At 34.8% G+C, this 57,671-nt stretch carries 61 protein-coding genes, 3 pseudogenes and 1 riboswitch (2 of these 65 only partly in view); of the genes and pseudogenes, 14 read left to right on the top strand and 50 right to left on the bottom strand.

What is annotated here, in order from left to right; all coding sequences use genetic code 11:
- The 4 genes from ABH959_RS21960 to ABH959_RS21945 form a co-directional block, all read right to left on the bottom strand.
- On the bottom strand, window positions 1-156 hold the 5' portion of the coding sequence (locus tag ABH959_RS21960) for a hypothetical protein (protein ID WP_404493150.1). Its footprint begins 618 nt before the window's first position; only the first 156 of its 774 coding nucleotides appear in the window; its start codon is at window positions 154-156; the stop codon falls past the left edge of the window.
- 24 nt (window positions 157-180) lie between these two features.
- Window positions 181-627 carry a flavodoxin gene (locus ABH959_RS21955; RefSeq protein ID WP_201066551.1) on the bottom strand — a complete coding sequence of 149 codons (447 nt, stop codon included), beginning with the start codon at window positions 625-627 and terminating at the stop codon, window positions 181-183.
- Complete coding sequence (locus tag ABH959_RS21950) at window positions 620-784, bottom strand: hypothetical protein (protein WP_181777915.1); 165 nt, start codon at window positions 782-784, stop codon at window positions 620-622. The genes ABH959_RS21955 and ABH959_RS21950 overlap by 8 nt, the downstream gene beginning before the upstream one ends.
- A 223-nt stretch (window positions 785-1,007) precedes the next feature.
- Window positions 1,008-2,186: an amidohydrolase gene (locus ABH959_RS21945; RefSeq protein WP_404493148.1), complete on the bottom strand. Its 1,179-nt coding sequence runs from the start codon at window positions 2,184-2,186 to the stop codon at window positions 1,008-1,010.
- Between the two features lie 359 nt (window positions 2,187-2,545).
- Here ABH959_RS21945 and ABH959_RS21940 point away from each other — a divergent pair, with 359 nt between their 5' ends.
- The 5 genes from ABH959_RS21940 to dltD all read left to right on the top strand — a co-directional run bounded on the left by ABH959_RS21940 (window position 2,546) and on the right by dltD (window position 6,868).
- Window positions 2,546-2,692: a teichoic acid D-Ala incorporation-associated protein DltX gene (locus ABH959_RS21940; protein ID WP_002011626.1), complete on the top strand. Its 147-nt coding sequence runs from the start codon at window positions 2,546-2,548 to the stop codon at window positions 2,690-2,692.
- Between the two features lie 12 nt (window positions 2,693-2,704).
- Entirely contained in the window at window positions 2,705-4,225 is a 1,521-nt protein-coding gene (gene dltA, locus ABH959_RS21935) for a D-alanine--poly(phosphoribitol) ligase subunit DltA (RefSeq protein ID WP_404493147.1), read from the top strand.
- Complete coding sequence (dltB, locus tag ABH959_RS21930; protein ID WP_242310028.1) at window positions 4,222-5,388, top strand: D-alanyl-lipoteichoic acid biosynthesis protein DltB; 1,167 nt, start codon at window positions 4,222-4,224, stop codon at window positions 5,386-5,388. Before dltA ends, dltB begins: the two co-directional genes overlap by 4 nt.
- A 68-nt stretch (window positions 5,389-5,456) precedes the next feature.
- Window positions 5,457-5,696 carry a D-alanine--poly(phosphoribitol) ligase subunit DltC gene (gene dltC / locus ABH959_RS21925; protein ID WP_002011622.1) on the top strand — a complete coding sequence of 80 codons (240 nt, stop codon included), beginning with the start codon at window positions 5,457-5,459 and terminating at the stop codon, window positions 5,694-5,696.
- Complete coding sequence (gene dltD, locus ABH959_RS21920; RefSeq protein WP_002086769.1) at window positions 5,693-6,868, top strand: D-alanyl-lipoteichoic acid biosynthesis protein DltD; 1,176 nt, start codon at window positions 5,693-5,695, stop codon at window positions 6,866-6,868. The genes dltC and dltD overlap by 4 nt, the downstream gene beginning before the upstream one ends.
- A gap of 17 nt (window positions 6,869-6,885) precedes the next feature.
- On the opposite strand, the gene ABH959_RS21915 is transcribed toward dltD, so the two are convergent.
- Window positions 6,886-8,022, bottom strand: a complete 1,137-nt coding sequence (locus ABH959_RS21915) for an NAD(P)H-dependent flavin oxidoreductase (protein ID WP_002140949.1) — start codon at window positions 8,020-8,022, stop codon at window positions 6,886-6,888.
- 73 nt (window positions 8,023-8,095) lie between these two features.
- Here ABH959_RS21915 and ABH959_RS21910 point away from each other — a divergent pair, with 73 nt between their 5' ends.
- Entirely contained in the window at window positions 8,096-9,016 is a 921-nt protein-coding gene (locus ABH959_RS21910; protein WP_002011617.1) for a S66 peptidase family protein, read from the top strand.
- A 27-nt stretch (window positions 9,017-9,043) separates the two neighbouring features.
- On the opposite strand, the gene ABH959_RS21905 is transcribed toward ABH959_RS21910, so the two are convergent.
- The 3 genes and pseudogenes from ABH959_RS21905 to ABH959_RS21895 form a co-directional block, all read right to left on the bottom strand.
- Entirely contained in the window at window positions 9,044-9,442 is a 399-nt protein-coding gene (locus tag ABH959_RS21905) for an SseB family protein (RefSeq protein WP_002135134.1), read from the bottom strand.
- Window positions 9,443-9,505: 63 nt separating this feature from the next.
- Window positions 9,506-10,073 (bottom strand): annotated as a pseudogene (locus tag ABH959_RS21900) (cysteine hydrolase family protein).
- A gap of 13 nt (window positions 10,074-10,086) precedes the next feature.
- Window positions 10,087-10,500 carry a carboxymuconolactone decarboxylase family protein gene (locus tag ABH959_RS21895; RefSeq protein ID WP_170935223.1) on the bottom strand — a complete coding sequence of 138 codons (414 nt, stop codon included), beginning with the start codon at window positions 10,498-10,500 and terminating at the stop codon, window positions 10,087-10,089.
- Window positions 10,501-10,623: 123 nt separating this feature from the next.
- On the opposite strand from ABH959_RS21895, the gene ABH959_RS21890 reads away from it, so the two are divergent.
- Window positions 10,624-11,076 (top strand): Lrp/AsnC family transcriptional regulator, encoded by a 453-nt coding sequence (locus tag ABH959_RS21890; protein ID WP_002011610.1) that lies wholly within the window; start codon window positions 10,624-10,626, stop codon window positions 11,074-11,076.
- 100 nt (window positions 11,077-11,176) lie between these two features.
- Window positions 11,177-11,359, top strand: coding sequence for a DUF3913 family protein (locus ABH959_RS21885; protein WP_000707108.1), 183 nt, complete (start codon window positions 11,177-11,179; stop codon window positions 11,357-11,359).
- A 29-nt stretch (window positions 11,360-11,388) separates the two neighbouring features.
- Here ABH959_RS21885 and ABH959_RS21880 read toward each other — a convergent pair whose 3' ends face one another.
- The 19 genes and pseudogenes from ABH959_RS21880 to ABH959_RS21790 form a co-directional block, all read right to left on the bottom strand.
- Window positions 11,389-12,402 carry a CPBP family glutamic-type intramembrane protease gene (locus tag ABH959_RS21880; protein WP_404457299.1) on the bottom strand — a complete coding sequence of 338 codons (1,014 nt, stop codon included), beginning with the start codon at window positions 12,400-12,402 and terminating at the stop codon, window positions 11,389-11,391.
- A 313-nt stretch (window positions 12,403-12,715) separates the two neighbouring features.
- A complete protein-coding gene (locus tag ABH959_RS21875) occupies window positions 12,716-13,492 on the bottom strand; it encodes an ABC transporter permease (protein WP_088038202.1) in 777 nt (258 codons plus the stop codon).
- Window positions 13,492-14,394 (bottom strand): ABC transporter ATP-binding protein, encoded by a 903-nt coding sequence (locus ABH959_RS21870; RefSeq protein WP_002030591.1) that lies wholly within the window; start codon window positions 14,392-14,394, stop codon window positions 13,492-13,494. Before ABH959_RS21870 ends, ABH959_RS21875 begins: the two co-directional genes overlap by 1 nt.
- A gap of 14 nt (window positions 14,395-14,408) precedes the next feature.
- The gene (locus ABH959_RS21865; RefSeq protein ID WP_088038200.1) at window positions 14,409-15,191 is read right to left on the bottom strand and encodes an ABC transporter permease; all 783 of its coding nucleotides are present in this window, start codon (window positions 15,189-15,191) and stop codon (window positions 14,409-14,411) included.
- A complete protein-coding gene (locus ABH959_RS21860; RefSeq protein ID WP_088038198.1) occupies window positions 15,188-15,886 on the bottom strand; it encodes an ABC transporter ATP-binding protein in 699 nt (232 codons plus the stop codon). Before ABH959_RS21860 ends, ABH959_RS21865 begins: the two co-directional genes overlap by 4 nt.
- A complete protein-coding gene (locus ABH959_RS21855) occupies window positions 15,883-16,263 on the bottom strand; it encodes a GntR family transcriptional regulator (protein ID WP_201055843.1) in 381 nt (126 codons plus the stop codon). Before ABH959_RS21855 ends, ABH959_RS21860 begins: the two co-directional genes overlap by 4 nt.
- A 193-nt stretch (window positions 16,264-16,456) precedes the next feature.
- Complete coding sequence (locus ABH959_RS21850) at window positions 16,457-17,830, bottom strand: putrescine aminotransferase (protein ID WP_061675927.1); 1,374 nt, start codon at window positions 17,828-17,830, stop codon at window positions 16,457-16,459.
- Complete coding sequence (locus tag ABH959_RS21845) at window positions 17,831-19,324, bottom strand: aldehyde dehydrogenase family protein (protein ID WP_201055840.1); 1,494 nt, start codon at window positions 19,322-19,324, stop codon at window positions 17,831-17,833. It lies immediately after the preceding gene.
- A gap of 390 nt (window positions 19,325-19,714) precedes the next feature.
- Window positions 19,715-21,844, bottom strand: a complete 2,130-nt coding sequence (locus ABH959_RS21840; RefSeq protein ID WP_113936985.1) for a sigma 54-interacting transcriptional regulator — start codon at window positions 21,842-21,844, stop codon at window positions 19,715-19,717.
- A 144-nt stretch (window positions 21,845-21,988) separates the two neighbouring features.
- The gene (locus tag ABH959_RS21835; protein WP_002011502.1) at window positions 21,989-22,237 is read right to left on the bottom strand and encodes a biotin/lipoyl attachment domain-containing protein; all 249 of its coding nucleotides are present in this window, start codon (window positions 22,235-22,237) and stop codon (window positions 21,989-21,991) included.
- 27 nt (window positions 22,238-22,264) lie between these two features.
- Complete coding sequence (locus tag ABH959_RS21830; RefSeq protein WP_000762559.1) at window positions 22,265-22,555, bottom strand: SAV0927 family protein; 291 nt, start codon at window positions 22,553-22,555, stop codon at window positions 22,265-22,267.
- Between the two features lie 18 nt (window positions 22,556-22,573).
- Window positions 22,574-23,854 carry a Glu/Leu/Phe/Val family dehydrogenase gene (locus ABH959_RS21825; protein WP_113936984.1) on the bottom strand — a complete coding sequence of 427 codons (1,281 nt, stop codon included), beginning with the start codon at window positions 23,852-23,854 and terminating at the stop codon, window positions 22,574-22,576.
- Between the two features lie 183 nt (window positions 23,855-24,037).
- The gene (locus ABH959_RS21820; RefSeq protein WP_016093021.1) at window positions 24,038-25,387 is read right to left on the bottom strand and encodes an APC family permease; all 1,350 of its coding nucleotides are present in this window, start codon (window positions 25,385-25,387) and stop codon (window positions 24,038-24,040) included.
- Window positions 25,388-25,809: 422 nt separating this feature from the next.
- A complete protein-coding gene (nrdF, locus tag ABH959_RS21815) occupies window positions 25,810-26,778 on the bottom strand; it encodes a class 1b ribonucleoside-diphosphate reductase subunit beta (RefSeq protein ID WP_002011508.1) in 969 nt (322 codons plus the stop codon).
- Between the two features lie 95 nt (window positions 26,779-26,873).
- A pseudogene (locus tag ABH959_RS21810) lies at window positions 26,874-28,259 on the bottom strand (ribonucleoside-diphosphate reductase subunit alpha); the annotation flags it as partial.
- A gap of 401 nt (window positions 28,260-28,660) precedes the next feature.
- Window positions 28,661-29,359, bottom strand: a pseudogene (locus ABH959_RS21805) (ribonucleotide reductase N-terminal alpha domain-containing protein); the annotation flags it as partial.
- Window positions 29,346-29,705, bottom strand: a complete 360-nt coding sequence (gene nrdI / locus ABH959_RS21800) for a class Ib ribonucleoside-diphosphate reductase assembly flavoprotein NrdI (RefSeq protein WP_105584136.1) — start codon at window positions 29,703-29,705, stop codon at window positions 29,346-29,348. The pseudogene ABH959_RS21805 and the gene nrdI, both read right to left, overlap by 14 nt.
- Window positions 29,706-30,183: 478 nt before the next feature.
- Entirely contained in the window at window positions 30,184-30,501 is a 318-nt protein-coding gene (locus tag ABH959_RS21795) for a hypothetical protein (protein ID WP_060750618.1), read from the bottom strand.
- 25 nt (window positions 30,502-30,526) lie between these two features.
- The gene (locus ABH959_RS21790; RefSeq protein WP_113936983.1) at window positions 30,527-30,721 is read right to left on the bottom strand and encodes an abortive phage infection protein; all 195 of its coding nucleotides are present in this window, start codon (window positions 30,719-30,721) and stop codon (window positions 30,527-30,529) included.
- A gap of 261 nt (window positions 30,722-30,982) precedes the next feature.
- On the opposite strand from ABH959_RS21790, the gene ABH959_RS21785 reads away from it, so the two are divergent.
- Window positions 30,983-31,561, top strand: a complete 579-nt coding sequence (locus ABH959_RS21785) for a GNAT family N-acetyltransferase (RefSeq protein WP_113936982.1) — start codon at window positions 30,983-30,985, stop codon at window positions 31,559-31,561.
- Between the two features lie 60 nt (window positions 31,562-31,621).
- On the opposite strand, the gene ABH959_RS21780 is transcribed toward ABH959_RS21785, so the two are convergent.
- Complete coding sequence (locus ABH959_RS21780; protein ID WP_113936981.1) at window positions 31,622-32,224, bottom strand: histidine phosphatase family protein; 603 nt, start codon at window positions 32,222-32,224, stop codon at window positions 31,622-31,624.
- An 81-nt stretch (window positions 32,225-32,305) separates the two neighbouring features.
- Window positions 32,306-32,464 carry a hypothetical protein gene (locus ABH959_RS21775; RefSeq protein WP_033706566.1) on the bottom strand — a complete coding sequence of 53 codons (159 nt, stop codon included), beginning with the start codon at window positions 32,462-32,464 and terminating at the stop codon, window positions 32,306-32,308.
- A 253-nt stretch (window positions 32,465-32,717) separates the two neighbouring features.
- Here ABH959_RS21775 and ABH959_RS21770 point away from each other — a divergent pair, with 253 nt between their 5' ends.
- Window positions 32,718-32,903: a YkvS family protein gene (locus ABH959_RS21770; protein ID WP_002064385.1), complete on the top strand. Its 186-nt coding sequence runs from the start codon at window positions 32,718-32,720 to the stop codon at window positions 32,901-32,903.
- Between the two features lie 50 nt (window positions 32,904-32,953).
- Here the strand turns inward: ABH959_RS21770 and queF are convergent, their stop codons facing one another.
- From queF to queC, 4 genes are read right to left on the bottom strand one after another with little or no spacing between them, the layout of a single operon-like run.
- On the bottom strand, window positions 32,954-33,451 hold the full coding sequence (gene queF / locus ABH959_RS21765; RefSeq protein ID WP_002086808.1) for a preQ(1) synthase: 498 nt from the start codon (window positions 33,449-33,451) through the stop codon (window positions 32,954-32,956).
- An 18-nt stretch (window positions 33,452-33,469) separates the two neighbouring features.
- Complete coding sequence (queE, locus tag ABH959_RS21760; RefSeq protein WP_002086811.1) at window positions 33,470-34,186, bottom strand: 7-carboxy-7-deazaguanine synthase QueE; 717 nt, start codon at window positions 34,184-34,186, stop codon at window positions 33,470-33,472.
- Entirely contained in the window at window positions 34,179-34,670 is a 492-nt protein-coding gene (gene queD / locus ABH959_RS21755; RefSeq protein ID WP_002011526.1) for a 6-carboxytetrahydropterin synthase QueD, read from the bottom strand. Before queD ends, queE begins: the two co-directional genes overlap by 8 nt.
- The gene (queC, locus tag ABH959_RS21750; RefSeq protein ID WP_002086813.1) at window positions 34,670-35,332 is read right to left on the bottom strand and encodes a 7-cyano-7-deazaguanine synthase QueC; all 663 of its coding nucleotides are present in this window, start codon (window positions 35,330-35,332) and stop codon (window positions 34,670-34,672) included. Before queC ends, queD begins: the two co-directional genes overlap by 1 nt.
- Before the next feature lie 93 nt (window positions 35,333-35,425).
- A riboswitch (PreQ1 riboswitch) is annotated at window positions 35,426-35,469 on the bottom strand.
- Window positions 35,470-35,677: 208 nt separating this feature from the next.
- Here queC and ABH959_RS21745 point away from each other — a divergent pair.
- On the top strand, window positions 35,678-36,886 hold the full coding sequence (locus ABH959_RS21745; RefSeq protein WP_113936980.1) for an ATP-binding protein: 1,209 nt from the start codon (window positions 35,678-35,680) through the stop codon (window positions 36,884-36,886).
- Window positions 36,887-36,895: 9 nt separating this feature from the next.
- On the opposite strand, the gene ABH959_RS21740 is transcribed toward ABH959_RS21745, so the two are convergent.
- The 4 genes from ABH959_RS21740 to ABH959_RS21725 all read right to left on the bottom strand — a co-directional run bounded on the left by ABH959_RS21740 (window position 36,896) and on the right by ABH959_RS21725 (window position 40,088).
- Window positions 36,896-37,012 (bottom strand): DUF6254 family protein, encoded by a 117-nt coding sequence (locus tag ABH959_RS21740; RefSeq protein WP_000038354.1) that lies wholly within the window; start codon window positions 37,010-37,012, stop codon window positions 36,896-36,898.
- Window positions 37,013-37,117: 105 nt separating this feature from the next.
- Window positions 37,118-37,651 (bottom strand): DinB family protein, encoded by a 534-nt coding sequence (locus ABH959_RS21735; protein WP_002030551.1) that lies wholly within the window; start codon window positions 37,649-37,651, stop codon window positions 37,118-37,120.
- Between the two features lie 139 nt (window positions 37,652-37,790).
- Window positions 37,791-39,485 carry a M3 family oligoendopeptidase gene (locus ABH959_RS21730; RefSeq protein WP_113936979.1) on the bottom strand — a complete coding sequence of 565 codons (1,695 nt, stop codon included), beginning with the start codon at window positions 39,483-39,485 and terminating at the stop codon, window positions 37,791-37,793.
- Window positions 39,486-39,641: 156 nt separating this feature from the next.
- Entirely contained in the window at window positions 39,642-40,088 is a 447-nt protein-coding gene (locus ABH959_RS21725; protein WP_002011538.1) for a MarR family winged helix-turn-helix transcriptional regulator, read from the bottom strand.
- A 194-nt stretch (window positions 40,089-40,282) separates the two neighbouring features.
- Between ABH959_RS21725 and ABH959_RS21720 the strand changes: the two genes are divergently transcribed.
- Window positions 40,283-41,779, top strand: a complete 1,497-nt coding sequence (locus ABH959_RS21720) for a DUF3149 domain-containing protein (protein ID WP_113936978.1) — start codon at window positions 40,283-40,285, stop codon at window positions 41,777-41,779.
- A gap of 29 nt (window positions 41,780-41,808) precedes the next feature.
- On the opposite strand, the gene ABH959_RS21715 is transcribed toward ABH959_RS21720, so the two are convergent.
- Complete coding sequence (locus ABH959_RS21715; RefSeq protein WP_002011543.1) at window positions 41,809-42,090, bottom strand: aspartyl-phosphate phosphatase Spo0E family protein; 282 nt, start codon at window positions 42,088-42,090, stop codon at window positions 41,809-41,811.
- A gap of 490 nt (window positions 42,091-42,580) precedes the next feature.
- Between ABH959_RS21715 and ABH959_RS21710 the strand changes: the two genes are divergently transcribed.
- Complete coding sequence (locus tag ABH959_RS21710) at window positions 42,581-43,351, top strand: divergent polysaccharide deacetylase family protein (protein WP_002086817.1); 771 nt, start codon at window positions 42,581-42,583, stop codon at window positions 43,349-43,351.
- 67 nt (window positions 43,352-43,418) lie between these two features.
- On the opposite strand, the gene cbpA is transcribed toward ABH959_RS21710, so the two are convergent.
- The 11 genes from cbpA to ABH959_RS21655 all read right to left on the bottom strand — a co-directional run bounded on the left by cbpA (window position 43,419) and on the right by ABH959_RS21655 (window position 55,944).
- A complete protein-coding gene (cbpA, locus tag ABH959_RS21705) occupies window positions 43,419-44,042 on the bottom strand; it encodes a cyclic di-AMP binding protein CbpA (RefSeq protein WP_002140932.1) in 624 nt (207 codons plus the stop codon).
- A gap of 125 nt (window positions 44,043-44,167) precedes the next feature.
- Entirely contained in the window at window positions 44,168-44,797 is a 630-nt protein-coding gene (locus ABH959_RS21700; RefSeq protein WP_002011549.1) for a class II aldolase/adducin family protein, read from the bottom strand.
- 249 nt (window positions 44,798-45,046) lie between these two features.
- A complete protein-coding gene (locus ABH959_RS21695) occupies window positions 45,047-47,332 on the bottom strand; it encodes an NEAT domain-containing leucine-rich repeat protein (RefSeq protein WP_404457285.1) in 2,286 nt (761 codons plus the stop codon).
- 438 nt (window positions 47,333-47,770) lie between these two features.
- A complete protein-coding gene (locus ABH959_RS21690) occupies window positions 47,771-48,553 on the bottom strand; it encodes a DeoR/GlpR family DNA-binding transcription regulator (protein WP_113936976.1) in 783 nt (260 codons plus the stop codon).
- 40 nt (window positions 48,554-48,593) lie between these two features.
- Window positions 48,594-49,778 (bottom strand): saccharopine dehydrogenase family protein, encoded by a 1,185-nt coding sequence (locus ABH959_RS21685; RefSeq protein WP_113936975.1) that lies wholly within the window; start codon window positions 49,776-49,778, stop codon window positions 48,594-48,596.
- Window positions 49,775-50,872 carry a 2-aminoethylphosphonate--pyruvate transaminase gene (phnW, locus tag ABH959_RS21680; RefSeq protein WP_113733582.1) on the bottom strand — a complete coding sequence of 366 codons (1,098 nt, stop codon included), beginning with the start codon at window positions 50,870-50,872 and terminating at the stop codon, window positions 49,775-49,777. Before phnW ends, ABH959_RS21685 begins: the two co-directional genes overlap by 4 nt.
- Window positions 50,873-50,888: 16 nt before the next feature.
- Window positions 50,889-51,683 (bottom strand): phosphonoacetaldehyde hydrolase, encoded by a 795-nt coding sequence (gene phnX / locus ABH959_RS21675; protein ID WP_113936974.1) that lies wholly within the window; start codon window positions 51,681-51,683, stop codon window positions 50,889-50,891.
- Between the two features lie 21 nt (window positions 51,684-51,704).
- On the bottom strand, window positions 51,705-53,462 hold the full coding sequence (locus ABH959_RS21670; protein WP_404457283.1) for a putative 2-aminoethylphosphonate ABC transporter permease subunit: 1,758 nt from the start codon (window positions 53,460-53,462) through the stop codon (window positions 51,705-51,707).
- The gene (locus ABH959_RS21665; protein WP_002086828.1) at window positions 53,463-54,464 is read right to left on the bottom strand and encodes a putative 2-aminoethylphosphonate ABC transporter ATP-binding protein; all 1,002 of its coding nucleotides are present in this window, start codon (window positions 54,462-54,464) and stop codon (window positions 53,463-53,465) included. It abuts the gene before it with no gap.
- Window positions 54,465-54,483: 19 nt separating this feature from the next.
- Window positions 54,484-55,560 (bottom strand): putative 2-aminoethylphosphonate ABC transporter substrate-binding protein, encoded by a 1,077-nt coding sequence (locus ABH959_RS21660; RefSeq protein WP_113936972.1) that lies wholly within the window; start codon window positions 55,558-55,560, stop codon window positions 54,484-54,486.
- A 228-nt stretch (window positions 55,561-55,788) separates the two neighbouring features.
- Window positions 55,789-55,944 carry a hypothetical protein gene (locus tag ABH959_RS21655; RefSeq protein WP_002011566.1) on the bottom strand — a complete coding sequence of 52 codons (156 nt, stop codon included), beginning with the start codon at window positions 55,942-55,944 and terminating at the stop codon, window positions 55,789-55,791.
- Between the two features lie 97 nt (window positions 55,945-56,041).
- Between ABH959_RS21655 and ABH959_RS21650 the strand changes: the two genes are divergently transcribed.
- Window positions 56,042-56,425 (top strand): DUF3905 domain-containing protein, encoded by a 384-nt coding sequence (locus ABH959_RS21650; protein WP_002011568.1) that lies wholly within the window; start codon window positions 56,042-56,044, stop codon window positions 56,423-56,425.
- Window positions 56,426-56,464: 39 nt separating this feature from the next.
- Here ABH959_RS21650 and ABH959_RS21645 read toward each other — a convergent pair whose 3' ends face one another.
- Window positions 56,465-57,671, bottom strand: the 3' portion of a protein-coding gene (locus tag ABH959_RS21645; protein WP_002011570.1) for a TrkH family potassium uptake protein. The gene runs 143 nt beyond the window's last position; 1,207 of the gene's 1,350 nt are visible here — the last part of the coding sequence; the start codon falls outside the window, past its right edge — the gene reads right to left on this strand; it ends in the stop codon at window positions 56,465-56,467.

Genomic DNA, 57,671 nt, shown 5'->3' with positions numbered 1-57,671 from the left:
AATAATTTGATTCACAATCATTTGCGCTATTTGTTGCCATTCAAATGAAGAAGGTTCTCTTCTTTTTATATGACGGAAATAAAATTTGTGTGGACAACGCATAAAATCATACAAATGGTAATCTGTCATCGTTTTGATTGAGATTTTTTCATGCAATTGCTCTTCATCTCCCTTCTGCCATTAAGAAAGGTGTTTCACGAATTCAGCTCCAAACTGTAAACATTTTTCTACATCTTCATCTTCTGGCGTTAATTCTACTTTCAATCCTTCTAACACAACTGCTGCGCCGCGCTCCTGCAGCTTTTCTATTAAAATATCAACCGCTAACCCGTATTTCGGATAAGCCGAATCACAAGAACCGAATGCAGCTGCTTTTTTACCAGTTAAGTTAATAGAATCCATTGCATCATAAAAATCTAAAAAATCATCAGGAAGATCACCATCTCCCCAAGTATAAGCACCTAAAATAATACCGTCGTATTGCTCTAATATAGAAGCTTCTGGTGTATCCATAATATCAATTACTTCAATCTCATTTTCTGTTTCACGAATCGCACCCGCAATATGGTCAGCCATTTCCTCTGTATTTCCACTCATACTTGCAAAAATCATTACTAACTTACTCAACTGAACCTCTCCTTTTACCTTGTATCTCTTTTTCTGTTTGAAGTGTACTCTTCTCACCTACATATTCAGAACGAATTATATTTCGTTGCCATTCAATATGCTTATCAACATCTTTATTTTTTAATTCCCTTCGTAAAAGGTGAAATGTTTTTCTCATTAAGGTTCCTCATCTATTTTATTGATAATAATTATCAATTTCAATTATACCATTAGATTAATTGAAATTGATTATCAAAGTCAATAACTATTTTTTTAAAAATAGTTAAAATGCACAAGCTTGTCCGTTAGCTATTCATATACTATAAATGAGCATAGTTCTTTCTCAGCCCTCTCTGACGGAAGAAATAAAAGCAACTGCAATAGAGTGCAGTTGCCTTTTTTTATGCTTTATCAATTTCTAGTAGTCTTATAGTTGTCTCTAAAAATAGTTCCACTCCATTAATTAAAGCCGATTCATCCACATCAAATTTCGGATGATGATGTGGATAACAAGTATCAATATTTTTATTCCCTGTTCCTAATTTAATGAAACAACCAGGTGCTTTTCTTAAATACGCTGAAAAATCTTCCCCTCCCATAGAAGGTTCAAGATGCACAATACGCTGATTTCCGAACAATTTTATCGCACTTTTTTCTACTATTTTCGTAATGTACTCATTATTAACAACTGGATCATATCCGTAACGATACGTATATGTATAATCTCCCCCATGTGCTTCTGTAATTCCTTTTACAATTTGCTCAATTTTCTCTTTTGCTTCCCCTCTTAATGTTTGATTAAAAGATCGAACAGTTCCCATTAAAGCTGCTGCACTAGGAATGATATTATCGGCCATCCCCCCATGAAATTGTGTAACTGACACTACTCTATGCATAAAAGCACTTGTATTTCTTGATACGATATGTTGTAAATTTGTAATAATTTGTGCTCCGATAGCAATAGGATCTATCGTTTCTTCTGGTCGTGCCGCGTGACCACCCTTTCCTAAAATTTCAATTGTAAATACGTCTGGTGCTGCCATCATAGGGCCATATACAATTCCTATCTTTCCACTTTCTAATCCAGACATAACGTGCAAACCTACTACATAATCGACGCCGTCCATAACACCGGCCTCCACCATTTCTTGTCCACCACCGGGATACACTTCCTCTGCGTGCTGAAAGAACAGACGGATTTCGCCTGCAAAATCTTCCTTCATATTTGCTATCGTCTCTGCTGTACTTAATAAAATAGCTGCGTGAGCATCATGCCCGCATGCATGCATTATTCCTTTATGCACAGACGTATAAGGTTTCCTTGTCTCCTCTTGGATTGGTAAAGCATCTATATCAGCTCGAATCGCAACTACTTTCCCTTGTTGCCTTCCTCTTTTAATTGCTAGCACACTGTACTCCGTTGGTCTCGTTACTTCAAAAGAAGAAAATGAGCATAATGTTTCATATATAAATTGCGAAGTTTCTTTTTCATGAAACGATAATTCCGGATACTTATGGAAATGCCGTCTCCATTTAATGATATTTTCCTCTGAAATAAAACTCCTCCACTCTCTTTTCATAATAATTACCTCCTTTTAAAAGGCTCTATACCTTGAAAATGTACTAAGTACCCAGTGATTATTAACCCACTCCAATTCAGGAATAACAAAACAAATATTATATTTTCCCGCCTTCTCACAATCCACTTTTATACATTCATACAATCCACTTCCTATTTACATGTCAAACCCATTACAAATTCATGCTGAATGTAATATAATTGCTAAGTTAGGGATTTTCTTTTTTAGTATTTAGTGCTAATATCAGAAAAGAGCCTTTTGACTTATTTTTACCTAAAATGTGGGATTTTGTTTTTTTCACAATCATGTAGGACATGATACCTACAAAGAGCTATTATTTCATTAAGCGAGGGAAAGACATGGAAAGATTAAAAGAGATATGGTCTCAACCACTCACACAATGGGTTGCAAAGACGGTTTATTACCTTGCAATTTTATTTGCATTACTTTGGTTGTATGGATTCCATGATACAAACACAAGTACATTTATTTACAATGAATTCTAGGGTGGGAACGTTATGAAGTTATTAGAACAAATTGAAAAGTGGGCTGTAGAAACGCCTGATCAAACCGCTTTTGTTTGGCGAGATGCGAAAATTACGTACAAACAATTAAAGGAAGATTCTGATGCGTTAGCACATTGGATTTCTTCTGAGTATCCAGATGATCGTTCACCAATTATGGTTTATGGCCATATGCAACCTGAAATGATTATTAACTTTTTAGGTTGTGTAAAAGCTGGACATGCTTACATTCCTGTAGATTTATCTATTCCAGCTGATCGTGTACAACGTATTGCTGAAAGTTCTGGTGCGAAATTACTGTTATCAGGGGCAGAAGTAACGGTAACGGTAACGGACTTACCAGTTCGCATTACAAGTGAAGATAACTTAAAAGATATTTTCTTTACTCATAAAGGGAATACTCCAAATCCTGAACATGCGGTAAAAGGTGATGAGAACTTCTACATTATTTACACATCAGGAAGTACAGGTAATCCGAAAGGGGTTCAGATTACTTATAACTGTCTTGTTAGCTTTACAAAATGGGCTGTAGAAGATTTCAACTTACAAACAGGGCAAGTATTCTTAAACCAAGCACCTTTCTCATTCGATTTATCTGTAATGGATATTTACCCATCATTAGTAACAGGTGGTACACTTTGGGCAATCGATAAAGATATGATTGCACGTCCAAAAGACTTGTTTGCTTCTTTAGAGCAATCGGATATACAAGTATGGACTTCGACACCATCTTTCGCAGAAATGTGTTTAATGGAAGCCTCTTTCTCTGAAAGTATGCTACCAAACATGAAAACATTCTTATTCTGCGGTGAAGTGTTACCAAATGAAGTAGCTAGAAAATTAATTGAGCGTTTCCCGAAAGCAGCAATTATGAATACGTACGGTCCAACAGAAGCTACTGTTGCTGTAACAGGCATTCACGTTACAGAAGAAGTGCTTGATCAATACAAATCACTTCCAGTTGGCTACTGTAAATCAGACTGTCGCCTTCTTATTATGAAAGAAGATGGTACAATTGCACCTGACGGTGAAAAAGGTGAAATCGTAATTGTCGGTCCAAGCGTAAGCGTTGGCTATTTAGGAAGCCCTGAATTAACAGAAAAAGTATTTACCATGATTGATGGTGAGCGCGCCTATAAAACAGGTGATGCTGGCTATGTAGAAAATGGTCTTCTATTCTATAATGGTCGTCTTGATTTCCAAATTAAGCTTCATGGTTATCGAATGGAATTAGAAGAAATCGAACATCATCTTCGCGCGTGTTCTTACGTAGAAGGTGCAGTTGTTGTTCCAATTAAAAAAGGTGAAAAATATGATTACTTATTAGCGGTTGTTGTTCCTGGAGAGCATTCGTTTGAAAAAGAATTCAAATTAACATCTGCAATCAAAAAAGAACTCAATGAGCGATTACCAAATTACATGATTCCACGTAAATTCATGTATCAATCTTCTATTCCAATGACACCAAATGGAAAGGTAGATCGCAAAAAATTATTGAGTGAGGTTACAGCATGACCGCATATGGATCATTTTATTTTTTCGCTATAGTAGGCATTTTATTAATACCTACTATCATAGCTGGATTAAAAGGTAAAATGTTGCGTAAATATAATGCCGTTTTAACATTAGTAATGCTCGTTATTATCTTCTCTGATAAACCGAAGCAAGCAATCATGTTAGCCGCATTTATTATTTGGCAATATGCCCTTATTAAAGGCTATTTAATTTTAAGAAAACAAAATAATAGTACATTCACGTTTTGTATAGCTGTTATTTTATCGATTTTACCGCTTGTTTTAGCAAAAATTGCACCGTTTGTACCTGAGCTAAAGTTTGTTGTATTTTTAGGAATGTCCTATGTAACATTTAGAGCAGTACAAATGGTATTTGAAGTTCGTGATAATTTAATTAAAGAACTTTCCTTCTTTAATTTTTGGGAATTCATTTTATTCTTCCCGGCTATCTCAACGGGACCTATCGATCGTTACCGCAGATTCCAAAAAGATATTCAAAAGCCACCTAGTGCAGAAGAATATCAAAATTTACTATATACAGGGCTAAACCGTATTTTCCAAGGTTTCTTGTATAAATTTATTATTGCTTACTTAATAAAGCAATATTTTATGGATCCGGCATTCGCTCAGCAAGATACAATCCTATCAAATATGATTTACATGTATAGCTATAGCTTATATTTATTCTTTGACTTCGCCGGTTATAGCTCATTTGTAATTGGTGTAAGTTATATGATGGGAATTAAAATTCCAGAAAACTTTAATAAACCATTCATTAGTCGTAACATTAAAGACTTTTGGAATCGCTGGCACATGACCTTATCATTCTGGTTCCGTGACTTTATTTACATGCGTTTCGTCTTTTTTGCAACGAAGAAAAAGTTAATTAAAAACCGTTACACAATTTCGTATATCGGTGCATTTTTAAACTTTTTCATCATGGGAATATGGCATATTACTGGTGAGCATGTGTATCAATACATTATTTATGGTCTTTATCACGCTGCCTTGTTTATTTTATTCGATATTTTCGAACGAAAAAACAAGAAGCATAAGTTTTGGCCAAACAATAAATTTACACACGTCCTTGCGATTGTAATTACGTTCCACGTTGTATGTTTCGGTTTCCTGATCTTCTCTGGACACCTTAACAGATACTTTTAATGCACCCTTCTTATACTATTAAGAAGTTGCACATATAATATATTTCGGATATAAAGGAGATTTTAAAAATGGCAGAATTCAAAGAGCAAGTATTAGATATTTTAGAAGAAGTATGTGAAAACGATATTGTGAAAGAAAACTTAGATGTTCAATTATTTGAAGAAGGTATTCTTGATTCTTTCGCTGTAGTATCTTTATTAGTAGAATTCCAAGAGCGTTTAGAGATTGAAGTTTCTATTTCTGATTTTGACCGCGATGAGTGGGCTACACCAAATATGGTTATTAAAAAGTTGGAAGAAATCCGATGAACAAAGTAAAATTTGGTCCGATGCTTTTAGCATTGGCCCTTTTTGCTGTATTCTTACTTATTCCAACGCGCTTCCTACTTCCACTTTTAAGTGATGAGAAAGTAGAACAAGCTGCGACTTCTTTAAAAGAAGAAAAGATTCAAAGTATGATTTTACAGCAAAAGATGTTAGCAGACCCGAAATATCTTCCGATGTACGGTTCATCGGAATTCGCACGTATGGATGCTTTCCATCCATCGAATTATTTCAAAGTAAAGCCTGAAGGATTCACACCATTCCTACTTGGGCGCGGTGGAACACAAGACCTTGTACATGTATTAAACTTCGCATCTACAATGGATCAATTGAAAGATAAGAAAATGATATTCGTTCTTTCTCCGCAATGGTTTGTACCACAAGGTATTGATGAGACACACTTTGCACCTAACTTTTCAAAACAACAAGGTTACCACTTCATTTTCAACGATGATTTAAAACCTGAAATGAAAAAACAAATTGCAAAACGCTTATTAAACTTTGAGATTGTTAAAAAAGAAACTTTATTAAAAATTTCGCTTGAAGGTATCGCCTACGATGATACAAAGTATAAAGTAAAAGCACTTGCTGCTAAACCTTTCGCTTATATTTATCGTAACATTCTAGATCGTAAAGATTTATTTACAGTTATGTTTAATATTAAGCCGCATAAAGAACAGCTTGATCCATCATTGAAACAAATGAACTGGGAAGAAGCTCGTAAGCATGCTGATCAAACAGGTGCAGTAGAATCAAGCTCTAACGAATATGGCATCGAAGATGATTACTTCAATAGCAAAATTAAGAAGAAATTAAAACAACGTGAAGGTTACTTAAAAAATGATGCTTATGACCAATCACCAGAATATGAAGATTTACAAATTGTACTTGATTTATTAAAACAATCTGGCGCAAAACCGCTCTTCATTTCTGTTCCTGTAAAAGGTCCTTGGTATGATTACGCTGGCTTCCCGAAAGAAAAACGCGAATTATACTACAATAAAGTTCATGAGCAAATTAAGCAAGCTGGCTATCCAATTGCTGATTTCTCAAATCATGAATATGATAAGTACTTCTTAAAAGATCATATGCACTTAGGTTGGAAAGGCTGGGTTTACATCGACGAAGCTATCCAACAATTTTATAAAGCAAACTAACGAAAAGACCGCTTGAATTATTCAAGTGGTCTTTTTTTATATACATCTTGTAATTGTTCAATTACGTTCTCTGCTTCTTTCATGACACGTTTCACTACGTGCTGAGCTGATTCCGTTCGTGCTAATGATGATGCTTGTCCCGCCCAAAGCGACATATACTCTTCCTTATTTTGCTTCGCTGCTTCTTGACGTATTTTTGAAGTTAATACGTTTTGCACTGGATACATCGGTAAATTCTCTTCTCTTCCTTCATGTTTCTCTATAAATTCATTACGAATACCCCGTGCATATTTCCCGGAAAACGCACGGGTTACCGTTGTACTCGTATCTGTACTATGTAAAATCGCCTCTTTATACACGTCATGCGTAATACTTTCTTCACTCGTTAAAAAGGCTGATCCCATTTGAACAGCCTCTGCCCCTAACGCAAATGCCGCAACAAGCCCTTGCCCATTCATTACACCACCTGCTGCAACAATCGGGATATGAGGTACTTCCGCTACTAATTGCGGGATTAATGCAAATGTACCAATCATCGCATCTTGTTCTTTCCCAATAAACGTTCCTCTATGCCCTCCTGCCTCGCTACCTTGCCCGACAATAATATCTACCCCTAACTTAGCAAGTGCTTTCGCTTCCGCTACATGGGTAGCTGTTCCGATAACTTTTATCCCTTCCTTTTTCAAATCATCTATTTCTTCTTTTTCTAACGTTTGAAATGCAAAACTAACGACTGGTACCTTTTCCTCTAATAATACTTGTAATTGTTCTTTATAGCTTTTTGGAAGTTTTAAAGTCTTTTCTTCCTCTATACCTAATTCTCTATTCACTCCACTAAGTAATACTTTCGCCTCGTTTACCTTCTCTTCTTCTATCTGTATCTCTTTCGTTAAAAGTAAATTAACACCGAAAGGCTTATTTGTTAGTTCCCTTATTTTATAAATCGCTTCACGGATTTGTTCTGGACTCATATACCCTGCTCCAAGCGTACCTAATCCTCCGCTATTACTCACAGCTGCAACAAGTTCTGACGTTGTAATCGCTCCTGCCATACCTGCTTGAATAATCGGATACTTAATTTGTAATATATCTATTACTCGACTTGTAAACATCATTTTCCCTCCTACTTTCCCTATACCTTCTTTATATGACATGCTTTCCCCTTCTTTTACAAGGATTGAACTTTCGCTCAAGCGAATATATTGAAAGAGAAGGAGGCTGAGAACAATGATTTATCCAAATGCGTTGCAAAAAGGTGATACAGTAATGGTTATTGCACCGTCTGGCCCACCAACACTTGAGAATATATTAAAAGGTGTGAACGTATTACAAGAGATGGGATTATCCGTAATAATTGGAAAGAGTGTTTATGAAAAATATGGATATTTAGCTGGAAGTGATCAAGTTCGTCTTGATGATATACATGAAGCATTTACAAATACTGAGGTCAAAGCAGTCTTTTGTGCACGAGGTGGTTACGGCAGTGCTCGTCTCCTCCCTTACATTCAATATGAAATCATTCAACGGAATCCAAAGATTTTTTGGGGATATAGCGATATTACGGCTTTACATACTGCCTTTTCACGTTATGCGGAGCTGGTTACTTTTCATGGTCCAATGATTGAAGAATTAGGAAAAGGTATAGATTCTCTCTCCTTATCTTCTTTCAATCAACTATTCCATCCGTATTCATCTATCTTATATGCATCAGAATGTATCGTACCTACCTCTCCATGTACAGTTACAGGCACATTAGTTGGAGGGAATTTAACTGTGTTAACAAGTATAATTGGCTCGCCCTATGAAATAAATACATCAAATAAACTTTTATTGCTTGAAGATATTGGTGAAGAACCGTACCGCATTGACCGGATGTTAAATCAACTACTTTTATCTGGACAGTTTAATGAATGCAGCGGCGTTATTTTTACAAGTTGTCACGACTGCAACCCTTCTAAGCCATCTCAATCATTGCAAACAATATTATATGAATATTTCACGCCATATAATATACCTGTGTTATTCGGTTTACCGATTGGACATATAAGTCCAAATATCGGTATTCCCCTCGGAGCTACAGCAACAATAAATACAACTAACAAAACTGTTTCTATTTCTTCTGGTATAGCCACTCCATGTTCAAATTAAAAAGGAAAAGCTGCTAAGCTTTTCCTTTTACTTATAATAATTAAAAATCCGTCCAGATGAGATATCTGAAATCTCTTCTGGAATAAATGTTTTACTTATATCAGTACCAACATTTAATACAGCTGTTGCATCCTTCTCAATGCCACCAAATAATTCTTTTCCACGTATCGTAATAAGGGGCGTACCTTCTGGCAACACATCTTTTACAAATTTCAATTGTGTAAAGAACGGAACGATCCATCTACCCTCTCCTTGGAAATGACGCAAACGAAGTGTTCCTTCCGTTGCCCCGTCTTCTGCTTCAAGTGAACCAGCAACATAAAACTCCGTTGATAAGAGCAATTCATAAAATTCCTTTTGCTTTTGTTTATCCTCTCCTGCTAAAACGAGTACTTTTTCTATTTTCTTTACTGAAATTTGCTCCATATGATGCCACCCCTATTTTCAAAATGATTATACTTAGATTATACGAAATATTCTTATTTTTTTCTACATAATTCCACAATTATTTTCTTGAAATAATTTTAAAACACCTTCAATCGTAACGATTTTGGCAAATTCATCATGTAAGTTTACAAGTGTCATATTGTGAATGTCCTCTGCACTATACTCTGTCCCGTCCAGACCTTTACGATTGAATGTAGCCGTCGCATCGCTCACTAAATACGTTGTAACCTGCCATCCGTGTTGTAGTCTCCACACAATGATTTGTTGTTAATCCTACAATCACTACCGTATTACATTTTTGTTGTCCTAATTGTTCTTCCAAATTTGTCCCAATGAACGCGCTATTAACGGATTTCTGGATAATTATTTCATCTGGCATTGGTTGCACTTCTTCTTTAAAGTTTACCGTTTCCGCATGTTGATAAAACATCGATTGAACATTTTCTTTATTTACATGTTGAATATGAAAAACTGGTAGTTTTCTTTTTCTCCATTCTTCTAACAAACTTTTCATATTTTCTTCCGCCAAAAGGTTATTCCTCACGCCCCAGTATGGTAAGTTAAATGCTTCCTGTACATCAATGATTATAAGTGCTGCTTGATTCAGCATAATATCCTCCTAATTAATTGGGCTGTAATTGAAACAGAAAACCAAGTTGCTGCGAAGCAGTAATAAAACAAATATAGGCACAAAGCTCTACAATTTCTTTTTCAGTCCAATATTGTTTTAATATATGAAACATATTATCATCTATCGCCTTTTGGTCATGAACAAATGCATGTGCAAAAGTAACGGCTACGCTAATTTCTTCTATTTTTTGTATATCATCCGGCTTTCCCTTTGCCATACAGTACGGACATTCATTCCCAAACGCTAATGTTCTTCTTACTTGCTCCTTTAACTCTACGGAAAGGGCCCCTGTACTATACAGTGTATTCTCTAACGTACTCCACGAATTTAATATATCTGGATTATGACCTAATAATTTTTGAAACTTTGTATCTCCTACATTTGATAATGTAATTCTCTCCATCATTTCCCCTCCTATTTCCTTCTTTTTTATTGTAAAATAAATAAAGTTCACTTTACATTTCATATGAATCTTAATTTTTAATTTTTCTTTACAAAAATTATCATTTTACTGGAGGTATATTTACAAATGCAATTAGACCGTGTTGATCGAAAAATTTTAAATGAATTATATAATGATAGCCGCCTTTCGATGCGTGAATTAGCAAAACGAGTAAACTTATCGGCTCCGTCTACTACAGAACGTGTACGTAAACTTGAAAGTGAAGGGATTATTCAAAAATACACAATCGATATCAATTATAAAAAAGCAGGACTTGTTTTAGATTGTATTTTAGAAATCACTTTAAAAAATGGTGATACAACACGTATGCAACAGTTTATTCAGTCTTATCCATCTGCAAGTTTTTGTTACCGAGTAACAGGAAGCTTGTGCTACATTGTAAAAATCTCTGTTCCTTCACTCGTTGAACTTGAAGAATTTATCAATGATGTTTCTTCATATGCAACGACAGTTTCTCATATCGTATTATCAGAAGTAGCTCTTACTCCGGACATTGAACATATATTCCCAGAAGATTAATTCATCTTTATTCACAAAAAGAGTAAAAACCCCTTACATTAAGAATAAAAATGATATATCATGTATTAAAATACATAAAGTTCGAGAAAGGGGCTTTACATTGAAAATCTGGTTTTATGAAAAAACGGCACAATTAGATGACTTGCTTGGTATTTGGGACAATGTTCCGACCATCCCTCGAATTGGTGAAAAAGTTGAACTTCTAAAAACCGTTCGGATCGTTACAGATATTAAATATGTAAAGAACGGTAATAATTTTCGTGTAGAGATTATTACAAATTAAAAAGTAGCTCTTTAGGAGCTACTTTTTAATTATCTATTATGCGCTTTCTTTATAACAATTTTATCTTCTTCTACAGAAACTGTTACATAATCATTTTCTTCTAACCGAAGCTTATTTACAGCTTCATCAGGTAATTCTACAGCCATCAATCTATCTGTTACTATCACTTGGCTATATATTTCATTTTCTTCTGATGTATTCACTACTTTTTCTTCATTTATGAAACGAATCGGTGGCACACCAACTTCTTTTACTGTACGCCACTGGTTCCAAGTAAAAGGAATGAACCATAATAAACCGATAATCACAAGACCAATGCCGATCCATAAATTACTTTGTGCTTGTAATTCAGTAATCGAGATTGCGTCACTTCCATCTCCACCTACAAATTGCATACTCGTTGCAATCAAATTATTTAGAGCATGCACAGCAATATTCGTCCATATATTTTTTGTCTTTATGTATAGAAGGCACATAATAACACCGAACATGAAAGCACCGATAACATCAAAGTGTCCTAGTCCAAAAATAAGAGAGGATATAATAACCGCTCGTTTAATCCCCCATTTGTAAGCCATTCGCTGCAAGAAAAAACCTCTAAAAATAACCTCTTCCATTATTGGGGCTAATACACATGCTGAAATGAAAGTAAATACCGTCATGTATATGTTACTCGTATTAATTACATTTCCATCTTCTAACATGGTAACTAAGAAATCAGGTAAAGTATGTGCTAAAATATAAAATTGAATTTGGGATATACCGACTGCAAAAACCATTCCCATGATCGTTGCTAATACAATTAACCCCCAATGTAAACGTCCAGGCTTATCAAAAAAGCTTTTAAAAACAACATTATTTTTACTTGTTTTTAAATATAGCCACAATAGTGGAAATGCAAAAAATATTGATATTTGTGACAGCAACTCTATCGTATTGTCAGAAGCACCTGATAAACTTAATGGAATCATCGTCAGGAACATCCCTATAATCATCCATCCAAAAAAACTACGTAGCCTTATACGTGAAAATGCATGTTGCATATGGAACACCTCCAGAGATGATATAAAGTGAAACTTTATTCAGTATTTTATGGGTAGCCCTTCTCCACAAATGGCCGGATAACTAAATTATAATATGAATATAGTTGAAAATCTTCCTATTTTTCTCACTTTATTCCGAATAATATACGTATTAAATTACATAATAACAATCCTATTTGATATACCATATCAATGTTCTTCAACTTAGTTACAATTATGTTCCTAAGTAAATATGTATCTGCCACACTTAAAAGCTACATAAATCAAAAAAGCTGGTTAATAAAAATCCCCGTTAACACGGGGATTTTTTCTACTATAATACGTCACGTTTTTGGAATAATACACTTGATGCTACAAGTAATACAGCAAAATATGCAACCACAAGTAATAATGAAGTTGTAAACGTAAATTCTGTAAATGGTGGTTCTACTCCGCCACTTACTAATTTATTACTGTCGTAAACACTTAAATTTAAATGGAAAAACACCACAAATTTCGCTACACCTTTTGCAAACATCATTAGTACCATATTAATTGGTCCTTGTAAGAAAAATAGGAACATCGTAATAATTAATGGTAATACAGAATTTCTAAATACATTAGCTAAGCAAAATGAAAGAGTTGCAAAGAAGAACGGTGAAAGTACTTGATATAAAATGGACTTCATTACGATTCCTAACGTTACTCCTGTTTTACTACCATCCATTACAATCCCGCCAATAATCATTGCGATTAACGTGCTAGCAAATATGATAAATAATATAGTAAGTAACACTGTAATATATTTAGAGAACAAAACTGTAATTCGTTTTCTCGGACGGATTAATAACTGCTTAATTGTACCTTTTTGGAACTCATCAGTAATTGTACGAGACGCAATCGTAATTCCAAAAATTGTTGCAAATAAGGTAATTAAACCAATCTCTGAACTTACAAAATCTAAATATGATCCTTTAAACTCATTTCCTCCTCCCCATTTCAGCATCGCTAAAACTCCCAAAATCTCCAATGCTGCAATTACACCTATTAAAATGTACATACCTTTTTTCGCATGTAACTTTAAAAATTCATTTTGAATTAATTTAAACATTACGCTTTCACTCCCCCTGTAATCGCTAAGAACTCATCCTCTAACGTTTTATTTTGAACAGTAACACCGTATACGAGTACATCAGCATTCACTAACTGTTTTACAATTTGCGGAATCTCTTCTTTCATTACAGATGCCACAGCTACATTTCCTTGTACTTTACCTTTAATAATTTCGTTCGCTTTTTGAACTTGATCTACTTCAAATGCAACTACAACTGTTTCATCATGCTTCGCTTGTTCATGTAAGTTATACTCTTGTACAAACTCACCTTGCTTTATAATAACTACACGATCACACATTAATTCAATTTCACTTAATAAATGACTTGATACAATGACTGCAATATTTTCTTCTTTCGCTAATCGTTGTAAATAATCACGAATTTGGCGAATACCAGCTGGATCTAATCCATTTGTCGGTTCATCTAAAATTAAGATTTTCGGCTGATGAAGTAACGCCTGCGCAATTCCTAAACGCTGTTTCATACCAAGTGAGTATGTTTTCACCTTTTTATGAATCGCATGCTCTAATTCAACAAGCTTTACAATTTCAGCGATGCGCTCTTTACTAATTGGGGTAATCGCCATGTTCGCAAAATGCTTTAAATTTTGCATTCCAGTCATATAATCATATAGCTCGGGATTTTCTACAATCGCTCCAATTTGCTCTAGCGCCTTTTCACGCTCTGTGCGAATACTATGACCACAAATTGTAATATCGCCTTCTGTCATAGAAATAAGACCTGTCATCATACGAATTGTCGTTGTCTTACCGCTACCGTTCGGTCCAAGGAATCCGTATACCTCTCCTTCTCGAACCTCAAATGATAAGCCCCGAATAATTTCTGTTCTACCGATTTTTTTTCGGACATTTTCTAATTTCACTACTACATTTCCCAATGATGATTCCTCCTTTAAACTTCTAGTTTTTTGTCGATAATATAAGCGATTAAATAAACGATTAAAATACTAGCAATTAGCATAAAACTTATATTAAGAGCATTAAACCCATTATTATTAAACATATCTATAAGCAGATTTCCGCTTTCACTCTTATATTCATCTCTCCGCAACCATTGGAAAGTTGGGATTAATTTTCCTAACAATACGGAGACTAAAGTAAAGGCTATATTTATTACTAAAGAAATAATTACTATCAGTATATTTTGTGCCTTTTTCTTTTTAGTCAGCAATTTAACTAAAGTAACTACTAATAAAATTTGTAACACCGCAAATAAAAACTCAAATAAATCACTCATTGTATATATTAAATTATTAATAATGCCTGCTTGCAAAATCTCTTTTGCATCTATATATACATACGTCGTAGGAAATGCTAATACATAACCTACGTAGAAAAGAATCCCAACTATTCCATACCACATAGCCATCACAATATAAAAGAAGATAAGCATAGAAAACACATATTGTTTCCCAGATAGTGCTGTAAGACGTAACATTGGATTAGTCAGTAAGCGTGAATATGATTTCATTGTTTGTATAAACATATAAATGGCATAAAAAATAAATATAATCATAATGATTCCAAATATGCCCTCTTGTCTATCGATAGCCGCATCACTCTTCCTTACAATCATTTGTGAAAACAAAACAGCTTCAATTAGCACAAAAAGTAAAAAAGCGACAATGTATCTTTTCTTATTCACATTCCACAAATAGGACAATATTGACTTCACTTACTAAACACCTCCTTAAACAATTCATGAACTGCTTTTCCTCTCTGAAAACGAAGTTCTTCTACATTTTCATACAATACAATTTCTCCATCTTTTAAAAAGATTACCTCATCAAAAATATTTTCAACTTCATTTATTAAATGAGTTGAGATTAGTATGGTACAATCTTCTCTATAAAATTGTAGAATGAGATCTAATACGTGTTTTCTAGAAACAAGATCAATCCCGCCAAGTGGTTCATCTAGTACATATAACTTCGCTTTTCGAGAAAATGTTAAAATAATTTGAAGCTTTTCAATCATCCCTTTTGATAATGCTATAATTTTTTCTTCTAACGGTATTTTAAATTCTGCAATCGTATCTACTGCTCTTTGAATATCAAAGTCTTTATAAAAATCTCGATAGAAAAATAGGGCATCTTTTACAGTCATCCAATCATCAAAGACTGGCTTATCAGACATAAATGAAACGATTTCTTTCGTCTCTAACCCTACTTTTTTACCGTTAATTACTATGCTGCCTTCAGAAGGATGCTGCAATCCTGCAATCATTTTTAATAACGTCGTTTTCCCGCTTCCGTTATCTCCAACAAGCCCAACGATTTTTCCTTCTGTAATCTCTATGTTTAACTCACGGATCACTGCTTTTAATCCGTACCGCTTCCATAGATTTTCTATTTTTAATAACTCTGTCATTCGCTCTCCTCCCTTTTCTCATGTAATGAAGAACGAAGGATTGTAAGAATTTCTTCTTCTGAAAAACCTAAATTGTCCATTCCATCTATAAAAGAATGAAGTAATTCTTTCGCCATATCTTTTCGCAGCTCCATAATCTTCTCCCCTTCATTCGTTACATATCGTCCCATTCCTCTACGTGTTACTACAACTCCATCCCGCTCTAACTCTTGAAATGTACGTTGAATCGTATTTGGATTTACTTGTAATTCACTCGCTAATTCACGTACAGAGGGAATTTTATCACCAGGCGATAAATGACCCGTTACAATTTCTTTCTTTATGTATTCCATTACTTGAATGTAAATTGGTGTATTTGGAGAAAACTCGATTTTCATTTCTCCCCTCCTGTCTTAGTGTGTTAGTTAAATAGTACACTAAGACAAATTACATGTAAATACTTAAAACAAAAAATGTAATAAAAAGGCAGTGTAACTTTTCGTTACACTGCCTTCCTGTAATACAATATAAGTAAATCTATTCTAATTATAGTTTCAATCGTTTGAATTCACATATAATCTTATGCGAAATTTATTTTACTTTTACTTGAGTTAGCACAGATTTAAACGTATTAATAACTGTATCTACTTCTTCATAGCTAATTGTAAGGGATGGTTCAATACGAATTGTTTTTGAATTAATTAATGTTCCCGCAACAAGAATACCTTGATCAAACATCGCCTTTGACACTTCATAACCAATCTCGTCTTTATGGAATTCAATCCCAATCATTAAACCTTGACCACGGATTTCAAAGATTTTATCTTCATGTCCTTCTGCTGCTTGTTTCAATCCATTTAAGAAATACTCCCCAACTTCCATCGCTCGTTCCGGTAATTTCTCTTCCAATAATACATGAATTGTTGCAATTGCAGCAGCGCATGCAAGAGGATTCCCGCCAAACGTTGTTGTGTGCATAAATGGATTTTCAAACCAACTTTTGAATACTGTTTCTTTCGCAACAATAGCTCCCGCTGGCATTACACCTCCACCAAACGCCTTCGCAAGACAAATAATATCCGGCACGACATCATATAATTCTGCAGCAAACATTTTTCCTGTACGTCCCATTCCAGTTTGTACTTCATCAAAGATAAGGAGTGATCCAAACTCATCACAAAGCTCTCGTACTTGTTTCAAATAATTTTCTGGAGGTAAAATAATACCGCCCTCTCCTTGAATTGGTTCTAAAATAACTGCTGCAACATCTTCTCCCACTAATGCACATGTCTCAAATGTTTTTCTCATCATATCAATATCGCCAAACGGAACATGACGGAAACCCGGAATTAATGGTAAAAATGGCTTACGGAACATTCCTTTTGCCGTCCCAGATAAAGCACCAAGGCTCTTACCATGGAAAGCACGCGTTGTAGCAATGAAAGTTGTTCGTTCACTATACATTTTTGCTAGTTTTAATGCTGCCTCTACGCTTTCTGTTCCACTATTTGTGAAGAAGGCGTATTTCAAATCACCAGGTGTAATATCCGCTAAAATCTTTGCAAGCATTGCTCGAAGTGGATCCAGTAAATCCTGACTGTGTAATGCTTGACGTTTTAATTGATCTGTCACAGCTTTTACCACTTTCGGATTACGGTGACCAACATTATAAATTCCAAATCCACCTAAACAGTCAATATATCTTTTACCGTTAATATCCATGAAACAAGATCCTTCATCTGACCACTCTACTGCTGCAAATTGTCCATCTTTTGTTACTGTTTTTCTATAAGCAAGAAAACCAGGGTTTACATGCTCTCTAAATCCGTCTACTGTTTCTTTTTGAATCCAGTTTGCCTCTTCTTCAGTAACCTTTTCTTTTTCAATTAACTGTAGTACTTTCGTAATATACTCATTTACATTTGACTCTTTCTCATTCAATTTATTTTTCACGTTCGTTTCCATCTAATTCACTCCTACATTTTTTTTATTTGCAAACCAACCTATTGGCTCTACTTCTAGATTTATATTAATCTGCTTAATTTCTTGAAATTCTTCTAACCCAAACGTCCCTAGACTACGACCTATACCACTTTGCTTATATCCGCCCCAAGGTGCCTCATTGTATGTTGGATGATAACTATTAATCCACGTAATTCCTGCGCGAAGTTTGCGAATCACACGCATTGCTTTTGCACCATCAACTGTAAATACTCCTCCAGCCAAACCATAGTCTGTACCGTTTGCCAACTCAATTGCTTCCTGTTCGTCTTTAAACTTTTGAATTACTACAACAGGACCGAAGATTTCTTCCTGGACAATACGCATATCAGGTTTTACATTGACAAAGACTGTTGGTTCAATAAAGAAACCATCACCTTTTCCATCCTCCATTATTCGTCTACCTCCGCAAGCAACGTTTGCACCTTCGTCTTTCCCGATTTCAATGTAACGCAATACTTTTTCCATATGTTCTTGACTTACAAGTGGCCCCATTTCTGATTCTGGATTATCACCAGGCCCAACGTTAATTTGCTGTGCTCGCTCTACAAAACTATTAACAAATTTATCATAAATATTTTCTTCGACAAGGATTCTTGATCCTGCTGAACATACTTGTCCGCTACCTGCATAAATACCGAATAGAGCATAATCAATAGCGGTCTCAAAATCTGCATCTGCAAAAATAATATTTGGAGATTTCCCTCCAAGTTCTAACGAAATCTTTTTCATATTATCTGCCGCTGTTCTCATAATGTGCTTACCTGTTTTTGTTCCACCTGTAAAGGAAATCATGTCCACTTTATTACTCGCTGCAATTTCATTTCCTACTATTGGACCGGCCCCCATTACCATATTGGCAACACCTTTTGGTAGCCCTACTTTTTCAATGATTTCGAATAGTTTTGTTGCAGTGATTGGTGTCACTTCAGAAGGTTTAAACACAATGGTATTTCCAGCTGCTAAAGCAGGTGCAATTTTCCATACACTCATCAATAGCGGATAATTCCATGGAACAATTAATCCACAAACACCAACTGGCTCTCTTACAACCATCGCTTGCATCGGATCGGCTACATGATATGTTTGACCATCTGGCTTTGTAATCAATCCGGCATAATAGCGAAAACAAGCCGCTGCATCTCCAATATCTCCTTCTGCCTCACGGTACGTTTTTCCATTATCCATTGTTTCAAGGTATACTAATTCTTCCATATTTTTATCAATTTCATCTGCTATTTTAAATAAATATGATGCCCTTTCAGCAGTGGATGTTGCTGACCAAATTCCGCTATCGAAAGCCGTTCTTGCCACTTCTATCGCGTATTTTGCATCCTCAATCGTTCCCTCAGGTGCATATGCTATACCCTTGCCATTCGCAGGGTTAATAATCGTTCTTTTTTCTTGATCACTAGAGTCTCTCCATTCACCGTTTACATACATTTTTAAATCTAGCACTATATTGAATCCCCCTTCATCGATCGTTTATATATTTATATGCAATTTCCATGCCAATATTTAAAATTCAAAAGAATCATACATAAAGTGAAACTTTAATTAGCCCTCACCAATCGGGCATTTACGGACAGCAGGGCTTCCACCTAACTTCTTTGCTCCACCTGAATTTTGAGGTGGGAGTTTTACTGCCCACAAATAGCGGGATAAACTGACTATTTTCTTAAAAACAACAAACATTTTATGCATTTCCGCATACACTATTCCATTTTGCATAAAGTGAAACTTTAATCATTTCCGCTACCGCCTTCACCACTCGGGACTTGAATCCCAGAGAATATGTACATGCTGAGCACACACAAAAAGGAGAAGTCTATGTGACCTTCTCCTTTTTTAGGAATATGAGATGATATCAGCCGCTATCTCTTTTTCACTAACAATCTTTTGATATTTGCGACTCACTGAAGATTGGCTGATTCCAAGAGCTTTTGCAGCCTTAGTCGTTGTTTTGTACTGCTTCATTGCAAGTAAAATCAATTGTTCTTCTACAGAATGTAGTGCTTCTTGTAATGGTAATACTCTTGTAATAACTGGTTTTGATTTTTTAAAGTCATAACCAGTTGTTAAAAACTTACTAACAAACTCCGCTTCAATTACTGGATCGTCTGCTGATACTACTAAACGTTCAATCATATTTTGTAATTCACGTACATTTCCTGGCCATGAGTAAAACTCTAGTAAGCTAAGCGCATCTGGAGTTAAATGATAATTTTTATTATATTTTTCATTTAACTGTTGTAAGAAATGAAAGGCAAGTACCGGAACATCTTCCATTCGCTCTCGTAGAGAAGGAACTCGCAGTGGAATTACATTTAGCCGATAAAATAAATCTTCACGGAATGTTCCAGATTCGACCATCTTTTCAAGGCTCTTATTTGTAGCAGCAATAATTTGTACATTTATTTTCATAGGTGTTGTACTTCCAATAGGAATTACTTCTTGTTCCTGCAGGACTCTAAGCAATTTTACTTGCAAATGTAAAGGCATTTCTCCAATTTCATCTAAAAATAAAATACCTTGATCCGCCCGCTTAAAATATCCTTCTTTTCCATTTTTATCGGCTCCTGTAAAAGCACCTTTCGTATAACCAAATAGTTCACTTTCTAGCAAAGTTTCTGGAATTGCACCACAATTTAATTTTAAAAATGGCTTTGAAGATCGGTTTCCAAGTTGATGAATTGCCTGAGCAATTACTTCTTTTCCGACGCCAGATTCTCCAGAAATAAGAACATTGGAAGAAAAATCTGCTATTTTTTTAGCTTGGTTAATAATTTGCTCCATTTTCGGACTACAGTAGATAAGCTTCTTAAGAAAACGATCTTTATTTTTAAAGTCATCTAACTCCTTCTTATATTGCTCTGATATCTTCTTTATTTCATGTAATTCCGTCTTCAATCTCGTTGCTTCGGTAATATCCCTGGAGGCAATAATAATACGATGAAGCTCTCCGTTTTCATTAAATACAGGGTTTCCAACTGCTAATATTTTTCTTCCGCTTTTTGTTTCTTGTACAACTGATACCTTTTTTTGTTTTTCCAACACTAATCGCGTAACCGATGGACTAAATAATCCTTTCTTTTCTAGGTCTAAAAGATTTTTTCCTAACAAGTCCTTCAAATTACTCCCCCAAAAATCATTGATAACAGTTTCACTATAACGAATTAATTCCCCTTTATGATTAACAACTAATATTTCATCATAAATGCTAGACAAAATTGCATGTAAATCTTTATTTAAATCCTTTATATATTCAATTTCCATCGCCATGTCCTCGACCATCGGCAAATCTTGCACAATAATAACCATTCCTTCAATACTTTGATCAAAGTTTGGAATTGGACTATAGTCAACTAATACACCCATCTCATTTGTGATTTGTAATTGATTCAAGATCGTTTTTCCCGTTGTAAATACGTTATTAATGTGCTCTTCGTTAAAAATCAGTTTTGCTGGTACATTCATAACTTTTTCAGGAGTCGATTTAATCATCTTCAAACCAGACTCATTGCAATTTACAATTTTCTTTTCACGATCTACTACAAAAATCCCCATTGGAATAGACGTTAAAATAATTTTTAATATATCAACACTCTGATTTTCTTGTTTAAATAGTTCTGCAAAAACATCCTCTCTTCTTATATATCCTGTTAGCTCATCCACTTCATTTTTTACTATGGCAATCGGCGCTCCAATAATTTGAAAAAGAGCTGTTAAAGAAATATCTTTACTAAGATGACATATTGTATCTAGTGAAACAGCATTTGAAAGTAATAGCTTAGAAGTTAATTCCTTACTATTTGATAGCAGATCCTTCACATGAACGTATGCAAATAATTTCTCTCCTCTTTTTAAAAATAGAAACGATTCTTTTATATTTTTAACATCTATATTCCATTCCTTTTCAGATTGATCGATAGGTAGAGAAACTATGGGTCTAATTTTTGTATGAGCGATGGAAAACATTCTGCTATTCCTCCTTTGAACTATTTAATTTGTATTGTATCATTAAAAACAGATTTTTTTAATTAATCTGAAAATAAAACATTTCTTTCTTTATTTAATAAAAAAAGGAAGATGAGTGCCTCCATCTTCCTCATAGTTCTATCATTAATCACTACCACTAACGAAAAGATCTTCTTGAATATAAGCTAATACCATACCTGGAATTACTTTATCTCCCGCTTCTACTTCTAAAGATTGAACTTCTCCACTACATCCCATCTTAATTACTTCCAGTTTACCATTCATATCTTTAATAGCGAATAATGGCTCCCATTCATAAATTCGAGAATCCTTATCGATAGACACTTTTTCAATTATTCCATAACACGGACTCGTAATAATATCATAATACATAATCAATCATCCCTTTCTTTTATTCTATTAATATTGTTCTTCTAACCTTTGTGACTGAAGAATCATATAGAAAAAGCTTTGAAACTCTTCTATGTCCTCTACCTCAATGCCTAACCTTGTTGCCCAATATTGTTCCTCTCCAATATCTTCTTGGCTTAATAAAACCATTCTCCCATTTTGAATTGAGGTAACCATTGCTTTTCCAAGAAACTGTTGCGAATACGTAACAGCTATATCGTAACGATGACTATTCGACACAATACAGTAATAACCGATTTGTTGTCTCTCCACTTCTTCTAATAAAATATCCAGTTTCATTTTAGCCCTCCCTTTAGGTTAAAAATGCAACCAACCTCTTAGACGCGATGCTTCTACAATCTTGCGAACCCCTTCCATATAAGCAGCAATTTTCATATTTACTCCAAAGCGTTTAGAAGTATCAAGTACGTTAGAAAAACTAGATGTAATTTTCTCCTTTAAACATTGATCAACATATTGCTCTGTCCAGTAATATCCTTGGTTATTTTGACACCATTCAAAATATGAAACAATCACGCCACCAGAGTTTGCTAAAATATCTGGAACAACCAAAATTCCTTTTTCTTCTAACATGGTTATCGCCTCTTTTGTTGTTGGTCCATTTGCAGCCTCAATGATAATCTTACATCCAAGCTTTCCTGCATTATGTTTTGTAATGACTCCTCCAATTGCCGCCGGAATGAGTACATCACATTCTTTTTCTAACAACTCCTGATTAGAAATTATTTTACTAAAGAGATTCGATACTACACCGAAAGAATCTCTGTTTTCTAGTAAATAAGGAACATCTAGACCGTCTGGATTATAAATTCCTCCTATAGCATCTGATACCCCGACTACTTTCACACCAATATCATATAAATATTTTGCCAAATAACCTCCAACATTCCCAAACCCTTGAATAATAACTCGCATATTTTGTAGCGGAATTTGTTTTAACTCACTTACTAACTGAAGTGTATACAATACACCTTTAGAAGTTGCTGTTTCCCGCCCTTGTGATCCTCCTAGCATTAATGGCTTCCCGGTTATAAAGCCTGGAGAGTCAAACTCCCTGATATGGTCATATTCATCTAGCATCCAAGCCATAATTTGCGCATTTGTATACATATCAGGTGCTGGAATATCTTTCGTCGGCCCCACAATTTGACTTACTGCTCTTACATACCCACGACTCAGTAACTCTAGTTCTCTAAAACTCAACTCCTGTGGATTACAAATAATCCCGCCCTTTGCGCCTCCATATGGCAGTCCTGTCACTCCACATTTCAAGCTCATCCAGCCAGCAAGTGCTTTTACTTCTTCTGCCGTAACATCTGGATGAAATCTAATACCACCTTTTGTTGGCCCTGCTGCGTCGTTATGCTGAGCGCGATACCCTTGAAATACCTTTGTTGTTCCATCATCCATTCGAACAGGAATGCTTACTTCTAAAAAACGCATCGGTTTTTTCAGAAATTCGAATACTTCGTCTGGATAACTTAAAAAATGAAGCGCCTCTTTTAATATAGCTTGAAATTCCTCTAAAGGATTTTCAACTTCAACTGTATTTGTATGTTTTTCTGATTGAATCGGCACGATAACACCCCTCTTTATATTTTTACTAATTGTACAAAGCAATAATCGTGCCAAGTGAAAATACTACGTTAATCATATCGTGTCACCCCCTTTACTTATGAATCTTTGAATGACTTATGCAATGCTGCATGATTATCAAATATAAAAAAAAGACATCGGAACTTATCCGATGCCTTTTTCTTTTTATATTTCCTGTGCTTCTTCAAAATGCATTTGCGGAGGAGCTGAACGGAACATATTTGTAACATATAGAAGGTACCCAATTCCAATAGCAGCCCAGCAAAGTCCCAAAATAAGTGAATGGATATTGAGATTAAACCATAGTACGGCTACAGTAGCAGCACCCAAAATAGGCATAACTAAGTAATTTAAGAAATCTTTTATCGTCTTATATCTTTTTTTCTTGATTATATAGTAAGAAATTACAGACAAATTAACAAATGTAAATGCAATAAGCGCTCCAAAGTTAATAAGAGATGCTGCTGTTTCTAAATCAATGAATATAGCGAAGAGCGAAATAATTCCTACAAAAATAATATTATATACTGGGGTTCTCCAGCGAGGATGAATGTATCCGAATATTTTCTTCGGAATTACATTATCTCGCCCCATTACGTATAATAACCTGGATACACTTGTTTGAGAAGCTAAACCAGACGCAAGTGTCCCCATAAGGGTTCCTACTAAAAAGAAAGCTTGAAATAATTTCCCGCCAACATATAGCGCAATTTCTGGGGATGCTGATTCTTGATTTTTAAATACAGATGTATCTGGAAACATAGATTGTGTAAAATACGTTGTAGTAATGAATAAAACTCCGCCGATTAAAGCAGTAAGAAAAATAGCTCGAGGAATTGTTTTTTTGGCGTTTGGTGTCTCTTCTGAAAATGTAGTTACTGCATCAAAACCTAAAAATGAGAAACAAAGAATTGTTGCACCTGCAACTAACGGTGATATTTGTATATCTGATTGAAAAAACGGCTGAATGGAAAAAACTTCTCCTGTTCCCTCTCCCGCTAATAAGCCTTTTATAACTAGAAAAACAAATACGGCCATTACTAACACTTGAAATATTACTAAGAACGTATTGAAATTAGCAGTAACATTTACGCTAATCATATTTATTAATGTAACCAGGAGAACAAAGCCAATGACCCATACCCAACTAGGAACACTTGGGAAAAATGCTGACATATAAATTCTCGTTAATAGTGCGTTCACCATTGGTAGAAACAAATAATCCAATAACGCGGACCATCCAACAAGAAACCCAAGCCTTGCACTAATTGTCTTCTGTGTATACGTATAAGCAGATCCTGCGGTAGGAAAAGCCTTTACCATTTTGCCGTAGCTTGCAGCGGTAAACAACATCCCCGCTAATGCAATAAGATAAGCTCCTGGAACATGACCACCCGTTTTTTCAGAAACGATTCCAAATGTATCAAACCCAACCATCGGTGTCATATACCCGACCCCTAGCATAACAATTGACCAAAGCCCTAATGAACGTTTTAAACCAACTACTTTCCCCACCTATCATTCCTCCTACGTTCTCTATCTAATTTCCATTTAAAAATCGACAATCAAAAGGAAGCGTTTTCAAATAACTATATATCACACCGAGTATTACCTCCCTTTTTGTTACTTTTTAAATATTCATGCAATTTTCAAGCCAAAATTTCTAGCATTTGAAAATTCAATACTAGAAAGAACGTATAGGTGGAGTTGGTCCTCATTTCTTCTCATTTTTTATTCATTTTGACATAAGTTATTCAATCTCTCATACGACTAAATATGAAAAATACAACTTTAATCCTTGTTTTTTCATTCTCACTTCCTAAAAAATTGGGCTTTTACAAGATTAAAATATTTCCATGAAATAATAACATTATGTAAACTATTCATAGCAAAAAAGCTGTCTTTTCTATAAAGACAGCTTTTTCTATAACACTATATTAAAAATTGAATACGAAGTCATCGTCTGCTAACTTTTCAACATTCGTTGCTTTTACGTAGCCATTTCCTTTTACAGAGAAGAAGTCATGGTTTTTCGTATCTGTACGTAAACCATTTAAAACGATTGGGTTAATTTCTTCTTCCTCAAACTTCGGCTCAAGCCCTAAGTTCATAAGTCCTTTATTCGCATTGTAACGAACGAAACGATTTACATCCTCTACAAGACCGATAGAAGTGTAAATTTCTTCTGTATATGCCAATTCAATTTCATACAGTTCCATTAATAACTCTTGCGTTTCCGTTTGTACTTCTTGTTGCTCTTCTGCAGAAAGTTCTGTGAAGATTTGTTGTGCTAAAATACCAACGAATACGCCGTGAATTGACTCGTCACGAATTATTAGGTTAATAATCTCACCACTTGCCGTCAATTTACCTTGACCAGCTAAGTAAAGTGGATAGAAGAATCCACTATAGAATAAGTAACTTTCTAAGAACACACTTGCTACCATTGCCATGTATAACTCTTTTTTCGTTACTTCAGGCTTTAATAAGCGACGATAGTAACTAGTAACAATACCAGCTTTTTTCTCAAGTAATGGATGGTTATCTACCCATTCAAAAATATCATCAATTTCTTCTTCAGTAGCTAACGTTGTGAAAATATGGCTGTAACTCTTCGCATGTACTTCTTCCATAGCGCCCATGAAAGCTAATACACTTTTCGCTTGTAAATTTTCAAGATGAACAAGTACAAGTGGCATCCCTTCGCCACCTTGTTTCGTATCTAAAAGTGTTAAACCACCTAATACACGCTTATAAGCAATTTGCTCTTCTTTTGATAATTGTGCCCAAGTATTTTTGTCAGAAGACACTGCGATTTCTTCTTCTGTCCAAAACTGAGCGATGTTTTGCTTCCAAAACATTAAACTAAAATCATCTTCTTTTTTGTTCCAGTTTACCGCACGCATTAAATCGCCCCTTCTCTAAATAAACATAAAAAAATTGATAACTAAGCATGAGCAGGGTTCAGAAAAACCCTGCTCATAATGTCTCACTTTTTATATTAAACGGTACAAGCCACGCACTCTTCCACGCTTAATTTACGTGTTCTCGTATAATAAAGACTCTTCAAGCCTTTTTTATGTGCATAAATGTAGTAACGTGCTAACTCACGTGTTGAAATATCACTATTAACATAAAGAATAGTACTAATTCCTTGGTCAATATGTTCTTGAACTTCTGCGATTAAATCAATTAATTTAAACTGATTCATATCGTAAGAAGATTTATAGTACCAGAACGTATCTTTTGATAAATACGGCATTGGATAATATGTTGTCGCATTCGCATACGTTCTTGATTCAATCTGACTTACGATTGGCATTACGCTTGAAGTTGCATTTTGAACGTAACTGATCGATTGTGTCGGAGCGATTGCAAGACGATATGAGTTGTATAAACCATTCTTCTGTACTTGCTCTTTTAAACTTGTCCAATCTTCTTTTGTTGGAATATGAATTCCCTCAAATAATTGCTGAACTGTTTCAGTTACTGGGCTGTAATCTGTCGTTTCATACTTTTCAAAGTATGTGCCGTTTGCATAATCAGACTTATCGAAGTCTTTAAATGTTTCGCCTTTTTCTTTAGCGATCTCCATACTTTTCTCAATCGAGTAGTAATTTAACATCATAAAGAATGTACGAGCGAATTCTTTCGCTTCAGCACTTTCATAAGCCATTTTATTTTTTGCTAAATATCCATGTAAGTTCATTGCTCCAAGTCCAACTGAATGAAGCTCATCATTTGCTTTTTTCACAGTTGGGGCATTCGGAATGATCGTCATATCAGAAACAGCTGTTAAAGCTTCCATTCCCGCATGAACTGCTTCACGGATTTCTTTATTTTCCATTACGTTTACGATATTTAACGATCCTAAGTTACAGTTAATATCGCGGCGGATAATGTCTTCTGTACCGTAATCATTTATTTCAGAAGTTTCTTGTAGCTGGAAGATTTCTGTACATAAGTTCGACATCTTCACAGTTCCAATATCCTTCAGTGGATGCTGGTTATTTGCATTTGATTTAAACATTAAGTATGGGTAACCAGACTCCAGCTGAATCATAGCAATTTTAATAAGCATATCACGCGCACTAATATCTAGTGGCTTCTTCTTCACTTCCGGATTACTCATTAATTCATCGTACATTTCGTCGATATCTATATCATCTAAATGTTTTCCGTACTCTTTAAATACTGTATAAGGCGCGAAAACATGGAAAGGTTCGTTTTTCTCAGCAAGCTCAAAGAACTTACTTGGAACGATAATTCCGATTGATAGAGACTGAATACGGCTCTTCTCATCGGCATTTATTTTTTTGGTATCAAGGAATTCAATAATATCCCAATGGAAAATGTTTAAGTATACTGCACCTGCACCTTTTCGTTGCATATTGTTACTCCATATCGTCAAAACGTATGGGGGATAGTCATTTCTGCTACCCTCTCTATATCGCTATAGAGTTCAGACCATATCTTCTTCTCGCCAAATTCTTCATTTAACCATTTATCATATGTTTGATGCACATGAATATGGCATAAACTATAATAACTGTATACACCCTTTGAATTTGGTTGTTTTGAGAAGCCAGGTTCGAGCTACTTAGTCACCTACATAGCCACTTGGTCGTTGAACCTTCTCCTTATCTAATAGATTTAGGAGCTTGGCTGCTGATTTCCTGCAATCTTGGATTTTCAGGGGTCGCTACGTAATTTCTTCGTAGTATCCTACCTCGATATACTCAGGCGTTCCAGCAATTGACCCGGTTTTATAGTTGAGCCATAAAGTTAACCCAACTGATTCGCATATGAAAACGAATCTTCAAGCAATTTCATAACAGGTACTACACCACTTGCGGCGTTATCAATACCTTTAATTTGCTCACCACGTGCGCGTAGCTTAGATAAGTTTAAAGCTACTCCACCACCGATTTTCGATAATTGCATTGCAGTATTAATGTTAAAGCCGATTGAATTTAAGCTATCATCCATCTCTAACAAGAAACAAGACACCATTTCTCCTCTTCTGCTTCGTCCCGCATTTAAAAAGGTTGGTGTCGCTGGTTGGTAGTTTTGTTTTACAATCATGCTTGCGAAGTGTTTTGCCTTCGCAACATCACCGCGTCCTAAGTATAATGAAACAATTGCTACACGATCTTCATAGCTTTCTAAGTATTGTTTTTGATCATTCGTTTTTAACGCATAATCTTTATAGAACTTAGATGCTGCCATATAAGATTGGAACTCGAAGTTTTCACCATAAGCGATGTTATAAACTCCTTCTACTTCCTCCAAGCTATACTCGTCCAGAACGTTGTAATAGTAATCATGTTCTTTCATATACTCCATTCGCTCTGCCACGCTATTAAAATGAACGGTATTCTCTCTAGCTTCTTCCATAAAGACTTCTAATGCCTCTTTATCTTTATGAAGCTGATAAAAACCGTCCTGCATTTGCGTGATTTCATTATTCAGTTCAATGTGTCGCAATCTCCCGCACCCTTTCTTTAAAATATTCTACATCATTATTTGTTCCAGATAACTCAAATTTTGATACAATAGGCACTTCATATTTAGTAGAAATTTTGTCAGCACTTGCACCAAACATGTCTCCCCAATTACGATTGCCACTTGCAGATACGCCTTTTAATTTTTCATTATTGCGTTCTAAAAAGTCTAAAACACGTTCCGGTACATTGCCAAAACCTGTTGTATACGTAATAAGAATAAAGTCTTCATCTAATACTAGAGCTTCTTCAATTTGAACGGCCGGCATATTTAATTTGTGGATGAAACGCTTCACGTTTCCTGTCATAGAATCATATGCAACTAACATTTCCGACCCTCCCTCTCCAATCTATATTCTCTGTATGTCGTTTCTTGATTTCTCTATATATTGTATTACGTTTCAAAATAAGACACAAGATATATGTATAAATTCTTTCTTTTTTTAACTTTTACTTTTCGACATGACCGTCGATTTTTTTCAATACAAAGACTATGAAACAACATTCTAAAACTCATGTCAATAAAGTGCTTTTCAAAAAACTTGTCAACGAATTTAACCTTATTTTAAAAAAAGTTAACAATATTTTTTGTCATAAAACAGTAAATGCTGGAGTAATATATTTCTCCAGCATCACGCAAAAAAGAACAGACCTTAAACGATAATCTGTTCCAAAAAACGATTACATTTATCAATTTTACTTTATTAAATATTTATACATACTCTTTCGTTCCTCGTTACATACTAAAAGATAACTATTATAGAAAAAGATTATTATTATGGAACTTCAATTTATTTATGAAAAAAATCATTCAGGCTGCTCAATACGCAAAATATCTTTTACAAATATATGATGTGGATTCTCATCTTTATCGAGCATTGTACATACAGGAGCTTCTTCATCAAAGTATACGATCATTCCTTCTACGTACTGATATGTATGTTGAACTTGTACAGTTACTTTAATTTCTATTGCTTGCTCATATGCTCTTTTTATTTTCTGAAGCATTTTTGCTGAACATTTTCGTTTCTCTGGATACATAACCATTCCCATAAACCTATTCCCAGCTCTATCTTTCCACATGTAATCCCAATGTGGCAATATGCCTTGTTTAAAATCCCCCATAATTCTCCTCTCCTTTATCTTCTATTTATGAACGTGGTGTTTCTGAATATGTATAAATGACCTGTCCACCGCGCTGTGCGTTCCCGATAATATGTTTAAAATCTTCTCGATTTACAACAACTTCTCTGAACGTATAAAATACATCTTTCGTCGCAACATACTCCTTTATTTCACCATTTTTCAGCTGATCCAAAATTGTATTTGCTAATTGTTCATCCATGTATTTCACCTCTCTGCAATAGTTTATTTTATCGCATCTTCTATAGGTCGACAACGGTAAAATTATCCCGTTACTATTATGTAATTCACTTTCATTATTTTTATATCTATATCACTTTATTATATTCGCACTAAATATCATATACTAACATAGCTACTTCTCTATATCAAACTTTTTGATGCCCTGTATAACAAAGTTCCAAATCACTGTTTGATATTTTATTTTATGCTACAATATACATTTAGAACTAGGAGGGATACTATGATTCGGAAAGCAAAAAAGACAGATGCGGTAGAAGTAGCACCTTTATTGTATAACGCTCTGCACGAAATTGCTGAAAAAATCACAGGTAGCACAGTTGAAGCAAAAGTAATACTAGGACTTGAAACATGGTTCGAAAAAGAAAATAATCGATTGAGCTATGAAAACTGTTTAGTGGCTGAACAAGGTGGAAAGGTAGTTGGGGTTATTGTCGTTTATCACGGTAGTGACGCTGAACAACTTGATGTACCAATCATACACTACTTAAGAGAACTACATGAAGACGAATCCATTACGTTAGAAAAAGAAGCTGAACTTGATGAGTATTATATTGACACGTTGTCAGTTTCAAGTATGTACAGTGGACGTGGTATTGGCTCTAAATTAATCGATGCAGCTGAACTTCATGCAACTGAAAAAGGACATGAAAAAATCGCCTTACTTGTTAATTTAGAAAACAAACGCGCTTTTTCACTATATGAAAAACTTGGTTACCAAGAAGATAAAACCGTTATGCTCGTCGGTGAACCGTATGCCCATCTAATAAAACCATTACGGTCATTGGTTTCTATATCTTAAAAGGACAATTCTTTTTTACTTGTTATGTAGAGAAAGAGGCTGCCAAAGGGACAGCCTCTTTTAAATTAATTTTGTATTTAATACATTTCCATCCATAGCCTCATGAAATGTATACGTTGTACATCCCCATGGCTTCTTATGGAAAATAGGCGAACCAGACCACCCCATTGCCCTCAGTTCAGTCCCAATCATCGCATTAAAATAACTATGACCTACAAGGGCAATATGTCCATGTACGAGCGCATAGCGGTGCAACATATTAGCGGCTTGCCTTGCTCTTTCTCGTACTTCCTTATAAGACTCAACCTCTTTACTATAACCAACTATCCATCGTGTACGTCCAATAAACATCCATACATTCGGTTTACATTTCAACCATTTTGGAGCATAAAAACTCGTTGGAACTTCAGCTTCCCTAAAAAGAGGATTTTGCACAAAAGATAGGGAATCCAATAACTCAGCCGCTGACTGTACAGCGCGCCTTTCATCACTCGTTACAACCAGTTTCGCTGATTCCATCGCCTCAATTGTTTCAATTGGTATAGGAGTTTCTTTTACTGTAGTCCCTAAATCATATTGCTTCATCCATTCACGAAATGAAATAATTGTCATTGGCTCTATAGTACTGTCCAAACGACCATGACGAATAAAAGAAATTCGCATTCTTTCCACTCCCCATTCATCACTTACGAACTATATTACGTACTATTTCTTATTGCCATCTTACCATGCATAAAAAGAAAGTTATATATCCCCACCACTATCATGTGTTATTGAAGTGTGCACACCATCCAGTCCATCAAAATATGTAGTTGTTTCATGATGACGCACTTTCTTCAACTGTATATATGAAAATAAAAATAATAAAATCGCTATAAAGCTCCCCACAACTTCAAACATCATTTTACCGCCCCTAATTTCTCCCACTTTAGTAGGTCATTGTATCTTTTATTATACTCCCGTATAAAGATGTATGCATTTTCATCATTCTTCTCCTAAACAATATTTTTTACATATTTTCTTACAAAAAGTGAATATTTTTCGAATTTTTACTTTGGAAACATTTACAAAGTAGTAAATATAGTTCAAAATAAGAAGAAATAAAAAAGCCCAAATTATTCTTTTTTTGGGAAAACTGGAACAAGGAGAGTTGCTTATGCAGATCGCAGAAACTGGAGATATCATTGAATTTAAAGGTGGAATGCAAGGCCGTGTTCAAAAGGTAAATCAAAACTCCGTTATTGTTGATATAACAATTATGGAGAATTTTAGAGAACTAGATATGGAACCTCTTACAGTTGTAAGCCATAAAAACTATACTGTCATTAATCAACATGCATAATATAATAGAAAGAAAGGATCTGTATATCATACAGATCCTTTCTTTCTATATTAACGATTATCGATCTTTTCTGGATATAAATCGTGATTCATCATGCGGTAGTCTGCCATTTTCTCATACTTAGTTCCTGGGCGGCCGTAGTTACAGTAAGGATCGATTGAAATACCACCACGTGGTGTAAATTTCCCCCATACCTCAATATAGCGTGGATCCATTAATTTAATTAAATCATTCATAATAACGTTCATGCAATCTTCGTGGAAGTCACCATGATTTCGGAAGCTAAATAAATATAGCTTTAAAGATTTACTCTCTACCATTCTTTGTTCTGGAATGTAGCTAATATAAATTGTTGCAAAATCTGGTTGTCCTGTTTTCGGACATAAACTTGTAAATTCAGGACAATTGAATTTTACAAAGTAATCACGGTTTGGATGGTTATTATCAAATACCTCTAAAATTTCCGGGCTATATTCAAATAAATATTTTGTATTTTGATTTCCTAATAATGTTACATCTTTTAAATCTTCATCTAATCTTCCTGCCATTTTAAACATCCCTTCTCATTATACCCCTCGTTTATTTCCCCATACTAACGCATGAAGCTGAGGCAGTACTTTCGCATCATTCATTTCTTTACAATTCACAGCTTTTTCAATAAGCCACTCATATTTTTCTAATAGTTTTTTTATAAGCACCGCATCATCCACTGTTTTCGTATCATCATTCCCTACTTGTAAGAAAAATGGTACATTCGGATAACGCTCGTGCATCTTAACTGCATATTCAAAATCTTGATCATCGAATACTACTACTTTTAAACTAAAATCTTTCCCTGCTAGTTTATGAATAACAGAATCTAACATCTGAAAATCTGTTTTCATAGTTGAACTTGGTGGTTTTGGAGAAATCGTTACCTCATCAATTTGAAGCAACCAATCTTGCCATTTACTCCCTTGCGTTTCTACCGCTGTTCGCATTCCATTCTCCTTTAATATAGAAAGAAGAAATTGCATATTTTTCAGCAAAACAGGATTTCCACCCGAAATCGTAACATGAGAAAAATTTTCTCCACCAATTTCTACAAGCTCATTCCAAATGTCTTCCGGTGTCATTTGTTTAATTTGATCTTTGGCCGATCCATCCCATGTAAAAGCAGAATCACACCAAGCACAGCTATAATCACAGCCCGCTGTACGGATAAACATTGTCTTTTGTCCTACAACCATCCCTTCTCCTTGAATGGTTGGGCCAAATATTTCTAAGACGGGGATTTTACTCATCGAGCATCCACTCCCGTCTTACTTCCGCATAACTAGTTGGCGTCTCAAAAAGACGAACAAATTCAACACGAGCTCCCTTATATTCGTTCGCACGATTATCTTTCGTTAATGCTTCTGCCATCTTTTCATAAATCCAAACGACCATATTTTCAGCAGTCGTATTCATTTCTGGCAATGTTTCGTTTAAATAACGATGATCTAAATAAATTTCTATTTCATTTTTCCAAATCTCTTTTATATCTCCAAAGTCAATTGCAAGGCCTATTTCATTTACATATCCGCTAATTCCAAATACGACTTTATATGTGTGTCCATGTAAATTTTTACATTTCCCTTCATAGCAGTGTAAATGGTGCGCTGCGTCAAATGTAAATTCCTTGCTGACCATTACTCTTTTATTATGATATTTGAGTTGTTCACGCTGAATATCCTTGTCCATTTTTTGCAAATTTTCTACGATGCGAAATCCAAAAAAGTTATCCATTAGTTGCTCGCTCCTTCGCGTTCTTGTAGATACGTATCTAATCCCGCTTTACGAAGTTGACATGCTGGACATTCACCGCAACCATCACCAATGATTCCGTTATAACATGTTAATGTTTTTTCTCTAACAAACTCAAATGCTCCAAGTTCATCAGATAGTTTCCATGTCTCTGCTTTATCAATCCACATAAGTGGTGTATGAATAACAAACGGATAATCCATAGATAAATTTAATGTAACGTTTAATGATTTCACAAACACGTCACGACAATCTGGATAACCACTGAAATCAGTTTCACATACACCCGTTACAATATGACGTGCTCCAACTTGTTTTGCTAATACAGCCGCAAATGATAAAAATAGTAAATTTCGTCCATCTACAAATGTTGATGGCAATTCACCTTCTTCATGTGTAATCTCCATATCCGTTCTCGTTAACGCATTTGGAGCAAGTTGATTTAATAGGCTCATATCTAGTATCGTATGTTTAATTCCTAGCTCTTTCGCAATTTCCGCTGCACAATCAATTTCTAATTTATGACGTTGATTGTAGTTAAATGTTACAGCTTCCACTTCTTCAAACTGCTGTATCGCCCAAAATAAACATGTTGTACTATCTTGTCCACCACTAAAAACAACAACTGCTTTTTCTTTTTTCATTTCACTCATTCTCCTTCTCTACTACGAATAAGAAGAAAGAACGTTCTTGAACTGTCACAATAAAAAAACAAAACAATACCTAATGATATTGTTGTTTCCATAGTTTTTTATAGAGGGAGTTCGCGAACCTCTCCCATGCAGTGCACGGAATTTCTTCTTTCATTGACAAAGATTATTGTAACATATTGTATACTACCAGAAAAAATTTCTGATTTTTTCCGCTATTTCGCATTTCATTTATTTCATTTTATAGTATGATTAATTTAATGTTAGAAGAGAGGAGGCATCCCACTGGAACTCTTTATTATTTACCTCTTTTTAAATATATTATCTATTCTCGTTACAATGCTCGTATATCATTTATTTTGGAATCAGAAAGGGAAACGATCTCCTAAATTAAATTCAGCCATATTTATTGTATTGTGTTGCCTCGCTACCATACTATGTATCACTTTCGCAGCAAAAACAAATAATGGTTTTCAGTTCGACATGCGACATATCGTATTAATTGTCGGCACGTTAACGGGAGGGCCTATTGCTGGTGGTTCTATTTTAGCTGTATTAAACATTTATCGCTTTTTATTGGGAGGAATAGGTGCGTTTCCATCCTTTATCGCTTCTATTCTCCTATTTATTGTTCTACTATTAACATACAAATTTTTTAATCGAAGTTCTAATCATATAAAAATAACACTTGCTATTTTTTACAGTCTTACTTATGGATTTGGTTGGATACCATTTTTCCTTGCAAGTGTTACAAATGAGGCAGATTATATACCACATATCATTGTGTACGAACTATGTACGATGATTGGTACGATCCTTATTTTATATTTACTACACATATTACAAATGCAAGTTCGTCTCCAAAATGAACTTATGAACGCTGAGAAATTTCATTTAATCGGCGAAATGGCAGCTTCTATCTCTCATGAAATTCGTAATCCTTTAACTGCAACGAAAGGTTTTTTACAACTTTTACAGTCAGATGCATGTTCTGAGAAAGAACGAAAATTATATATCGACATAGCCATTAATGGTATCGAACAAGCAAATCACGTTCTTACAGACTACTTAACTTTTGCAAAACCGAGTATTGAAAAAGAACAACAATTACAAGTAGAGGAAGAATTACTTCATGCGTTGTCTTTGATCACACCTCTCGCCAATTTAGCAAATGTTCGTATAAATTATATAAAACAAAGTACATCTTTCTTTATCGCTGGCGAAAAGCAAAAACTGAACCAATGTTTATTAAATATTTTTAAAAATTGTATTGAGGCTATGCCTACAGGTGGCGACCTTATTCTTACATTAGTTCCAGACCATAAACATATACAATTATATATAAAAGATACAGGAGTTGGTATGGATCAAGAACAAATAAAACGCCTTGGATCACCTTTCTACTCAACGAAAGAAAAAGGGACCGGACTCGGAATGATGGTCGTCTTCAGCGTCATTCAAGCAATGGATGGAAAGATTGATATTATAAGCGAAAAAGGGACAGGTACAACCTTCTTATTAACTTTCCCACTCATACAAAAAACGTGATGAACTTCATCACGTTTTTTCTGTTCCTTCAACTAATTCTGCAAAAGCTTTCACTTTCCCATGTGGCTTTTGATTTTCTTTCCGAGCTTTCCAGGCGCGCTCTTCTTCTCTCTTTTTCTTTGACATGCTTTTCAACTCCTTCTTTTCTTTTCTCCATGTAGTATTCCAAAATGAGAAAGAAAACTATGCATGAGTAAAAAAGAAAAGAAGCGGTTCCCCACTTCTTTCATTTTAACGCTGTAAAATTGCATGTTTCGCTTCTTTTAGCTGTGTAAGATGTCTTTGTTCGTGTAAATCTAGAAATTGAACCCATTGATATAAATTCAAATCATTAAAAATAGGATGTTTTAATCCATTTTCAAATAATTCTTTTTCATCTATTACACTATGAAGGGCATGTAATAATTCTTGTCGTGAATGTTCAAGTAATTGAATTCCTTGCAGTTTTTTCATTAATGTTTCTGTTGGTTTCATTTGTTGAGGAGCTTCCCTTTTATGTGTACGATCAAGCGTAAGTTGGAGGTCTTTAAATGGAGCAAGTTTTCTTTCTTTTTTTTGCAAAGCATATACAAGGGCAGATGTGACAGACTGTTCAACTAAATGCAAATGATGCAAAATTTGAATAATACTCCATTTATCACGGCGTGGCTTTACATTCACCTCCGTATCATTTAACATTTCAATTTCTGATAACAGCGTGCTTCGTGTAGACTGTAATGAGTGGACTAAAGTTTCTAAACTAACATCCATATTAGATTGAAGCATAGTGCTTTCCCCCCTTTTGTTGGTGAAAAGGGGCGCTCCCCATTAGAAACACCCCTAAAATAATTCTGAATTTTCTTTTATTATCTCATCATTTTTCTATTATGTCGATGTTAAACATAGGAAAAAAGTGCATGTTTTTTTACAATTTTGTGTCGTCAACAGCACGTAACCACGCTTCAATTTCTGTAATTACACTTTTTACACACCCTTCAGCGAATGGTGATGTTAAATTTGCAACCTCTACTAATTCTAAGAATGATTTACTTCCACCTTGTTGACAAAGATTCACATAATCTTCCCAAGCCTCTTGTCTATTATCTCTTGCACGTTTCCAAAATTGCAGTGCACAAATTTGAGCTAACGTGTAGTCAATATAGTAGAAAGGTGAGCTATAAATATGACCTTGACGTTGCCAGAAACCACCACGCTCTAAATAATCATTATCTTCATAATCACGATGTGGTAAATACTTCTTCTCTATGTTACGCCATGCTGACTTACGTTCTGCTGGCGATGCTTCTGGATTTTCATATACATAATGTTGATATTCATCTACAGATACACCGTACGGTAAAAATAGAAGTGCTGAACTTAAGTGTGAGAAATAATATTTATCCGCATCTTCTTCAAAGAATAACTTCATCCATGGCCATGTAAAGAATTCCATACTCATTGAATGGATTTCACACGCTTCATATGTTGGCCAATTATATTCTGGAATTTCATACTTACGACTTTCATATACTTGGAAAGCATGGCCTGCTTCATGTGTTAGCACATCAATGTCACCAGACGTTCCATTAAAGTTTGAGAAGATGAATGGCGCTTTATAATTCTCGATATATGTACAATATCCACCACCAGCTTTTCCTTTTTTCGCAACTAAATCTAATAAATCATTATCGAGCATGAAATTAAAAAATTCATCTGTTTCAGCTGATAATTCTTTATACATCGTTTTCCCGTGATTAATAATCCAATCGGCATCGCCTTTTGGAGTTGGATTACCTGTAGCAAACTCAAAGTTTTCATCATAATAAGCGAGCTTTTCTACACCAATGCGTGCTTTTTGTCTATTTCTTAACTCGGTTGCAACCGGAACGATATAATCTAATACTTGCTGACGATAGTTCGCTACCATTTCAGCATTATAATCTGTACGATACATTCTTGCATATCCTAATTCAACAAAGTTTTTAAAACCAAGTGTTTTTGCGATTTTCGTTCTCACTTTAACAAGCTCATCATAAATGCGATCTAACTCTTCCTCTTTCTCAGCTAAAAATCCGTAGTATGCTTCACTTGCTGCTTTACGTTCACTTCTTTCTTTTCCTTGCATAAATGGAATAAGTTGCGATAACGTTCTTTCTTCTCCTGCAAAGTCAATTTTTGCAGATGCTAATAACTGTGTATATTGTGAAGACAGTTTATTCTCTAATTGTAAATCTTTCACGACTTCATCAGAATATGTTTTCAAATCACACTCCGCAAGAGCAAATAATTGCTTTCCATAATACGCCTCTAATTCTTCGCGGAATGGAGAATGAATTAACGCATTATAATACTTTGTACCATACCCTTGTACAACTGGAGAGAATTCATCAAAGAAATCCTGCTCATCCTTATAAAAGGCATCTGTCGTATCAACAGAATGACGAATGTAACAAAGGTTCCCCATTGTACCAAAGTCATTACGAATTTCGTTAATTGAATTGATAACTTGTTTTTGTTCTTCTACAGTTTTTGCGTTATCAAATTTCTCTAAAGCAACAGTAAATTTCCCTTTTAATTCTTCAATATTTGGCCGTTTATATTCATAGTCTTTAAATGACATGAACAAGCCCCCTCTCCGTTATGTATACCTTTACTATAATTCAATACTTATTCCCAAATCCCCTCTTAGTTTTCAACAAAATTCGGCAGCTTCCATCTTGCTTATATGCAAAAAAGCCTTGGATTTCTTTATCCAAAGCTCCTTTGGAACATATCATCATTTTTCATACTTTCCAATTTTTTTCAATAGCTCGAGTAATTCATCCTTCTCATCCTTCGTTAACATTTCAAAAGACTGATATATAACTTGCTCATGACCTGGAAAAATAGAAGCAATAAAGCTCTCTCCAGACTCCGTTAATTGTGCATAAATAACACGCCTGTCATTTGGACATGGAATTCGTTTTACAAGCCCTTTTTTCTCTAGCTTATCTACAACGTATGTAATGCTGCCACTAGCTATTAAAATACGCTCACCGATTTGCTGAAGTGGTTGGCCTCCTTTATGATATAGTAATTCTAATACAGCAAACTCAGTTGGATTTAATCCGTTACTTTGTATGGATTTATTTGTAGTATCCATAACAGAACGATGTACACGGGATAATGCAATAAATACTTTTAAAGATTGAGAAATGTCTTCTCGCTCATTATTTGATGTCATACCATTTCAACCCTTCACTTAAATTCTCCGCAACAAAAAGAAAAGCAACGTAGCACCTCATTACAACTTCCGAATGAATATTCACTCATTCCTTTTCCTTTCCCTAATGTAATGCAAATGATTCTTGAATAAAAACATGACAATTTTAACATAGTTTATATATAATGATAATAAAAAAAGAAGGAGTACCAAATTTGAAAGTCAAATTACAAAGCATAGTTTTTTACATACTGCTTGTTATACTGCCAACGATAGGGATTGGTGCCACATTTTTTTCATATCACACTTATCAAATGAAACAGGCAAACAAACTATCTGCTCACACTGTTCTCTTTTTATATAGAGACTATTTAGACCATCACCTTGGTGAAGCTATATCTGCCTTAGAAATGCTCGCAAAAGTCGTAGGGACCGAAACTGGCAACATCAATGGGATTAAACAGATTGTACATGATACCGATGGAAATGATCAACGTTTTTCCGGTCTATATTACGCTACGACAGATGGGATGATTACACTCGCATCCCAAGGCGATTCGCCGCCTATTGACGTTTCTGACCGCCAATACATCCAAGATGCATTGCAATCTAAGAAAACAACTGTATCATCAGTTATTACAGATCGCGTTCTTGGACATCAAGCTATTATGATTGCGTCTCCAATATTTAATAGACAAAAGGAACTCTCAGGATTATTATTAGCAAGTTTACGCTTTGACTACATTTCAGCCTCTTTAAATGCTATTAAACCACAATATCATTTCGAAGTGACTGATAAACATGATGTAGTTTTTCTAACCGATGATAATAACGAAACAAGCGATGGGCATTCTAACATGCTTACTACCCCACTCCAAAGATTAAATTGGAAAGTCTCTGTTTCTCCGTTACCTATTCATCAACAAACTTTATACCAGTTAGTTTCAATAGAGTGTATAGCTACTTTATTTTTAATGTCTATTTTATTTTTACTTGCTCAATATATGTTATTAAAACGTCAAACAAAACTAGAAAGACAACAAAATGAACTACAAAAAATTGAATTGGTTGGAACTTTTGCAGCTAGTACAGCTCATGAAATCCGTAACCCTCTTACTGGAATTAAAGGACTCGTTGCTCTGTTAAAAGAGAAATATAAAGATGAACAGGATCAGTTCTACTTTTCCGTAATCGAACAAGAAATAGAACGGATTAATGAAATTGTAAGCGAATTTCTTATTCTTGGAAAACCAACTGCCATCACTGAACAAACATATGATGTAAGAACGATTCTTAATGAGGTATCATTAATTATCCAATCTGAAGCGAATCTACATAACATTGTATTTCATTTACATTTGCCAGACCACCCTGTTCATATACGTTGCTCAAAAGACCATATGAAACAAGTGGTTTTAAACATTACAAAAAATGCAATTGAAGCCATGGCTTCTGGTGATACATTAACCATTGTAGTAACAAACAACGAAAAACACGCACACTTGCAAATTATTGATACTGGAAAAGGGATTCCTAAACATATTCAAAAACACCTCTTTCATCCGTTCTTTACTAATAAAGATACTGGAACAGGTCTTGGGCTTGTTATATGTAAACGAATTGTAGAGATGTACAATGGGCATATATTTATTGATAGTAAAGAAAACAAAGGAACGACAGTTCATATAGAGATTCCATTACACATAGTATAATTATCCTTATCTTAAAAGGGTAATTATACTTATTTCATAAAACCAGCTACAAACATTCTCCAAAAATTGTTTGATTTCCCTTCATACCCAATTTGAAAAATAGGAACCTTTATAATTGAAAACCATTTCGGTGTTTGTTTTTCTTTGTAACGCTGATACTGTACGATAAGCTTGTCCAATTCTTGACTAACTTGAATTGTCTCCATACTATTTAACCCACTTGTTAATCCTAAATGAATCATTTCTTCACGTTTCATATGAATATCATGCGAAAGCTTTTCTAATGTGTACTTCCTTTTTACAGTAAACATCCATATCCCCCTTATTTTTCTTCAATACTCTCAACGCCTCTTCTACTTTAGCCCTTTAAACACTTAATCCTATTTAAAATTGAAGAATCAGAAAATTTAGCATTTTTCCCCTGTAATTTACAAATCTTTACCCTCACTTTGAGAATTATTACAAATTATTCTATCTTTGTAAATACATTCGCAATAATAGACATTTTTTTCATCTTCTTTTTTGTAAATACTCAGTAAACAGTGGATTCTCTATTTTCAATGTACTTTTCTTCGACATTTTTTGTTTAATTTATGTAAAAACGCAAAACATAATGATGATTGATAAAGTGAAACTTGAATTAGTGGGGATTTTGTTCATCCCCCACTAATTATTAGCCTTCACCAATCGAGCGCTTACGGGCAGTGGATCTCCCACCTAACTTCTTTGCTCCAGCCGAATTTTGAGGTGGGAGTCTTACTGCCCGCAAATAGCGGGATAAAATAGAAAGGAAATATTTATATGCGCAAATATACCATTGCATTTCTCGTCTTCACCCTGTTCATACCCTTCTTCTTCTTTCCTATTCAAGCAAACGCTCATACGAATAAGGTTGCTATTGTCATCGATGATTTCGGCAATAATATGAAAGGCACAGATAAGATGTTATCACTTCCAATTCCACTCACTGTTGCTGTTATGCCATTTCTTCCTTCTACTAAACAAGACGCAATAGCTGCCCATAAAAAAGGGCATGAAGTTATTATACATATGCCAATGGAACCAATTAGAGGAAAAAAAGAGTGGCTTGGACCAAAAGCGATTACAACAGATTTAAGCGATGAAGAAATAAACAACCGACTCGAACAAGCAATTCAAGAAATACCTCATGCAATAGGAATGAACAATCATATGGGATCAAAAGTAACCGCTGATGAAAGGATTGTACGTCTTATACTTTCTGCCTGTAAAAAACACGGTTTATTTTATTTAGATAGTAAAACAAACCCTAATAGTGTTGTCCCAAAAATCGGTAAAGAATTAGGCGTGCCTATTATTGAAAACCAATTATTTTTTGATGATGTATATACGGTAAGTCACATTTCAAAACAAGCACAATTACTCATAAAAAAAATCCAAGACAAACCCATTATGGTAGCTATCGGACACGTTGGGGCTCCAGGTGAAATTACATCACGTATTATCGAAACTTCTATTCCTAAAATTCGTGAGCATGCAGACTTTATTTTTTTATCTGATTTAGCGTTATCTCCACCTTCTGTTTCAAAATAAGATTCATTTCTCGCACTAAAAAAGGTACCTATCTACATATAGCAGATAGGTACCTTTCCTTTTCAACTTAAATATAATCTACATGACTCACCCTGAATCCCTTTTTCTCTATCTTTTCAATTAATTGCTTTAATTTTTTTTCATTTAACTCATCCGATATATTTACGATAACACGGCGAATATATTGATCACCATTATCAAGCGTAAACAGCCCACCGATATTATATGCTTTTAATAATGTCCCAAGCTCTTTAATTGTTCCCTTACAATCTTGTGTTGCAATTGTTAATATATAACCACCCGTCCGCATACCGAACGAATCCTCAATAACATCAAATACATTAGAATGTGTTAAAATGCCGACAAATTCATTATACTCATTTAAAACCGCTAAAAACGGGAGACGACGAATAACGTAAAAAGCTCTAAAAAAAGAATCCTTTTCAAAAATAAACGAATTTGGATTTTCCAGTACATCTTCTGTACTTACATCCTCTAATCTGCTATTACACTTCTTTTCTAAAAGATCTACTTTATAAATAATCCCCGTGAATTCCTTCTCATTTTCTGCTAATACAGGGATTGCGCGAAATCCCGTTTCATTCATAATTTGTAACGCCTTTTCACCAGAATCATTCGTTTTACAAAATGTCACCTGCTGTTTTGGCAGAAAATGATATTTAACTCGCAAAATATGTTCCTCCTTACATGTCAACATGTAATCTATATATAATAAGGAGACCTATATTTTATGAGTGAAATTTCTTTTTAAAACGCTTTCATTTTTATGGAATGGTAATCTCTGTGAATACATCTTTATATAACAGAACTTTTTGCCCCTTTTATCATTAAAAGCTTTACGTGATAGTTCATTAAATACTCTATACCTTCCAACCATTTTTTCGCTTCTTCTGGAGTTTTCCCCCACACGATCATTCCGTAATTATGAACAAGGACTACTCCTCCACCTTCAATAAAATTCGGAACATTATTTTCTAATAAATTAGCGAATTTCTTTTCATCTTCTACAATTGGAATTGTCATTTCTGTAATACCATCTTTTCCAAAAACACGTTCCACACTACGTTTTTCGAATGTTACTTCTCCTTCTTTCCCATATAGCTCTGACATTAAATGACTATCTACAGTCTGTACTTGTAAAATGCATTCTGCACTACTTTTTTTATAAATATCCGCATGCATAAATGACTCTATAGCTGGTTTTTCTTCGTTTTCAAATACTGGCTCACACATGCAATTTACGACAATAAAATCTTCTTCAGAAAATACCCCTTTATCTCTTCCCTCTACATTCACTAAAAATGTTAATGGCTCTTTTGACGTACACATCGATAAACTAATTTTCGTACCATAAAACCAATCGCGAAGTGCCAATTCTGCTTTCACATCTTTTAATTCGTTCCATTTTTTCAGAAAAAATAACATTTCGTCACCCCCGGCGTAATATTAATATAATGTTCAAATCCTTTCTATATAAAAGGAATGTTTTTTGATTATTCTAAAAATTTAATTGAATTATCACACGAGAATGCCTTTTTGTCAATATCGTTTCAGCACCTATCGGAAAAATAGGCCTATCACATGTAAACACTCCTGTCTATTTAGCACTTGATTTTGTACATATAAAAAATACGTTATTCTTCTTATTAAAGAATAACGTATTTTTCTCATTTATTATTTTTTTATTGCCTTATACAGAAATTGCGCATATTGCTCACGTGTTACGAAATCATCCCCTAAAAAGTTCCCATTCCCGTCACCTTTTGATATATTATTATCCACTAATGCTTTCACATATCCTTCTGCCCAATGACCTGTTGGTACGTCTGTAAAGTTCTCCAAATTATTTTCATTTTCATTTAACTGAAATACTTTTTGTAATACTACTGACATCTCGTACCTAGTTAATACTCCTTCTGGACGAAACTTACCTGTACCATCTCCTTGCATAATTCCAGCTTGTGCAACTGTAGCAATATCTTGCTCAAACATATGCCCTTTCGTATCAGTAAACATCTCTTTCTGCTCTACTTTACTTTCTAATTTCAAGTACCTTTGTACTAAAGACGCAACTTGTCCACGAGTAATATTATCCCCAAATCCAAATTTACCATTTCCATATCCTTTAAAAATATCTTCTTTCGCTAAATAGTTAATTGCTGTCTCTGACCAATGTCCTTTCGGCACATCATTAAATTCTATTACTGCTTCTATTTTCTCGTCTTCTTTAGAAGGATTGTCCTCTTTACTTTCTACTACATTTTGAATAACAGATCCTGTGAAGAAGATTCCTGTATCTGCAAATGGGTCTTTCACACCAAATTCATATACTTTCTCACCTGGTGTACTCCACTTAACTACATCGTTACTATACGTACCATCTTCACTCTTCAAACGAATTTTTGTAGAGATTTTACCATCTTTTTCGTATACAGGTACTTTCACTTCTTTATTTACTTCTGTGTCCGCTAAAAAGACTTTTTGATTTTGAACATTAATGTAAGCTGTCTTACTTAGTTCCACAACTGGTCTCACATCGCGGATTTCATTTGCCACAAAACTTAGAAATACTAACTTTTTCAAATTGCTAACTGGTGTTAAGTCTGAAATATAATTTGCCTCTAAATCAAGCTTTTGTAAGTTTACTAGACTTGATAATGGAGTAATATCCTTTAACTCATTATTAGGTAAATCTAATTCTGTAAGCTGAGTCATTTTAGCAAGTGGTGTCACATCTTCAATTTGATTTTTCCCGATAAATAATTTATTTAATTGATTCATTTGATCAATACCCGATAAATCTTTAACTTTATTACGCGTTAATACTAAATCCTTTAAAGGTAATGAATATAACGGTTTAATATCTTCAATTTGATTACCTGCTAAAGTTAAGTATGTTACATTTTTCAACGCGCTTAATGGAGCAACATTCGTAATTTTATTATTTGCTAAATTCAAGTAATCTAGTTGTTCCATTTTCGCTAATGCTGTTACATCTTCTATTTGGTTGCCTGATAGATATAAACTTTTTACATTTTTCATTTCAATTAGTGGTGCAATATTTGTAATTTTATTATTACTCAAATCAAGAGATTCTAAATTATCCATCTTAACAAGTGGTGTTACATCTGAAAATTCATTACCACGCAAAGCTAAATGATTTAATTGCTTTAAATTCGCAAAGAACGACGGATCTGTTATCTTCGCATTCGCAACTGTTAAAGATTTTAAATTTGGCATATATTTTAATGCACTATAATCCAGAATCTCATTCGTGTTTAAAAACAAGTCCTTTACTTGTAATAACTCCTCTTTCGTAATTGGTGTATTTAAATCTTTTCGATTAAATACTTTTTTATTAACAAGTTCTCTTAATTTGTTATCTGTTATCATATTTTGACTATCAACTGGATGATCCGTTTCCGTATTGCCTGAATTAGAGTTATCATCTGGTTTCTCTGTTTCTTTGTCACCTACAGTTGGATCTTTAATTTCAAATTGAACTTGATATTTGTGATCATATCCGATGGCCGGAATAAGTATATGCATTTGCATATTATGCTTCTTCTCAAATTCGCCAATTTCAAATTGGACTACTTTCGTTCCATTTTTCCTCTTATCTTCTGATAAAACTTTCACATCTTGAAATACACCAGGTTGGTTTTTATCCTCTATTCTAAGATATTGAAAATAATCGCTATCTTGTATTGTTACAGTAACGATTTTTTTCCCGTCTTTAATTGCTACTTTAGGATTTTTTATGTACTGAGAAACCATAGATGGCTCATCTTTTTGATCCTTATATATTTTAATCTCAGTATCATACGTGCGATCACTGGCTGCTGCTACCGACTGGTTTGCTTCAATTTTTATTGCTGCTAACGCTGGAGTAGAATACGCAGCAAATGGAATAGCTAATGTTGTTGCTACTACTAGAGCTTTAATATAACTTTTTTTCAAAATAATATCCCCTTATCTTATATATATTTCAATTGATAATTACTATCAATTACTAACATAATAAATGATAATGAATCTCATTATCATTGTCAACAAGAATATTACATTAAGTTTATATTTCCATAGATAAAAAATAAAAAACCCTTTACTCAAAGGGCTTTTTTGCCTATCGTATGAAGGATTTCACTTTTTTCTTTTTCATTAATAACACCAATTTTTTGCAAAATGTTTGCATACAATACAAGTTTATTATATATCCGTTCCGACATACTTTCCCTTCTTTCCTTCGACCAACTTTTTTTGTATTGGTAAATTATATGAACGAGATGAGAAAATGTGTCCACTTTTTGCATAAATACAAAGCTTTTATTTTTTTACTTGCTGCTAGTAAAACTCCCACCTAAAAATTAGGTGGGAGTCTAAACGTATTCAATTCATTTAGCAAACTGTCCATTGAATATTATGCTTTTTGACTTCTTCTTCAAAACTATAGGGCATTTTCTTATCACACATAATATGTTGAATACGAGAAAATCCTGCTATTCGGTAGTTCCCTTTTACGCCTACCTTTGTATGATCGCATAAAATATACGTTTTCTCAGCTAATTTCATCATCGCTTCTGACAGTTTCGCCTTTTCTAATTCAAAGCTAGAAACCCCAAAACCTTGCAACAACCCATCAATCGAAACGAATGCTTTATGAAAATGAAATTGATGAATTACTTGCTGTGAAATAGACCCCGACACACGTGAATGTTTTGGAGATACTTTCCCGCCTATAAATAAAACTTCACCGTGAAACATCTTTTTATTAATAGAAGAAATTAATTGTGTTGCTACTGGAAATGAACTTGTTACAATCGTTAAATTTTTACGATGAACAAGATATGGCACCATTTGAAGTGGTGTACTTCCATCATCAATCGCAATAACATCTCCATCTTCCACAAACGTTGCTGCTTTATACCCAATTCTTTTCTTCTCTTCTATATGCAGCATCTCTCGTTCTAACATCGGTGCCTCTATCCCAGCTCCCGGAAGTTGAACGGCTCCACCGTACACTTTCTTCAATTTTTTTTCACGATCTAATTCTTCTAAATACCGACGAATCGTCTCTGTTGATACTGCGAACTCTCTCGCTAATTCTGAAACTTTTACTTTTCCTTTAAACTCTACCTTCTCAAGAATTGTCCTCTTTCTCTCTTCACCTACTACAGACATAGCCTCACCCCATTTATATCTACCTCATAAACTGTCTTACTTATACAAAGTTATAATTTTCTTTTTCAGTGAAAATCTCTTCATGAATATAAATACCGCGCTTTTCTAGTTCGTCAAAAATAATTTGTGGATTTTCGAAAGCTTCTTCAGGAGTAATAACACCGACTTTATTAACTACTCCTTTTGCAATTAACTCTGTAGCGATTCCAAATGGGATACCAACATTTCTTGTATAGGCCCTTAATTTCTCCCAACCTACTACAGAACCGTCAGATAGCGGATGTGTATGGTATAACACATGCCTTTGTTTTTGATTATTTTTCATACCTACTACTTCTACATGAAGTGCATAACCATAAAGCTCTGTTTCTTGTCCTTCTTTCGATTTTAATAGATACTTCGAAATACAATCCATAATACCAATTTCTTTACCCTTTATTTCAATTTGATCATTACGCAATATACCATAATCATATAAAGCACGAACGAGCTGCATATTTTGCTCTGGCCAAGTTCCTCTTGTTTCAATAAGCTGTACACCTTTATCTTCCAGTGCCTTCGCTAACGTAATCGTTTCTGAATGCGGGATTATATACTGCATTGTTTTTCCGTAAGGCGCTGGTAATTCAATTTCTCTCGGGCGCGCAAACGGAGGTACTTGCTTGAATTCACCTTCCTCATACACTGTACGCGTCGGCAAATGTGGATCATATTCATATGTCGTTGTCTCTGTAATTGATGCAGAAAAAGCAATTGGACGATACGAGCCATGACTTACTCGAACTGACTCTACAGTATCTAGCTGATTTGCTGCATACATGGCCATCATTTGCGTTACACCTGGTGTCATACCAAACCCAGGTAAACATGTTGTTCCATGTTGAACAAATTTAGAATGGGATTCATTTTCTTCACCGAATCCATTTAAGTTCACACCGTGACAACCGGCCTCTGCGATACAGCGAGTAGACAATCCATTTAACTTTATCGTCGTACCATCCATTACAATGTTATAGCCCTTCATTTTTGCGACCGTATCCTCATGATTTGTCACATCGACTTTCACAAAATCAACACGAGGATCATTTAACCACTCTACTACTTTTCGGCCTTCCTCTTCATTAAAATCGGCTACCGTAATCGTCTCAAAAGATGAAAATTGAACTAAATCTAAAATTGCTTCACGACAAATTTTACCTGCTCCACCTAAGCAAAATACTTTCACCCTATAACAACCCCTTTAGCAATACTATCAACTAAGCGATTAATATCGTCTTCATGTACATCACCGATATTTCCAATGCGGAACGTATCTACTTTCGAAATTTTACCTGGATAAATAACAAATCCATATCGCTTTAATTCATTATATAGCTGCAAAAATTCAAATCCTGCTTCTGGATAAATGAAAGATGTAATAATAGGAGATTGATATTTTTCATCTACTAATGGCTTAAAGCCTATTTCTTTCATTTTGTGCACTAGTAGTTTTTGATTGCTATAATATCGATTGTAACGGGCTCTTACCCCGCCTTCTTCTTCTAATTCAAGCAATGCCTGATAAAAAGCATGTACAACATGTGTAGGTGAAGTAAAGCGCCATTTCCCATTTTGCTCTTCCATCGTTTCCCACTGATCATATAAATCTAATGATAAAGAACGAGCTTGTCCTTTACATTTCAATAGTTCATCACGATTTGCGATGACAAAACCGAATCCGGGAACACCTTGAATACATTTATTCGCACTACTAATTAGAAAGTCAATTTGCAACTCAGCGATATCTATTTCAATACCACCGAAACTACTCATTGCGTCAACCAGTGTAACTTTTCCATATTGTTTTCCCAATTTACATACGTCTACAATTGGATTAATAATACCTGTAGTTGTTTCACAATGAACAACTACAATATGCGTAATCTCTTTATCTTGTTGTAATAACTGTTCTACTTCTGCAATATTAGTAGGCTCCCACTCTTCTGTTTGACTGACCACCACATCTATATGTAACATCTCTGCCATTTGTACAATCCGCTTACCATACGCACCATTTGTACAAACTAGCAGCTTTCCGTTTCTAGGAATAACAGAACCAATTACTGCTTCAACCGAAAACGTACCGCTTCCTTGCATTAAAACTGTTGTGTACTTTTCTTCCTCCTTTGTCGCTAACGATACAAGCCTATTTCTTACATCTTGCACCATCGTGTTATATTCAACATCCCACGTACACCAATCGTATAACATAACTTCTTTTACAGTTTTTGTTGTCGTTAATGGTCCTGGTGTTAATAATAAATAGTGATTTTCATTCATGATCGTGTGCCCCCCTTTATGAAATAATAAGTTCTTGTTTCTCGATATGTTCAATTACGTTTTCGAGCTCCTGCATCGTTTCAATTGTAAAATGAGCCCCATTTTCAACGAAACGATTACGAACTACTTCTATTTTTTCACGAAGATCTAACGGATCCATATTCTCAACTTCCTCTTCCGTTAAACCGAGCTCACTACTACCGAGGATTACACCAACTGTCCACATTCCAGCATTTCGGCCCTCTTTCATATCTGACACGGTGTCTCCAACTTTTATCATATGATTCATTGGGTATACACAGAGTTCCATCGCATTTTTATAACACATCCACGGATATGGACGACCTGCTGGAACATCATTTGGCGTCACAAGAAAATCAGGTTTATACCCTTGTATTTCTGCTTCTTTTGCAACAATGTCCATCATTTCTCTCGTATAACCAGTTGTTGATCCAATTTTAATACCTCTTTCACGTAGTGAAGAAACCACTTCTTTTACCCCATCAATTGGCGTGGCATAGTACGGTAAAATAGCAAAGAGAATTTCTTCAAACTCTTCATACATCTCATGAATGTCTTCTTCTGTTGGTAATTGTCCGAAGACACGCTTCCACTCATTCGAAATACGGGGCATTTCCGTTAATACCCTAACATGATCAATCTTCAATAACCCCATTGGTTTACGAGCTTCTTCTGCTGTAATTTCAACACCGCGTTTATGAAAAATCTTCATGAATACTTCTAATGGTGCAAAACATCCGTAATCAACTGTCGTACCTGCCCAATCAAAAATAACTGCTTCAATTTTCATTCTATCCATCACCCTTCTTACTTATCTTTTTTGCCATTGTGACGTTCGGTTACGAAGTGCTTTCGTTCCCCATTCATATACAACCCTCACTACAATATTTGTAACAACAATAAGTACACTCATTGCAGCTGCTGGTGCTACATTTCCTGCATCATCCATATTTACAATTGATACAGCAGCTAGTTTAAAATCAGCCGCGTATAAGAACACTACTGCCGATACAGTTACCATTGAATTTACGAAATAGTACATAACCATTTCTAAAATAGCTGGTAAACACATCGGTACTGTTACTCGAAAGAAAGTTTTATAGAATGGTACACTCATCGACTGTGAAACAAGTTCAAACTCTCGGTCCAGTTTCTTTAAAGCAGTCGTTGCGGTAACAAACGTTACAGAGTAAAAATGTATGATATTTACTAATACTAAAACAGCAATTGTGCCATATAAGGAATGAAACGGATTTGTTACTGAAAGTCCTAGAATTTGAATTGTTGGTTGACTGAAGAAAAAGACATATCCTAATCCAAGTACTAATCCAGGAATCGCTAACGGTACAATAGAAAAAAAGTAGCCTACTTTTCTGAAAAAATGTAGCTGTTCTATTTTTTCAATCGCATAAGCGAACACAAATGTTAAAATCGCACCGATAACTGCCGTAACGGCTGAGACAATTACACTATTTTTAAACGCTTCAAGTCCGTCTCCTGTCAAACTTGAAAAATTAAAATGCTCAAGTGTAAAGCTCATATTATAGGGCCATACTTTCACACTTGCAGCAATACCAACTGCCACAAATAAAAGAATGATCATAGACGTGACTACACTACAATATACGAATGAAATAACATCTCTTTTCTTATTATTTATTATTCTGTAAGGTACTGCTTTTGAAGATAAAAGATTCGCCTGTTTTCTTTGCGTAATACGATCAACTGCAAATGCGAAAATAGCTGGGATCAATAAAATCATTCCGACAGTTGCGCCCATGGACATATTTTGCTGTCCAATTACTTGCTTATATACGTCAGTAGCAAGTACGTTATATTGTCCTCCAACAATTTTAGGTGCCCCAAAATCAGTGAAACTAAGTGTAAATACAACGAACATCGCACTAATTAATCCGTATTTCACACTAGGTAAAGTAACCGTAAGAAACTGTTTCACTTTACTTGCACCCAACATATTAGAAGCTTCATATAAACGATAATCAGAACCTTGGAGAGCAATTAATAAAATAAGGAATGCTTGCGGAAATGTATACATAACTTCAGCCATTACAATTCCTACTGGTCCGTATAACGGTATTTGTATTCCTTCAAATAAACCAAACATCCCTTTTGTTATTAACCCTTGATTACCAAATAAATATGTAAGCGCAATACCGTGCATCATCGTTGGTGCGAATAATGGTAATAATGCTATGTATTGAAATACGCGCTTTCCAAAAACATTTGTACGAGTGATCGCATATGCGTAAGCGAAAGCGAGTGTAACCGAAATAATTGTTGTAGCGCCCGAAATCCATATCGTATTTTGTAATGATTGAACTAGCGTTGGTGTTGTGAAATATTTACTGAAATTCGCAACACCAACAAAAGCTCCATCTTTATCATAAAAGGCTTGTGTAAACAGTTGTAATAAAGGCAATACAAGCATGATAAAAAATGAAAGAAGCATACCAATAATTAATAGTCTTTGTATCCACTCTTCTTTACCGATACGTCTCTTAATCTTTTTTTTTGTACTTTCTACCTTAAAGTTTTCTAACATCTCCATCTATACAATGACCTTCTTTCCATATGACAACATATGATTTTCTGAGAAAGAGATTTGAATTGGCTTTCCTTTTCTAATAGCAGTTTCCTCTACTTCTGATGCCAATATATCCACTACAATTTTCTCATTATAAAGGTGTGTTTTCTCTTCTATGACCCGCACTTCCGTCCGGTATACAGAACCGCGAAATTCCATGCTTTCTACAACTGTTTTAATACCATTATTTTGTACAACTGTTACATGTTCAGGACGAATTGCATGTTCTTCGTTATTTTTCGAAAAGAAATTAATAGAACCAATAAAATCTGCCACAAACGGATTGGCTGGTCTTTGATAAATCTCCTCTGGTGTTCCAATCTGCATAATTTCCGCATGATTCATTACAACAATTTTATCAGCCATCGTTAATGCCTCTTCTTGATCATGCGTTACCATAATAGTTGTTACTCCCACTTTTTCTTGCAAATCACGCATTTCTCTGCGCAACTTTTCACGCACTTTTGCATCTAAAGCAGATAATGGCTCATCAAGTAACAAAATATCGGGAGACAGAGCGAGCGCACGTGCAAGTGCTACTCGCTGCTGTTGTCCACCAGACATTTGAGCAGGATATTTATCTTTTACATTCAGCAAATCAACAAGTTCTAACGCCGATAGCGCTTTTTCTTTTACTTCTGCTTTTCCATATTTTTTTGTTTTTAAGCCGTATTCAATGTTTTCAAGTGCAGTTAAATTCGGAAATAATGCATACGATTGAAAAACCATTCCGAAGTTCCTCTTTCCAGGTGGTAATGCTGTAATATCTTTTCCATTCACAGCAATACTACCTGTTGTTGCCTCTTCTAGCCCCGCTAAAATTCGGAGCAATGTCGTTTTCCCACAACCACTTGGGCCTAATAAACAAACAAACTCATTTTTTTTCACAGTAAAAGAAATATCCTTTAACGCTGTAAATGCATCAAACTGTTTTTGAATGTGTTGAATTGATAAATATTCGCTCATTTTTCTCTCTCCCACTCACTTACTTTTTCGGTTCTGCTTTTTGGCCAAACTCTTTTTCCCATTTTTCTAAAATTTTGTCACGATTTTCTGCTGCCCATTTAAAGTCATTCTTTTTATATAACTTTTCTGTCACATCTTTAGGGAATCCATCTGGAAGTTTATAATCATTTTTAATTGTCGCAAATCCATTTTTCTCGAAGTATAACTTCATTACATCATCTGTAATTGCCCAATCTAAAAATGCTTGCGCTAATTTATCATTTTTAGCATTATCTTTTTTAATAAGTGCGTTCGCTTCTACTTCCCAGCCTAATCCTTCTTTCGGCAGTACAACTTCAACTGGTGCACCTTTTTGTTTCTCTTTCAAAGCACTATAAACCATTGATACACCAACTGGATATTCACCTGCGCCTGCTAATTTCGCTGGTTTTGAACCTGAATGAGTATAAGTTGCCATATTATCATGAAGTTTCTTCATGTAATCCCAGCCCTTATCTTCTCCCATAATTTGTAGCCATGCAGAAACTGTTAAAAATCCTGTTCCAGAAGAAGCCGGATGCGGCATAACTAGCGTTCCTTTATATTCTGGTTTCGTTAAATCTTCATATGATTCTGGCATCGGTAAATTTTTCTTCTTCAATTCTTCTTTATTTACAGCAATCCCCGTCATAAATGCAGTATTTCCTACCCATTTTTCTGGTTTCTTATCGTCTTTAAATTGCGGAAGGACACGATCTGCTCCTTTTGGAGAGTATCCTTTTAACATATCTTTTTTCTCTAAAGCTAATAGACTAGACGCTGCAGTTCCCCATACAACATCTGCTTGTGTATTTTTTCCTTCAGCTAGCAATTTCGCTGTAATAACTCCTGTTGAATCACGAACAATGTTCAACTTCACGTCTGGGTACTTCTGTTTAAAAGAATCAAGATAAATTGGTACAAGCTCTTCTTCAATCGCTGTGTAGACAGTTAATGATCCAGATAATTTATCATCTTTTACTTTTGCTCCAGCACTTTCTTCTTTCTTTGCACCACACCCCATTAATAACGAAAATACCATTCCAGTTGCTACAGCTTTAAAGATTGTTTTTTTCACTGTCTCTCTCTCCTTTTACAAATCTTATGTACAACTCTAATATAAACAACTAGTGTAAAAGCAGTATTAAACCAACATTAATCTTTTGTTTGTTGTTTGTTTTTGTGTAATACGTTGCTACTTCTATGTTTTTTCGCATTTTTCTGCTAATATCAAACGTGAAATTTACAAATAATTAAAAAAACCTTTATAATCCCACAAAAAAATGAGGCGTTTGTAAAAAACGCCTCATTTTTGTTTACCTTTTTTTGAATTACGATTTGCATACTTCGCACTATTTTCTCCTTCATACTCTAATGCAAATTCTGCATCTGGTAAGCTTTCTTTCGGAGTTTTATTATTATTAATTGCTGCATTTTGTTTTACTTTTCTTTTTACCAACATATTCACCTGCTCTCACGAAATAACTTTCTATTCTAGTTTGAAACAACTTACAGTAATTATTACTGGGAAGTGTTAACAAGTACATAAGAGCTTATAGATGGAAATACTACATACGAACAAGCCATTACAAAAAGGAGCGATTACTTTGAAAGAAAAAGAAACGATACAATCGCCAATTTTAGACGAGACGCTCCCTCATCAAATGAACTTTCCTTCTTTTAAAGGCACAGGCAAAAAGATGCAACAACCTTTTATAAATCAATATGATGTTGTAATTGGAGACAGTAAATACGATTCCACTAACAGTCCTCTTAATAATTGGAGTGATGAGGTAGATCCTGCCATTATGGCTGGGGAAGAATGGATCCATCCTACAAATGATATCGGATGGATTGCAGAAGAAAATCAAGAATTACTTAAAAACGAAGTTGATAATAAAAATGATGCTTTTATGCATCCCCAATTCGGAATTAACGACTAAAAAAACCATTCTACCTAACTCAGGTAGAATGGTTTCATACTATCCAATAATAATTCGCTCTTTCGGGTACTTATAGCGAGCTGGTTGCTCTCTTCCACCACTAGCTAAAATAAATGTCAAAATACCGACGCGTCCGATAAACATAAGTACAATAAGTACAAGTTTACCAACAGTTGTTAAATCAGGAGTAACACCTGTTGATAGTCCCGTCGTTCCGAAAGCAGAACAAACTTCAACGATTAAGCTCATAAGCGGTACATTTTCCGTAATAGATAAAATGAATAGCGCTGAGGCACATAATAAAATCCCCATCGTCATAACGACAGATGCTTTCAACACGTCCTCTTCATGTAGCTGGCGTTTGAAAACTCGGACTGTTCTCCCGCCTCTTGCAAATGTATATAACGATAATATACTAACTGCAAATGTTGTTGTACGTATTCCGCCCCCAACTGAACTTGGAGATGCCCCAATGAACATTAATATACTCATAAATAAAAGCGTTGGTTGTGATAATTCACGTATGTCCATTGTAGCGAGTCCTCCACTTCGCGTCGTCACAGATTGGAATAATGTATAAAATACCGTTTCATGCCATGACTTTCCTACTAAAAAATGATTTCGTTCTAATAGAAAAATCATAATTGTTCCAACAATAACGAGTACAAAAAATGTCGTTGTCGTCAATTTTGTAAATAACGAAAAGCGAAATAGTTGTTGTCGCCTTTTACTAAGGAATTGTTTTACTTCCATTAACACTGGGAAACCGATAGCTCCTAAAATAATAAGCAACATATGAATCATTTGAACAATATAATCTTTTTTGTACGGAATAAGTGATTGTCCTGTTAAATCAAATCCTCCGTTCGTTGTTGCGCTCACAGCGGCAAAGAAACCGTGAAAATAAGCTTCTTGCCAAGTCGGGAAATATAGTAAGAATCTTGTACCTAACAGTATTGCTCCAATGAGTTCTATCGAAATAATTACAATTAAAATAGAACGCATCAATTCTACAAGGCCCGATAAATTCCCTTGGTTATGGTCTGCCATAATTAATCTTCTTCTTTGCAAACCAATCTTTTTCCCCGTTATAATCCAGACGAATGTACCAAGCGCCATAATTCCTAATCCGCCTAATTGTAAAATAAGGGCTAAAACAATAATTCCTGCCGTTGTAAACGTATCTGAAATCGTAACAACTGACAGTCCCGTAACACTTACCGCACTAACAGATGTAAATAGTGCA

Origin of the sequence: Bacillus sp. RC51, assembly GCF_044908115.1 — a bacterium.
Taxonomy (GTDB): domain Bacteria; phylum Bacillota; class Bacilli; order Bacillales; family Bacillaceae_G; genus Bacillus_A; species Bacillus_A mycoides.
The sequence above is the reverse complement of the archived record's forward strand: the minus strand, read 5'-3'. Positions and strand labels throughout refer to the sequence as shown.

Excerpts from the sequence above, each read along its gene's own strand:
- ABH959_RS21950 (WP_181777915.1), bottom strand. The coding sequence starts at position 784 with ATGAGAAAAACATTTCACCTTTTACGAAGGGAATTAAAAAATAAAGAT.
- ABH959_RS21945 (WP_404493148.1), bottom strand. The coding sequence starts at position 2,186 with ATGAAAAGAGAGTGGAGGAGTTTTATTTCAGAGGAAAATATCATTAAA.
- ABH959_RS21940 (WP_002011626.1), top strand. The coding sequence starts at position 2,546 with ATGGAAAGATTAAAAGAGATATGGTCTCAACCACTCACACAATGGGTT.
- dltA (WP_404493147.1), top strand. The coding sequence starts at position 2,705 with ATGAAGTTATTAGAACAAATTGAAAAGTGGGCTGTAGAAACGCCTGAT.
- dltB (WP_242310028.1), top strand. The coding sequence starts at position 4,222 with ATGACCGCATATGGATCATTTTATTTTTTCGCTATAGTAGGCATTTTA.
- dltC (WP_002011622.1), top strand. The coding sequence starts at position 5,457 with ATGGCAGAATTCAAAGAGCAAGTATTAGATATTTTAGAAGAAGTATGT.
- dltD (WP_002086769.1), top strand. The coding sequence starts at position 5,693 with ATGAACAAAGTAAAATTTGGTCCGATGCTTTTAGCATTGGCCCTTTTT.
- ABH959_RS21915 (WP_002140949.1), bottom strand. The coding sequence starts at position 8,022 with ATGTCATATAAAGAAGGTATAGGGAAAGTAGGAGGGAAAATGATGTTT.
- ABH959_RS21910 (WP_002011617.1), top strand. The coding sequence starts at position 8,096 with ATGATTTATCCAAATGCGTTGCAAAAAGGTGATACAGTAATGGTTATT.
- ABH959_RS21905 (WP_002135134.1), bottom strand. The coding sequence starts at position 9,442 with ATGGAGCAAATTTCAGTAAAGAAAATAGAAAAAGTACTCGTTTTAGCA.
- ABH959_RS21895 (WP_170935223.1), bottom strand. The coding sequence starts at position 10,500 with ATGATGGAGAGAATTACATTATCAAATGTAGGAGATACAAAGTTTCAA.
- ABH959_RS21890 (WP_002011610.1), top strand. The coding sequence starts at position 10,624 with ATGCAATTAGACCGTGTTGATCGAAAAATTTTAAATGAATTATATAAT.
- ABH959_RS21880 (WP_404457299.1), bottom strand. The coding sequence starts at position 12,402 with ATGCAACATGCATTTTCACGTATAAGGCTACGTAGTTTTTTTGGATGG.
- ABH959_RS21875 (WP_088038202.1), bottom strand. The coding sequence starts at position 13,492 with ATGTTTAAATTAATTCAAAATGAATTTTTAAAGTTACATGCGAAAAAA.
- ABH959_RS21860 (WP_088038198.1), bottom strand. The coding sequence starts at position 15,886 with ATGACAGAGTTATTAAAAATAGAAAATCTATGGAAGCGGTACGGATTA.
- ABH959_RS21855 (WP_201055843.1), bottom strand. The coding sequence starts at position 16,263 with ATGAAAATCGAGTTTTCTCCAAATACACCAATTTACATTCAAGTAATG.
- ABH959_RS21850 (WP_061675927.1), bottom strand. The coding sequence starts at position 17,830 with ATGGAAACGAACGTGAAAAATAAATTGAATGAGAAAGAGTCAAATGTA.
- ABH959_RS21840 (WP_113936985.1), bottom strand. The coding sequence starts at position 21,844 with ATGTTTTCCATCGCTCATACAAAAATTAGACCCATAGTTTCTCTACCT.
- ABH959_RS21835 (WP_002011502.1), bottom strand. The coding sequence starts at position 22,237 with ATGTATTATGATATTATTACGAGTCCGTGTTATGGAATAATTGAAAAA.
- ABH959_RS21830 (WP_000762559.1), bottom strand. The coding sequence starts at position 22,555 with ATGAAACTGGATATTTTATTAGAAGAAGTGGAGAGACAACAAATCGGT.
- nrdF (WP_002011508.1), bottom strand. The coding sequence starts at position 26,778 with ATGCGTGCGGTAAACTGGAACAAAAAAGAAGATGATTTTAGTTTAATG.
- nrdI (WP_105584136.1), bottom strand. The coding sequence starts at position 29,705 with ATGTTAGTTGCATATGATTCTATGACAGGAAACGTGAAGCGTTTCATC.
- ABH959_RS21795 (WP_060750618.1), bottom strand. The coding sequence starts at position 30,501 with ATGGGGGATTTTAAACAAGGCATATTGCCACATTGGGATTACATGTGG.
- ABH959_RS21790 (WP_113936983.1), bottom strand. The coding sequence starts at position 30,721 with ATGGATGAACAATTAGCAAATACAATTTTGGATCAGCTGAAAAATGGT.
- ABH959_RS21785 (WP_113936982.1), top strand. The coding sequence starts at position 30,983 with ATGATTCGGAAAGCAAAAAAGACAGATGCGGTAGAAGTAGCACCTTTA.
- ABH959_RS21780 (WP_113936981.1), bottom strand. The coding sequence starts at position 32,224 with ATGCGAATTTCTTTTATTCGTCATGGTCGTTTGGACAGTACTATAGAG.
- ABH959_RS21775 (WP_033706566.1), bottom strand. The coding sequence starts at position 32,464 with ATGATGTTTGAAGTTGTGGGGAGCTTTATAGCGATTTTATTATTTTTA.
- ABH959_RS21770 (WP_002064385.1), top strand. The coding sequence starts at position 32,718 with ATGCAGATCGCAGAAACTGGAGATATCATTGAATTTAAAGGTGGAATG.
- queF (WP_002086808.1), bottom strand. The coding sequence starts at position 33,451 with ATGGCAGGAAGATTAGATGAAGATTTAAAAGATGTAACATTATTAGGA.
- queE (WP_002086811.1), bottom strand. The coding sequence starts at position 34,186 with ATGAGTAAAATCCCCGTCTTAGAAATATTTGGCCCAACCATTCAAGGA.
- queD (WP_002011526.1), bottom strand. The coding sequence starts at position 34,670 with ATGGATAACTTTTTTGGATTTCGCATCGTAGAAAATTTGCAAAAAATG.
- queC (WP_002086813.1), bottom strand. The coding sequence starts at position 35,332 with ATGAAAAAAGAAAAAGCAGTTGTTGTTTTTAGTGGTGGACAAGATAGT.
- ABH959_RS21745 (WP_113936980.1), top strand. The coding sequence starts at position 35,678 with ATGCTCGTATATCATTTATTTTGGAATCAGAAAGGGAAACGATCTCCT.
- ABH959_RS21740 (WP_000038354.1), bottom strand. The coding sequence starts at position 37,012 with ATGTCAAAGAAAAAGAGAGAAGAAGAGCGCGCCTGGAAAGCTCGGAAA.
- ABH959_RS21735 (WP_002030551.1), bottom strand. The coding sequence starts at position 37,651 with ATGCTTCAATCTAATATGGATGTTAGTTTAGAAACTTTAGTCCACTCA.
- ABH959_RS21730 (WP_113936979.1), bottom strand. The coding sequence starts at position 39,485 with ATGTCATTTAAAGACTATGAATATAAACGGCCAAATATTGAAGAATTA.
- ABH959_RS21725 (WP_002011538.1), bottom strand. The coding sequence starts at position 40,088 with ATGACATCAAATAATGAGCGAGAAGACATTTCTCAATCTTTAAAAGTA.
- ABH959_RS21715 (WP_002011543.1), bottom strand. The coding sequence starts at position 42,090 with ATGTTTACTGTAAAAAGGAAGTACACATTAGAAAAGCTTTCGCATGAT.
- ABH959_RS21710 (WP_002086817.1), top strand. The coding sequence starts at position 42,581 with ATGCGCAAATATACCATTGCATTTCTCGTCTTCACCCTGTTCATACCC.
- ABH959_RS21700 (WP_002011549.1), bottom strand. The coding sequence starts at position 44,797 with ATGTTATTTTTTCTGAAAAAATGGAACGAATTAAAAGATGTGAAAGCA.
- ABH959_RS21690 (WP_113936976.1), bottom strand. The coding sequence starts at position 48,553 with ATGTCTGTAGTAGGTGAAGAGAGAAAGAGGACAATTCTTGAGAAGGTA.
- phnW (WP_113733582.1), bottom strand. The coding sequence starts at position 50,872 with ATGAATGAAAATCACTATTTATTATTAACACCAGGACCATTAACGACA.
- phnX (WP_113936974.1), bottom strand. The coding sequence starts at position 51,683 with ATGAAAATTGAAGCAGTTATTTTTGATTGGGCAGGTACGACAGTTGAT.
- ABH959_RS21670 (WP_404457283.1), bottom strand. The coding sequence starts at position 53,462 with ATGGAGATGTTAGAAAACTTTAAGGTAGAAAGTACAAAAAAAAAGATT.
- ABH959_RS21665 (WP_002086828.1), bottom strand. The coding sequence starts at position 54,464 with ATGAGCGAATATTTATCAATTCAACACATTCAAAAACAGTTTGATGCA.
- ABH959_RS21655 (WP_002011566.1), bottom strand. The coding sequence starts at position 55,944 with ATGTTGGTAAAAAGAAAAGTAAAACAAAATGCAGCAATTAATAATAAT.
- ABH959_RS21650 (WP_002011568.1), top strand. The coding sequence starts at position 56,042 with ATGGAAATACTACATACGAACAAGCCATTACAAAAAGGAGCGATTACT.